The sequence below is a fragment of the Rhodococcus sp. NPDC003382 genome (assembly GCF_053589135.1).
Genome location: NZ_JBSFRH010000051.1, coordinates 1 through 46,247, shown reverse-complemented (window position 1 = coordinate 46,247; position 46,247 = coordinate 1). Strand labels below are relative to the sequence as shown.

Here is a 46,247-nt window from a genome sequence, read left to right as displayed (position 1 = left end):
TGCTGACCACGGTCGCTCTCGTCGTCGTGTTCGGCACCGCCATGATCCCGCTGCTGCCGGCGCCCGACGGCCACCCGCGGAGCCGTCACGCGTGCGCGCCGGCGGGTGACGGGTGTGGCGGGGTTCCGAGCAGGTCGTGAAGTTCGCGCGCTACCTGGTCCGGGAGCTCGAGGCCGGGAAAATGGGTCTGCCCGTTGAGCCGGGTGTAGCTGAACCACAGGTTGCGGGAGCGGAACTCCTCGTGCAATTGGTCGTACTCAGGGACCTTGGGGTGGGAGAACACGTGCCGGATAGGTCGCGGTTCGATCAATCGCTCCATGCGCCCCATCGGTGAACCCCAGGTGTCATAGGCGTTCTCGATGACGCGGCAGGCTCGTGACCACATGTCGAATCCGAAGCCCCCGCACTCGTGTTCCATGTGGTATCGCACCGCTTCGTCGCTGCTGCCTGCCAGCCACGACTGCACGAGACCCTCGCGGCCGGCCAGCCACGTCTCGCGCTGCTGAATGGCGTGCAGGCCTGCGACGAACTCCGGTGGGGGCGGAGTCATGATCAAGTCGAGGATCATCACCTGGGGTACCCGCTGAGCGCCGAGCGCGTCGGCGATATCGAGGGCAGCCCAGCCACCGTGGGCGTGTGCGACCGGTACGAAGGACTCGATCTCGAGTGCGTCGAGCAGAGCGATCGCATCGGCAGTCTGCTCGGCGACGCCGAAGTCTCCAACCGGGGTACGGTCGGGGCCGTGCCCGCGCCAGCACACCCGGATCACCCGGTGGTCCGGCAGCAGATGTGGCAGCAGCCGGTTGTAGGCCCGATGGTCGTGTGCCCAGCCAGTGAGAAGGACGATCGCGGGGCCAGGTGCGAGCCCCTGGTCATCGAACGCGATCTGCACCCCGTTGACGGTCATGGTGTTGATCATGGGTTGGTCTCCTGATCCTCTAGGTGTTGATGGTCGGACGAAGGCGGGTGGCGGCGAGTTGCGATTCGGTGAAGGCGGACACACGGCCGGCGGCGGTCAGCAGCGGGTTGCGCACGCGGTCGGGTACCGAATTCAGCAGACGCATCCGATAGGACGTTCGTTGTGTGCGTTCGGTGCCGGGACGCATGTCCCGCTCCCACACGGCCAGTGCATCGGCCGGTTCCCGACCGGGCCGACTCACGGCCTCGGCCAGGGCCACGGCGTTGGTCATGGCAGTTCCACCGCCCTGCCCCAGATAGGGCGGTTGCGCGTGCGCGGCGTCCCCGAGGAACGCCACCGCCCCCCGAGACCACGCCGACATGCGCACGTATTCGAATGTGTCCCAGCGAATCCTGATGCCGGAGGTCGCGGCCAAGAGCTGCGTGAGCACGGGAAAGCTGTGCTGCCACAGCGGCACGTCGAGGCGGGAACCGCGGATGGCAGGGTCGTCCGCGTCGCACACCAGCGCGAGGTAGATCAAATCCGGTGTGCACGGCGTGTACAACAGGCGACGGCGGCCCCGGAAGAACTCGAGATGCTTGACTGCGTCCTCGGCTGGGAAGTAGTCCGGCGAGGCCGGGATCATGAGGCGGGCGGCACCCTGCGTCATCCGGATCCTCCGGTACGCCAGGTCGATGCTGTCCCGCAGCCGGGAGTGGACGCCGTCCGCGACCACGACGAGGTCTGACTGCTCGGTGGCGCCACCGTCGAAGTCGACTGCGCCGTCGGGGCGGACTGCGGTGGCACCCGAGCCGGTGACGATGTCGACCCCGCTCTCGCGTGCCGACCGCACCAGGGCGGCAACGAGTCGCTCGCGCAGCAGTGTGTAGCAGCGGGGCCGGTCCGCCCCGTTGATGTCGATGCGGTAGAGCAAATCGCCCGTGTGGGTACGAGCCTCGACAGCCGGTCCGATGTGCGCTCCATACGTCGCGTCGTCGAACGCTCCGATCGAGTCGAGCGCGAACAGGCCGTTGTCCCAGACGTAGATTCCCGCGCCTACAGCCCGGATCTCGGTCTGCCGTTCGTGGAGGCGAACCGTCCAGCCCCGGCGGGCCAGGGCGGAAGCGGCGGTCAAACCGCCTATCCCCGCACCGATAACGGTTGCGTGCCGACTGTGCATGAGCGGCCTTTCTGATTAGGGCGCGTGATCAGGGGAGTGCGTGCCGGGAACCGGATCCCGTCCGGTGTCGCGGCCAGGTCGTGTCGCTGATGTCGCCGCTGCGGACGAATTCACCCCAGTACCGGCGGGTGCGGGCACCTATCGAGGCTGCGTCGTCGGGCACCAGCGGATGCAGCATGGGGGCGTCGCGCCATGCCTCGTCGCTACCGAACAACAACGGAAGCTCGATGCAGTGGCATGCGCCGAAAGGGTTCGACGGATGCAGGCGGTGGAAACGGAAGCAGCGGACATCGGCACCGGCGTCGGTAAGTAGGTCGGCGAACCGGTCCGTCGGCGCGTCGAAGACCTTGCGCTGCACGAGCTGCTGCACACCAGCCACGAGGCGGGGACCGAGCACGGGCACCCGCCGCACGGCGGAGAACACGGGGTGGTGGCCGTAGAATGCTCCCATTTCGTCGGCCGTGGTGCCGATCAGGACGCGCAGCCCGTCGGCGCCACGCACCACGGCGTCCTGCCACTGTCGTCGTGCCGGAAGCGGATCGGTGTCATATACCGGAAGCAGGGGAGGTGCCGAGTTGAGGGCGGCCGGGCCGGCGAGCCGGCAGGCCGTGCGGGCCTGGGCGGCCAGCAGATCCGCGATATCGGCGCGATGCGGGTCGCCTTGCAGCTCGTCCAGAAACACGTCGGCGACCCGCTGCGCCTCCTCTGGGCCGTGGAAATGGAGACCCAGTGGCGCGCTCTGCACGATCGCCTGCGAGAACGTGGCACGCGCTCGCTCGATGCCGAGCATCGCGACGACCGACTGTGCCCCCGCCGACTGCCCTGAGACCGTCACGCGCGCGGGGTCGCCGCCGAATGCGGTGATGTTGTCGCGAACCCACTCCAAAGCCGTGATCTGATCGAGCAATCCCAGATTTCCGGCTGAGATTCCCGGGGCTTTGAGGTAGCCGAGGACGCCGAGGCGGTACCCGACCGCCACGACGACGATCCCGGTCTCGCGGACCAGTCGGTCGGCGGCGTAGAGATTCCACTGTCCGCTGCCCGAGAGGTACGCGCCACCGTGCAACCACACCAGTACCGGGCAGGATCCCGGGTCTGCTCCGGCCGGCGCGGTGACCGTCACGGTCAGGCAGTCCTCCGACTGGGCGAGCGGTGCCGGTACCCCCATGACGGCCTCGAGTCGGGACGGCAACTGCGGGGCGACCGGTCCCGGGATGGTGACGTCGATGACCTCGCGGTGGGCCGGTTCCCGGCGGGGTTGCTCGAAACGCGCAGCGCGTGCGTAGCGGATGCCGTGGTGGACGGTGACACCATTGGCGGTGGTACCGCGCCACTGTCCGGAGGGGGCTGTCACGTGGCCCATTGCGTCCTCGCCTTCTATCGCAAGTTGACTTGCGATAGCAAAACGGTAAGAGGGGCAGGGTGCATAACGCAAGTGCTCTTGCGATAATCGTCGTATGGTTACCTCCTCGGACGACGGCAGGCGGATTGCGGTGCGCGGGGCGAAGTTGCGTGCCCGGGTGCTGGATGCGACGATCGCCCGTATCGAACGCGTCGGGATCGACAACGTGCGCATCGCTGACATCGCGGCAGACGTAGGAGTACACGAGACGTCCCTGTACCGGCGGTGGAAGACGTTGCCGCGCCTGCTCGTCGACGCATTGGTATCCCGGACTGCCGCCGAGGTCCCGATCCCCGATACCGGCTCGACCGGATCGGATCTCGAGTTGTTTACCGCCGACCTCGCGCGTTTTGCGCGGACACCCGCAGGTATCGCACTGATCCGGGGCACCGTCGTTTCCGATACCGACCCCGAGGTCGAAGCCGCGCGCCGCGACTTCTGGGTGCAGCGGCTGTCCGCCGCGGAGGCGATCATCGAACGCGGCAAGCAGCGCGGCGAGGTCGATCCCGACGCCGACGCCCGGCTCGTCGTTCTGACACTGGGCGGTCTGATCCACCTGTACGTCACGCATCTGGGTGACGAGATCCCCGCGCGACTTCCGGACGAGGCGGTGGCACTCGTCCTCGCAGGTATCGTGCGTCACGGTGCACACGCAAAGACCAAGAGCGAAAAGTAATCTCCGGTCCGCCCCCTGCAGTCGGTCAGGTTCGCGGTTTCGCCGACCCGGCTCCCGGCCGTGCGCGCTTCGGGCGCGAGGACGACGGGAAGAACAGCGCGAGCATCGTGCCCGCGAGCAGTAGCACCGCGCAGATCGACAACGCGTGCGAGTAGCCGGCCACGAGCGCGGATGCGCCGGAAGGCGCCGCGGCGGCAGTCGCCGCCGCCGCGATGCTGACCAGGCCGGCAAGACCGACAGAACCGCCGATCTGACGGGACGCACTCAACAGACCGGCCGCCATACCGACCTCCCCGTCCGGCGCGCCTGCCGTCGCGACATTGCTCAAGGGCATGAACGACAGTCCGATGCCGATGCTCGTAGCGAGCGACGGCAGCAGCACCGTCGCGACGTACCCGCCGTCCGCGGACATCATCGAGAACCCCCACGCACCGGCGGCAGCGATCGCGGTACCGACGATCAGCAGCGGGCGAGGTCCGATTCGGGGCAACAGTCCGGACGATGCAACGATGCCGACGACGAGACCCGCGCAGAACGGTAGGAAGGCCACGCCGGTCACGGCGGGCGAGTATCCGAGGCCGCGCTGCATGTACAGCGAAACGAAGAAGAACGCGCCGAACTGCCCGGCGCACAGCACGCACATGATCGCGTTCGCGAGGCCGATCCTGGGCCGTAGCAACGTGGAAAAGCGCACCAGCGGATTCGGGGTCCGGCGCTCCACCACGACGAACGCAACGAACAGGGCGAGGGCCGCCACCGTGCCGCCGAGTACGACCCGCGAGCCCCATCCCTGGGTGTCCGTGACGCCGACCGTGCCGACCAGAACGGTCAGGGCCGCGGTGGCCAGGATCGCACCCGGCACGTCCAGGGTGCCGCCGCCCGGCCGTGCGGGCACGCGCCCGAATCCGCGCGCGGCCGCCGCAGCAGCGACCAATGCCACCGGGGCACCGGCGAACATCACCCAGCGCCAGCCCAAAGCCTGAGTGAGTACACCGCTGAGAACCACACCCAGCGCACCGCCGAGCGCCGAACTCATCGCGCCGACCCCGAACGCCCGCGCCCGGGCGGCCCCGTCCGGGAATGCCTGACTGAGCGCGGCCAGACCGGCAGGGGCGATCATCGCGGCCCCGACTCCCTGCACCGCGCGGGCCGCGACGAGCAGGCTTGCGGTCGGTGCGCACGTACCAGCGACGCTGACGACCCCGAACACCAGCAGTCCGGCGACGAGGATGCGGCGCGTCCCGGCCACGTCGCACAACCGACCGCCGAGCAGAAGCAGGCCTCCGAACGCCAGTGCGTATGCGTTGACGACCCACGAGAGATCCGTGTCCGTGAAACCCAACGAGCGTTGGATGTCCGGCAGCGCAACGTTGATGACCGACATGTCGAAGGCGACGAGGAACTGCGCCGCCGCGGCGGCCGTGAGTACAAGTCCAGATCGGACGGCTGGGGCTGCAGGGAGAGTCGTCACGACAGTCTCCTAATTTGTATACGCGTTCTCATAATGAAGCGGTCTACCCTACGACCCCACGGTCCGGCAAGGCCTTCAACCCCCGCCGTCGGGCACAATGAGCGGATGGCCACACCCGCTGCCGATCACGGCACGCCTCGCCGCGGACGACCCCCTCGGTTGTCCGCGGACCGGGTCGTCGCCGCGGCCCGAGCTCAACTCGAACAGGGCGGCCTGGCCTCACTCAGCATGCGGGCGCTCGCCAAACACCTCGGCACCACACCGATGGCGCTGTACCGGCACGTCGGCGACAAAGAACAGCTCCTCGACCGAGTACTCGACGAATATTCCCGGGGACTCGAGGACATCTCACTGTCCCAGACCCCCAGAATCCGGATGTGCGAGATCTTCGTAGCGATCTTCGACACGCTCGCCGCCGAATCCTGGATCCTCGAACTCCTCGAGCGGGGAGGACGCGGCGGAGCCGGCGCGCTCGTTCTCGTAGACCACGCGATCGCCGCCGGGCTGGAGCTCGGCATGAGCCCGCGGCGCGCGCTGCTGTTCTACCGCGCACTGTGGAACTACACCCTCGGCGCGCTGCTGAATCTCCGCACGCCAGCACCTGCGGAGGACATCACTCCGCTGGCCACCAAGATTCGCGAGGCAGGTCCCGAGCGGCTGCTGGCACTGCACGCGGTGGCGGAGGACTGGCCGTCCGGAACGACGCGTGAGGACTACATCGACGGACTGCAGATCATGATCGAGGGATATCTTGCCCGGTACGGCGGCACCGGACCATCACCGGCTTCCTGACCCCGCACACCGTCGTTGCACCACGAAACCCGCGGTGTGGAACGGAAACCCGCGCAATGTTCCGCCAGGCGGACCGACACCGTTGCCGGGTGAGGCCGGCGCCACAACACTGCACCCTCACGAGCGGATGTGGACACCGGGTCCGGTGAGCCCACAGCGGCGGAAGGTATCCCATGATCGGACGACCACTCATGTCGCCGCGAGGTCGACCCTCGCGGCTCGGTGATCACCTCTTCTCGTGACAACCGCGGCGCGGTGTCGCCCTGCCCGATCGGGCCCCGGAGGACCACGGTGCCCTACTGGCATCGAACGACACCGCGACGAAAACCCATCCAGCGGACTCGACCCCACAGAGAACCCGGAGGAACCAGAATGAGCCCACGGACCGGCACCGAGTACACAGCGGGGCTGCGCGACGACCGCGAGGTCTGGGTGGACGGACGGCGCGTGCCGGACGTCACCGACTACGAACCCTTTTCCGGCGCGGTGCGGTCGGTCGCGGGACTGTACGACCTCCAGCACAAGCACGCCGACGATTGTCTTGTCGATCACCCCGACGGCGGAGAATCGATCAACGCGTCACACCTGATTCCCCGTTCCCGTGCCGATCTCGAGAAGCGTCATGCCGCGATGGCCCACGCCGCCCGCTACTCCGTCGGGCTGCTCGGCCGATCACCCGACTACCTCAACGTCACGTTCGCCGGCCATGCAGGCCGGTCCGACGTCTGGGCGGCAGACGGGAACGAGGCCGGCGCACAGAATCTTGTTGCATTCCAGGATCAGCTCGCCCGACGGGACTTGGCGTTGACCCACGCGATCATCCGGCCGACGGTCGACAAGGGTCTCGGTGACCTTGCGTCCGCCGGTGGCGAGTCGGCGCTGCACAAGGTAGCCGATACCGAGCACGGAATCGTGGTACGCGGTGCCATGGTTCTCAGCACCCTGGCCCCGTTCGCGGACGAAGTCGCCGTCTATCCCGGCCAGCCGATGCCGAAGGACGCCGGCAAGTATGCGCTCGCCTTCTCCGTTCCGATCGGGACGCCGGGCTTGAAACTGTTGTGCCGCGACAACTTCTCGGCGGCTGCGGGGCGCTACGATGCACCGTTCTCGGGGCGGTTCGACGAACAGGACGCTTTCCTCATCTTCGACGACGTCGAAATACCACGTGATCGTGTGTTCATCGATGGCAACACTACGGTCTGGAACGCGGCGATGATGAGTGGATGGACCGCAAACATCATGCAGCAGACCACTATCCGGGCAGAGGCCAAACTGCGCTTCGCCTACGAGTTGGTCAGCCGCTGCTGCCGGGCGATCAACGCGTCGGACCCGCGGACCACCGAGATGCTCGGGGAACTGTGGACCTACGCGGAGATGACTCGCGCCCTTCTCGTCGCGGCCGAAGCGGGTGCGCACGAGTGGGGCAACGGCGTGTGGTTCTGCGACGAGCGCCCGTTCCGGGCTCTCCGGCCGACGCTGCCCAAATGGTTCCCACGCGTCAACGAGATCATCAAGCTGCTCGGCTCACACAACCTGCTGGCCACGCCGGCGGAATCCGCGTTCGATAATCCCGAACTGAAACCGCTACTGGACCGGCACCTGCAGGGCGCCGATGGGTTCGACGCCCGTGAGCGCGTGCGGCTGTTCCGTGCTGCATGGGACTTCGTCGGCAGCGCGCTCGGCGGACGCAACGAACTGTACGAGCTGTTCTACCTCGGCTCGGCGGCCCGGTCCTATCAGCTCAATCACGCTGTGGCACAGTTTGAAATGCCCGAATCTCTCGTCGACCCGATGCTGGGCATCGCACCTGACGAACTGCACGTCGAACACGCGCCCGCATTCATCTAGGCCCACCCGTCCGGCCCCCTGCCGCCGACGCTGCGGCGGTGGGTCGGACGAGTGGGTGCGCACCGCGGTACTGCGCGATCAGAGCACGTGCCACTGGGGTCCGAGGACCGTCGGCGTGCCACGCCAACGCCAGGCGGCCCCGGAGGGAACCGCATGCGATGCCGAGGATATGCAACGAGCTCCGGCGGGAAACCGCATAGGGCTCGGGCAGAATCGCGACCCCGAGACCGCCCGCAGCGAGCTCCGCGAGCACCTCGGGATCGCCCGCCTCGATACCGATACGCGGCACGATCCCGGCGGTCGCGAACGAGTCCTCCAAGACGAGGCGGGCTCCCACGCTGCGAGGGAAGCTGATAAGCGGCCGATCGCCCAGTTCGGCCAGGGTAACCTCGCATCGATCCGACCAGGGGTCGTCGTGTCGGACCGCCGCGACCAGCGGTTCGTCGGCCACCACCTCCAGCTGCAGCCCCGGCGGCACCGATCCGGCGGGCGCGATGATTGCCGCATCCAGTCGGCCGTCGAGCAATGCGTCGACAAGCGTGTCCGAACCGGCCTCGGATACCGATACTCCGACCTCCGGGTGCTCGCGGTTGAACCGCGTCAGGAACGTGGACAGATTGAACGCCACCGACGACGACGCGACGATTCCGAGGTTTACATGACCGCGCAGTAGACCTGAGTGCTCGTCGACGATGCGGCGCATGTCGGCCGCCGCGGCAAGCGCGGCGCGCGCGTACGGCAGCACCTCGTCCCCCACCTGAGTGAGGCGCACCGTGCGTGTGCTCCGGTCGAGAAGCGGTTGGCCCAGTTCGCGTTCGAGCTGTCGAACCTGCGCGCTGACACCCGACTGTGCGGTGTGCAACCTGGCGGCAGCCCTGGTGAAACTCGCCTCCTCGGCGACGGTCACGAAGTATGCCAACTGCCGAAGTTCCATGCGAGAAGATGCTAGCAGCAAGCAGATTCGGATATTGGACTTCTGTAGAGGATCTCCCTCAGCATTGACATACCCACAGTCGAGACTGTGAGGAAATTGCTCCATGACGTTCGAGTTTCTCTGTGCCGCAAACACATACATTCGGATCCGGTGAGCGCCGCGCCGCACTCGCGGCCGGATCGGTAGCGCCAGCCGATGATCCGTCGATCCCTGAAGGGGGTACCCACGATGCTGGGAAAGAATCTCGTCCGAGCCGTCCTCGCCGGCGCCGCAGTCCTCGGGTTCACCGCGGTCCTCGTGTTCGACGACGTTTTGCCCGCCGTGGCCGACCCCGTCCCCGATCCGATCACCGTCCACGTCGAGAACGACCAGGTCGCCAAACACGACTTCGGTGCCCCGGGGCTGGATGTCGGTGACGTGGACGTATTCTCCGACAAGCTCAGTCAGGACGGGCGGCAGGTGGGTCACGACGGCGGCGTGTGCTGGTTCACCAACATCGCGGGGCCCGACAGCCCCATCACCCATTGCGTGCTGACCATCCAGTTCGAGGAGGGGCAGATCTTCGCACAGGGTCTCGGAATCCACACCACCGCACCGTTCGACATGACCATCACCGGAGGGACGGGCAGGTACGCCGGCCTGAGAGGTGAGATCACCGTGTCCGGCGTCGCAACACCGGACGAGAAGTACGAGATCAGGTTCGCGAAGAAGTAGCCCCGATGGGCGGGGCTGGCGATGCACCGGAACGAGCGATGCACCGGAACGAGCGGTGAACACGGACCGGTGCATCGCTACCGGCGGTGGTGCCCGGCCCGTCACGCGGGTAACTGCTACAGCTGGTTTCCAGCGACCGAGGTCCCTGAGGGGCCTGCCGGGTATCGAGCCGGACATCTCGTCACGATCCGTCGATGCGCCGGAGAAGCCGCGCGTGGCGGTCGGTCGGATCCCGACGGGGACAACTCGTGCATTTGTCGTTGCCTGCCGTGAAAGGGATGAGGCAGCACAATGCTCGTCTGACGAACCGATCGGGGCGAAAAGAACTTTCGATGTCAACAAACCTCGGTGTGGGCAGCGGTGGTGCGGCGGGCTCGACCGCGAGCGTGCACGCCTCGTCGATCTTGCCCAGGGTGCGGCCCCACAGCGAGGGCATGGCTGGCGACGGAGTCCATCACGATCGCCCACAGGGCGCGATGTGCTGCACCGGATACGGCAGCGAGAGCGTCGATCACCGATCCGTAGGCGACGACCAGTCCTGCAGCGAAGGAACGGGCGTCGTGTTCGACTCGGTGCGAGCGCACCGCACCGAGGTATACGTCGCCGCGCAGGGTGCACTCCGGCTGTTCCAAGTGCGGATCGGGCGTGCGGCCCTCGGTCGACACCATGAAGATGGGCGCGGTTACCAACGTCGAACTGGCCGAATACCACCACAACGTGCCGTTCACACGCGGATCGTTGCAGCTCCACCGCGCGCCCGTATCCGCGACGCGGGCGGCGACCCGGTCTCCGTCGGTCATCCGATTCCCGGAGAACGTCTCGCCGACGAAGTCGATGGTGTGAACGAATTCGCCGAGGAAGGGTGCCAGCCGCCGGTATGCTCCGGCGACTGATATCTGCGCATCGACGCCGTCTACGATGTCAGGCGTCAACGAGACCCCACAGATCGAGGACCCGCCGGCCGGTGGTTCGTACGCTCCCGCGTACCGCGAGTCCTCCACGAAGCCGAGCGCCGCCCCGAACTGTATTGTCGGAAAAGATCCGCTCCGACTGAGATGTGCGTTCGGGGCACGCGCGCCGCGGGTTCGTCGAACAGGGCCGGGGAGAAGCTGCTGTCAGCGGCCTCCCACTAGCGTGGGGACCGAGCATCCGTGGATCGCCCGGTGGCCGCGAACGAGGTGAACGTTCCGAGGAACGTAAGGACGGCTATTCCGAGGATCAACCACCGTGTCGACACGAGGAGCGAGTCGCCTCCGATCGCCATGAGATTGCCGGCGATGGCGGAAGAGAGTGTGAACGCGATCAGTTGTGTCGTGCTCACCGCGGCAGCGGCCTTGGAACCCTCGAGGGGGTCGGTCGTACTGCTCATCGCCGCGACGGACAGGTGCGGGAATGCGAGACCGATGCCGAGTCCCGCGAGGAAGAGCAGGCCGGCCCAGAGGATCAGGACGCCTGTCGCTGGCGCCTCGAACTGGAGCAGTCCGTACCCCAGCAGTCCACCCGTGAGCAACCATGGGGCGATGCGGATGTATCGGGAACTTGCGGTGGCGGAAGCGTTGGCGCTGAACAACTGTGCGATGACCCAGCCCAGCGAGAGGACGGCGCCGAGAAGCCCGGCCACGAGGGGCGGGAATCCACCCAGTTCCTGGGCGAAGAGCGGGATGAAGTTCTCGGTCATGACGCCCGCGCACAGCGCGGCGACGGTGAGGTAGATCCACTTCAAACGCCCTCTCCGCACATATGTGAGACGCGGCAAGACACCATTGGGGTTCCTGGCGTCGACGCTCACGAAGACGGCGAGCAGAGCGGCGGCGCCGATGATCGTCGCAGGAACGAGCCATCCGGTGAGGGTGGAACTGATGCTCAATGCTGCGGCAGTGAGGGCAAGGGTGACGATGGAGGACACGGGTACTGCCGCCTTCGACGCGGGCCCCACTCTCTCGCCTGGAAGGGAGCGAATGGTGACCAGAATGAGCACGAGCGCGATCGCGGCGAGGCCGCCGAAGGCCGTGCGCCATGCGCCAAGTTCGGCGAAGAGACCTCCCAGCGCGGGGCCGAGCAGCGTACCTATGCCGAACATGGCCGAGACGAGCCCCGTCGCTCGCGTCCAGAGCTGCCCGGGGAGCACGGTCCTGATGACCGCGTAGCCGAGTCCGGTGAGCAGACCCGCGCCGAATCCTTGGATCGCGCGCCCGGTGATGAACACTTCCATGGTCGGGCTCACGGCGCTCACCACGGTACCGGCGGCGAAGGTGAGGAACGCGATGACGTATGAGCGTGCGGCGCCCTGCATTCCGAGAAAGCGGCTGACGAACATCGTCGCGACGACCGCGGTGATGAGGTAGGCGGTCGAGGCCCATGCGTAGTACCGGGCACCTCCGATCTCCGCGACGACCGACGGCATCAGCGCCGCGGTGAAGTACAGGTTCATCGCGTAAAGGCCTATCCCGCTCGCGAGTACGACAACTACGGGAAGGTGCGGACGACGGAATAGGGTGCCCCATCCATCATTGGGTACGTTGGGCGGCTGATCCTCTGCCAGGGCGGATTCACTCATGTCGGCTAACCTAGAAGTTCAAGTTCGGTTGAAGTCAAGGAGCGATGTGTCGTACACGCCGAAGGATCTGCTCACCGTAGGTGAGGTCGCCAAACGCGCAGGCATCGCTACCAGCGCCGTACGCTTCTACGAGGATCGGAATCTGATCTCGTCTGTGCGGACGGCGGGCAACCAGCGTCGCTACCCCCGTTACGTGCTGCGGAGGATCGGGATAATTCTCGCGGCGAGGCGCTTCGGGATTCCTCTCTCGGAGGTCTCCGACATGTTCGCCCGACTCCCGGACGACCGTATGCCCAGTAAGCGGGACTGGCGTCGCATCTCGGCCGCGTGGCACGGCAAGCTCGAGGCGCGGCGCCGGGAGATCGAGCGGCTCGAGGAGGAACTGTCGGGCTGCATAGGCTGCGGCTGCCTCTCACTGAACACGTGCCGCATCCTGAATCCCGAAGACAGACTCTCCGCGGAGGGCCCTGGTGCACGAAGGCTCCACTGCGATTGAGCCGCCGCGGTCGAGCGTGGTGACGAGGCAGGCCAGTAAAGGCAGCCGGCCACTGTCCGACGATTGACCGATTCGACGTATCGACGCTACCGTGATTGAAACGTTTCAATCAGGAAGGTGTCGATGGAGACCCTCGATCGGATTCTGGACTCGCTGGCCATCGAACTGCCGTCGTGGGCATTCGGTAATTCGGGCACCCGCTTCAAGGTCTTCGGTTCGCCCGGTACCGCCCGAACGGTCGAGGAGAAGATTGCCGACGCCGCGACCGTGCATCGGTTGACCGGGCTGGCACCCACAGTCGCCCTGCACATTCCCTGGGACGCGGTAGACGACTACCCGGGGCTGCGCGCTCACGCCGAGAGCCTGGGTGTGCGCCTTGGTACGGTGAATTCCAATACCTTCCAAGACGATTCCTACAAATTCGGTAGCCTGACCCACGGCGACAGGTCGGTGCGGCAGAAGGCCATCGACCACCACCTCGCATGTATCGACATCATGCACCAGACCGGCTCGACGGACCTGAAGATCTGGCTGGCGGACGGGACGAATTACCCTGGGCAGGGCGATATCCGGTCTCGACAGGAGCGGCTCGCCGACTCGCTCGATGTGATCTATCGCAACCTCGGCGACGATCAGCGACTCGTCCTCGAGTACAAGTTCTTCGAACCTGCGATGTACACGACCGACATACCGGACTGGGGGACGGCCTTCGTGCACGTGGCGGCGCTGGGGGAGCGGGCGGTAGTCTGCTTGGACACCGGACATCACGCCCCCGGAACCAACGTGGAGTTCATCGTCGCGCAGCTGCTCCGGCTCGGGAAACTCGGTGCCTTCGACCTCAACTCGCGCTTCTACGCGGACGACGATCTCATCGTAGGCGCAGCCGACCCGTTCCAGCTCTACCGAATCCTCGTCGAGGTGCTCCGTGCCGACTGCCTCGCGTCCGACTCGGACCTCACGTTGATGCTCGATCAGTGTCACAACATCGAACAGAAGATCCCCGCGCAGATCCGGTCGGTCCTCAACGTGCAGGAGATGGTGGCGCGTGCGGCGCTGCTCGATCTCGACGCACTCGAGACCGCCCAGCGGGCGAACGACGTGCTGACCGCGAACGCCGTCTTCATGGACGCCTTCTATACCGACGTTCGCCCACTCCTGGCGCTCTGGCGGTCCCGACGCGGGCTTCCTGCGGATCCGGTCACTGCATACGCACAATCGGGTTACCAGCAGGAAATTGAAAGGGCTCGGATCGGGGGGACACAGTCTTCATGGGGTTCTTGACGAATCCCACCTCGGATCCTTCTTCGACACATCATCGACCCTAGGACGCACATCCCATGACCAACCCCACCGTCGCCGCCCTCCTCGCCAGGGCACACCGGCTCGGCGCCGATCCCAAGAACACGAACTACGCCGGCGGCAACACGTCCGCCAAAGGAATCGACACCGATCCGGTGACGGGTCATCCGGTAGATGTATTGTGGGTCAAGGGATCCGGTGGTGATCTTGGTACGCTGACCGAGGAAGGACTGGCGGTGCTGCGCCTCGATCGCCTCCGTGCTCTGGTCGACGTGTATCCGGGCGTCGACCGCGAGGACGAGATGGTTGTAGCGTTCGACTACGCTCTCCACGGTCGTGGCGGCGCGGTTCCGTCGATCGACACCGCGATGCACGGACTCGTGGACGCCGAACACGTCGACCACCTGCACCCCGACTCGGGTATCGCGTTGGCGACCTCCGCCGACGGACCCGAACTCACGCGGAAGATCTTCGGTGACCGCGTCGTGTGGGTTCCGTGGCGTCGCCCCGGGTTCCAGCTCGGTCTCGACATCGCCGCCGTGCGTCGGCGTAATCCCCAGGCGATCGGCACCGTCCTGGGAGGCCACGGAATCACGGCGTGGGGACGGACGTCGGACGAGGCGGAGGCGAACTCCCTCGAGATCATCGACACCGCCGAGCAGTACATCCGGAGCCACGGCCGGGCGCAGCCCTTCGGGGCACCGCTGCCCGGATACGGCGCTCTTCCGTCGATCGAGCGTCGCGCCAGGGCGGCCGCCCTGGCGCCGTTCCTGCGCGGACTGGCGTCCACCGACGAACCGAAGGTCGGCCACTTCACCGACACGGAGGAGATTCTCGAATTCCTCGAAGGCAGCGAGCATCCGCGTCTCGCCGCGCTCGGCACGAGCTGTCCCGACCACTTCCTGCGCACCAAGGTTCGTCCCATGGTGCTCGATCTTCCGGCGTCGGCGACCGTCACCGAGTGCAAGGAACGGTTGGCGGTCTTACATGCCCGGTACCGCGACGAGTATCGCTCGTACTACGAGCGACACGCCACCGCCGATTCACCCGCCATGCGTGGGGCAGATCCCGCGATCGTGTTGGTGCCCGGCGTCGGCATGTTCAGCTACGGCCGGGACAAGCAGACCGCTCGGGTCGCCGGCGACTTCTACCTCAACGCCGTCAATGTCATGCGTGGCGCCGAAGCGATTTCCCGTTACCGGCCGATCGATGACTCCGAGAAGTTCCGCATCGAGTATTGGTCGCTCGAGGAGGCCAAGCTGCAACGCATGCCGGAACCGAAGCCACTGGCGACCCGGATCGCGCTCGTGACCGGTGCCGCGTCGGGCATCGGGAGGGCGGTCGCACGTCGCCTCGCTGCCGAGGGCGCGTGCGTGGTGGTGGCCGACCTCGATGCCGCGCAGGCCCGTGCGGTCGCCGCCGAGATCGGGTCCGCAGATGTCGCGGTCGGGGTCGCCGCGGACGTCACCGACGAAGCGGCCGTGCAGGCGGCGGTCGACACATGCGTGCTGGCCTTCGGGGGTATCGACATCGTCGTGAACAACGCCGGTCTATCGCTGTCGAAGCCGTTGCTCGAGACCACCGTTGCCGACTGGGACCTTCAGCACGATGTGATGGCCCGCGGATCGTTCCTCGTCTCACGCGCCGCCGCCGCGGCATTGATAGAGCAGGGGATGGGGGGCGACATCCTGTACGTCTCGTCGAAGAACTCGGTGTTCGCGGGACCGAACAATCTCGCCTACTCGGCGAGCAAGGCCGACCAGGCACATCAGGTACGCCTGCTCGCCGCGGAACTCGGCGAGCACGGGGTGAAGGTCAACGGCATCAACCCGGATGGTGTGGTGCGAGGTTCGGGCATTTTCGCAGGTGGATGGGGCGCCGAGCGAGCCGCTGTGTACGGGATCGATGAGGACGATCTCGGCGCGTTCTACGCGCAGCGGACCTTGCTGAAGCGAGAGGTGCTTCCCGAACACGTCGCCGCTGCCGTGTTCGCGCTGTGCACCTCCGACTTCTCGCACACGACAGGGTTGCATGTTCCGGTCGACGCCGGAGTCGCTGCGGCGTTCCTGCGATGAACGCCGGGCAGGTCGCTGCGGTCGATCTTGGCGCCACGAGCGGCCGGGTGATGCTGGCGTCGGTGGGGCCCGGCGTGCTCGAGATGCATGCCGTCGCGAGGTTCCCGAACGAGCCCGTGCGCCTGTGGAACGGCACCCGGGCCGCCCTGCACTGGGATCTTCCCGGGCTGTTCGGGCAGGTGTGCCGGGGACTTCGAAGCGCGGTGACGCAAGCGGATGCACTGCTCGGGATCGGCATCGATTCGTGGGCTGTCGATTACGGAATGCTGCGCGGCGGGCAGCTTCTGGGGCTGCCCCATCACTACCGCGATGTCCGCACCGAGGCGGGCGTCGCGGCGGTGCACGAGATAGTCTCTCCCGACGAACTGTTCCAACGCAACGGCCTCCAATTTCTGCCTTTCACCACCGTGTACCAACTGGCCGCCGAACGGATCTCGGGCATGCTGGATTCGGCCGACCGTGCCCTGCTCATCCCGGACCTCGTTGTGTACTGGCTCACGGGACACGCTGTTGCCGAGCGCACCAACGCGTCGACAACGGGATTGCGCGATCTCGGCGGCGCCCTGGACCGGGACCTGTGTGCGCAACTTGGGGTTCCGGCCCATCTGTTCCCGGACACGGTCGATCCGGGCACCGTACTGGGGCCGGTCCTGCCGGAGATCACCGATCTGCTCGGACTCGGTTCCGATGTCCAGGTGTCTGCGGTGGCGTCGCACGACACCGCGTCGGCCGTGGCCGCGGTTCCCATGGATGCGACGGCGGCGGCCTACATTTCCTGTGGGACCTGGGGGCTCGTCGGTGTCGAGGTTCCCCGGGCTGTGGTCTCGCCGGAGGTACAGCACGCCCGATTCACCAACGAGGCCGGGGTTGACGGACGAATTCGTTTGCTCCACAACGTCATGGGATTGTGGCTGCTGAGCGAGTCGGTTCGGACGTGGGAGCGGGACGACGGCCCGGTGGACCTGCCCGAGCTGCTCATGCAAGCCGCCGAGTGCCCGCAGCCGATCGCGCTGTTCGACACCGACGATCCGCGGTTCCTCCCGCCCGGTGACGTTCCGGACCGCATCGAGCGGTGGTACACCGAGCACGATCTACCGGTCCCACCAGGCCGTCCGCACCTGGTCCGCGCGATCATCGACAGCCTCGCGGCCTCGTTCTCCGCCGCAGTGCACACCGCCGCGGCCCTCTCGGGAGTCGACGTCCGCAGGATTCACCTCGTCGGTGGCGGAGCTCAGAACACGCTGCTGTGTCAGGCCATCGCGGATCGTGCCGGCATCGCCGTTCTCGCCGGACCGGTCGAGGCAACCGCGCTCGGCAACGCCCTCGTCCAGGCCCGTGCCCACGGACTGGTACGCGGCGACCTCGAGACACTGCGGGCGCTCGTCGCCGGCACCTATGTTCCGCGCACATACACACCCCGCACCCGAAGAAGGGGGAGCCCGGCTCTGGTATGACTGGTTGCCACCGGTCGGTGAGGAGGACGCGTCATGGCCGTGAGTATGCGAGATGTCGCGGCGGCGGCGTCGGTGTCCGTCGGAACGGTCTCCAACGTGTTGAACAACCCTGACAAGGTTGCCCCTGCCACCGTCGAGCGCGTCCACAAGGCAATCCGCCGGCTGGGCTTCGTGCGCAACGACGCAGCCCGGCAGTTGCGCGCTGGGCGTTCCCGCTGCATCGGCCTCGCAGTTCTCGACGTCGGCAATCCGTTCTTCACCGACATCGCACGGGCTGCCGAGGAACGCGCGGCCGAGAACAGTCTCACAGTGCTGCTCGGTACCACCGACGAGGACCCAGAGCGGGAACGGCTATACCTGGACACCTTCGATGAGCTCCGGGTGTACGGGATGCTCGTCTCCCCCGTGGGTGACGACCTGACGCGCCTCGAACAGATGCAGTCCCGCGGCACTCCGGTGGTACTGGTCGATCGGGACGGCACGGGCACGCCCTTTTCGTCGGTTGCCGTCGACGACGTGGCGGGCGGAGCGATCGCGGTACACCACCTCGCCGAGATCGGACGGCGACATATCGCATTCGTCGGTGGACCGTCGACGCTACGACAGATCCGGGACCGTCTCGACGGTGCTCGCGGCGCCGCCTTGGCGCACACCGGGGCGACAGTGGAGGTGATCGAGACTGCCGGGTCCGATGTGGCAGCAGGACGCAGCGCCGCCGAACGACTCGCTCGGATTCCCGTCGGCCGCCGTCCCGACGCCGTCTTCTGCGCCAACGACCTCCTCGCCCTCGGCGTCGTCCAGGAACTGGTGCTCCGCAGCGCCGCGGCGGTGCCGGAGGACATCGCGATCGTCGGCTACGACGACATCGACTTCGCGGCGTCGGCGGTGGTCCCGCTCACGTCGGTGCGACAGCCGCGCGCGACGATCGGTGCCGCCGCTGTCGACCTACTGACGGCGACGGTCGACGACCCCGGCCGGGCACCCGAGCACCTGCACTTCCAGCCGGTGCTCGTGCCTCGGGTGTCCACCGGTGGCGTCGGCTGACGACGTCAGCGATCCCAGACGTCGATCTCATCCGCGCGGGGTAGCGGTTGTACGGGTCCGGGTATCGGACCGAAGATCCGGACTTTCCGGTGTTCGTCCCAGGCTGGCCAGCCCGGATCGTCGCCGCGGGCGAAAGACACCCACACACCGTGCATGTCGTCGGCAAGCTGCTGGGGCGCTCCGTGCCCGTTCAGCGCCCGGTATTCAGGCAGGTCGAGCAGATCGAAGACGAAACCGAGTTCGACTCCGTGTGCGGCACCGAGTCGTTCGACCGGACTCGGCCAGACGAACTCGTATACCCACGTCCTGGCGCCGCGTCGCGAACGGGCGTCGGCAATCCGGACTAGAGGCCGGCGCAGCAGCATGTCGATCACGACTGCACCGAGTACGTCGCCTGCTTTCATTCCCCGCCGGTTGGCCCGGTACCGTGCGACGACGCGCCGGCTGACGCCAGACTTGAGACGTGCGAGCGTCAGATGGACGCGGCCGATCCTCTCGGAGAGTCCGGTCGGCACCGTCCACAAGCGGTATTCGTCTTGCGTGGTGCCTATCAGGATGTCGACGTGGTCCGCAATGCCACCTGCGAGCGCATCGACGGGACCGACAGGCACGGTCGACTCGTCGAGGACGAGGCCGAAGCCGGGACCACCAGCCAGCGGTGTGGCCTTCCCCGTCAGGGCGCGTAGTGCCCCCAAGATGGTTTCAGGCTTCTGGGCCGCGAACTCGGCGCGGGTGGTCCCTATGCCGAGCTTGTCGGCCAAGAGCCGAGTGATGCGCCCGGCCATGCTCCGATCGTCGGCCTGCAGGGGAGCGCTCTGGATCACCGCCCGTCGCACGAGATGCCCGACGGTAGGGTGCCCGAGCAGACCGGCGACGAGAGTGCCGCCCGCCGATTGCCCGGCAATGGTGATCTGCGTCGGGTCGCCGCCGAATGCCGCGATCTCCTCGTGCACCCACTGCAGGCCGTGAGCGAGATCGGCGAGACCGAGATTGAGGGGGGCGTCGTCGAGAACCGCGAAGCCCTCGATCCCGAGTCGATAGTTCAACGCCACGAACACGATTCCGTCCCGAGCAAAACGTGAACCGTCGTACATCGGTAGGGCGTTGCTGCCGTGCGAGAGCGAGCCGCCGTGGATCCACACCAGCACAGGTACCCCGCCTCCGGTGCGTTCGGCGGGAGCCCAGATGTTCGCGGTGAGGATCTCCGCACCGTCGATCCGGATGGTCGGCAACAACCGTTCGAGACCGTCGGCGTATGGATTTTGCGGGGCTGTCGGGCCGTTCCGGGTGGCGTCCCGCTCCTCGTCCCAGCGAGCGTGCGGTCTGGGTGCCTGGAAGCGGAGAGGACCGAACGGCGCGGCGGCGTACGGGACGCCCAGGAAACGATCGACGCCGTCGACCGTGGTTCCGCGAAGAGGTCCCGACGAGATGGTGACCGAGGTGAACCGAGTCATCACAAGCGCACCTCGATTTCGTGGTTTCCCGGATCGAGCGACAGTACGCGACCGTCCTCCCCGATATAGTCGACCGGCACCGGGGACGTCAGTTCCACCAGTTCGGAGGTGGCCCGGACGGTGACGACACCGGCTGGGGTGGGGGCGGAACCTTCGGCCCAGTCCAGGTCGCCGAGCCGCGGGGCGATCTGCACCCGCCCGTATCCGGGCGCCGCGGGGGAGATCCCGAGTGTGAAGGTGACAAGGTCGCGGGCCGGGGTCGCGGACCAGCCGTGGGCAAAGGATCCCCCCTCCCAGCATTCGCGCAGAGCGGTCGGTCCCGTCGCGAGCAGCTCACGCCAGTCCCGGCACAGTACCGGGAGCCGGTGTGCGGCGCCGAGCTGGACGATGGCCTCGTGCACCACGTAGCGGAAGAACGGCTGCGCGCCGACCACCAGTGTCTCCGTGTCCCAATCGGGTTCGGGGCGCACCGAAATGGGAGCACCGTTCTCCGGTCCGGCTTTGTCCACACCGTGGTCACTGAGCGGAGTCCGGGTGAACATGGCATCGCGGTCGAGCAGCAAGGCCAGTACGGCATCGTTGCGTTCGGCCGGCACGAGTCCCGCAGTTACCGCTGCCGCTGCCGTGTGCTCGCTGACTGCACGGGGACGGTCACCATCGGGCAGCGTATCCCGGTACGCCCGGCGCACCGGATCCCAGAATGCCTCGAAGCCGACGCGGACGTCCCCGTGCAACGATTGCGCCCACGTCCCTTTCCCGGCGTCGCCGAGCCATTCGCTCATCTCACCGAAATCGCGAAGTGCTCTGGCCCACAGTGCATTCAGTGCTGCCGAGCATCCCGTCACCTGGACCGGAGACCAATCGATCAACACCCAGCCGGGAACCTCGTGGAGAAGGCCGTCGGCACGACGGTACGGCAGGAACCAGCGCAGGACCCGCTCGGCAACGGGAAGCAGTTCCGCCACCAGCGCTCGGTCACCGATGTAGCGGTAGAGGTTGTGTACCGATCGGATCCAGTGCAGTGCCCAGTCGGGAATGGGCGGCACTACCGGATTGGCGAAGTCACCGACCGCAACGATCGGTAGCATTCCGTCCTGCCGTGGTTGGGCGAGCAGGCGTGGATTCCATCGGGCAAGACTCCAGTCGCCGTTGACGACCAGGTCGACCGACTGGTGCACGACGGCGTCACCAGTCCACGCACGCTGTTCGCGAGTTGGGCAGTCCAGGTAGGCATCCCGAGACGTGAGGTCGACGGTTCGTACCGAGACGTCGAAGATCCGATTGAGCAGGGTATCACTGCACCGGAAGCCACCAGTGGGCACGCGCGGACGTCTGCGCTCGCGCACCTCCACTCGATGGATCTCGAGTGTCGGAGAGTTCACGGAAAGCACGAGATAACGGCCACCCACCGGGTTGTCGGGCTCGAACGACAGATCGCCGTTCCGCATCGTCACCTCGAACGCGGCCGCGCTGCGAAACGCCACGGGTGACACCGCCTCGACGAGAGCCCCGGTCACGGTGTCACCTTCCTTGCCCGACAGCTCCAGATACACCGTGCCCGCGACGATCGCAGCGAAGTCGTACACCACCAGTCGACGTTGCCCGCTGCCGCGAGGTGCGGACGCGGCACCGGCTGTGCCGGGGACCGCGGCCGCGACGTCGGTGCCGAGTCGGGTGTACACATCGGACGGATCATCGTCGGGCAGTGCAAACTGCTCGCGGGAGGCAGGTGTCCGTATATGCCCGGTCAACAACGGGATCGGACGCTTCCCGATCTGTCCATACGGGCCGATCGGCGGACGGGCACGACCTACCGGCCCGACGACGGCATGCTCGTACAGAACCGTCGCCGTCGGCCAGGCGGTGTCGTCGAAATCGACGCTCGTCCATGCGGGATCGAGCAGGCGGGCGTCGAATACCTCCGGTATCTGGGACGTGAGCATCGACAGGGGCCGTGACGGCGTCCACGCGTCCGCCGGGTACGCCCGCCAACCGTCTCCTGTCGCGAGGACGACCTCGCCGTCGCAGTCGAGTTCGGCGAGCAGTCCGCCCCCGCCGGTGGTGAAGGACGGAGCCGCCGGCTCCCACCACGGCACAGCGTGGCCATAGAATCGGCCGAGCACCGCCACGACATTGCGTCCGGGGCGCAGCGTAGTGGCGACAGGGTAGCGGTCGGCTGTCAGGGATCGCGGTCCGTGCCGGCTCGGCCCCGTACCGATCTCCACACCGTTGATCCAAAGCCGGTACCGGGAATCTGCGGTGATCCGGAGGTCCGCCGACTCCGGTACGCGGGGGAGGTCGACCATCCCGCGGAACAACACCCAACGGTCGAATCGTTTCGGGTCGTGCGCACCGAACGGCACCACGGACCGAGGGACCAGGGCCGGTTCGGCCGACCAGATCCACTCGGCAGCCCAGCGATATGCTTCCGCTTCGTCGGGGATCCAGAATGCAGCTCCAGGAGACCTGCGGACGGGGGTGAGAGTCATCGTGTGTTCTCCGGATCGTCGATTCGATCGGGGTCGGCCGAAGCGTATTCGATGCGGCGCCGCCCGACCTCGGCGATCGCGATCGCGGCGACCTTTCGTGTGATGGGGTAGGCGAGGAAGATCAGTCCGCCCAGAGTGGCAAGGAGCGCGGGAATCATCGACTGCGCCAGCAGGATTCCGTTACGAGCGGCACTGTCCTGGGACTCGTTGGCGACATATCCGGTCACGGCGAGGGCGTAGGCGATGGCCGCACCACCTACGCCGGCGCCGGCCTTTGCTGCGAACGACGCGAGCGACGCCAGCGCGCCCTCGGATCGGAATCCGCTCTTCCACTCGACGAAATCGGTGAGCTCGGCGAGCAGGGCGTAGTTCACGGCGACGGCGCCGCCGAACCCGAAACCAGTGACGGCGAAGCACACGAGATAGGCGGCACCGGGCAGATCGGGGAGCAGCGCGACGCTCGACAACCCGACGATCACCACGGAGATACTGGTTAGGTAGGCGGGCTTCGACCCGGTCCAGCGGGACAGGGCGGGGGCTGCAATGCTTCCGAGCGCCATGGGCACAACCATGGCAATCGCAGCTGCGCTGAGTAGGGATCTGTCTCCCACATAGTAGGAGAAGAAGAAGGGGAGCCCGGCCATCATCGCCGCGCTCGCCGAACTTGTCGCCACCTTGGACACCAGCAGGATCGGGACGGCGCGGTTGCCGAGGAACATCCGGCGCAGGTCGGCAAAGCGGTACTTTTCCGTGCTCACCGGCCGGATGCGTTCGCGGACACCGCGCGCAGCGAGTGCGGTGAGCACGAACGAAATGATGGCGATCGCGATCACGTAGGTCTGCCAGCCCGCGGCACCGCCCCCGAGAGCGTCGACCACCGGCAGCGTTATCGCGGTGATCAGCGCCGTGCCGAAGAGATAAGTTGCTCCCTTGATCGAGGCGAGACGGCCGCGAGTCGAGGGGTCACCGGACATGACGGGGAGCAACGAATTGAGCGGGATGTCCATGAAATCGAATGCGATACCCCACAGCAGGTACGTAACCCAGACTGCGACGACGCTCGCCGACAGCCACGCCGGCGCAAGGAACAGTGCCGCGAAACTCACCGTCGCCAGAGCGCCGCCGATCAGGAGGTAGCTGCGGAACCGTCCGTGCTTCGTGGCAGGGAGGTGGTCGACGAGATATCCCATGATCGGGTCGCTCGCGCCGTCGACGATTCGGGCCACCAGGAACAAGCTGCCGACCGCCGCGGCTGCGATGCCGATGACGTCGGTGAGGTAGATCAGGAGAAACGATCCGATGACCGTGCTGAGGATGATGTTGCCGAGGTTTCCGGCGAAGTAGCTCGCCTTCTCCCCGAACCCGAGCGCGGTGTTTGTCCGGACGTCGACCCTGGGAGCGGTCATCGACACGCCTTCCGTTCACGCGATGTTGAAGCACCGTTTTCGGTGCTCATACCAAGGGTGCAGTGCCCGATCAGGGAGATGTAGTGGACAGAAGCCGGATCTCCATTCCAGGATTTTGTGATGGAACACAAAACGACGGTCTTCGTTCCGCCCCAGGTAGGTGGGCGTCCGGCGGCGGAGGTGATACTCGGCGACCGGGAACTGCGCCGGACCGTGATCGCAGCGTTCGCAGAGACCAATCCTGTGCACCGCACTCGTCGGTCCGGCTCCTCGGTTCCCGATATCGAGTGGATCGTCGAGCTGAATCTGCGCCTGATCGCCCGCGTCATGGCGACCGGCGAACATACCCCGGCCGACCCGGATCTCGACACGCTCGCAGCATCGGCGGCTCGGCGTGCCGACGACGGCGCCACCCTCGAGTCCATCATCGCCGCCTACGTCCGCGGGTTCGGCGAGGTGTGGCAGCGGATGGCGCGGTCGGCCGGTCCGGCGGACCTGGAGGACCTGTCGGTCGCGACTGGGCTGCTGTTCACCCAACTCGACACCGTTCTCGGCGTGGTCGCGACCGGCTATGCGAACGAGCGCGCCCGGATGTCCATGCACGAACAGGACGCCAGATTCGCGCTCTTCCAGGCGATGATCTCGGGGACGGATGTCGAAGCCGCAGCCAGACGGGCCGGAATAGGGCTCGCTGCAAAGTATCTGGTTCTCAGTATCACGGGCAGTCCGCCGGCCGACGATGACGCGAGCGAGGCAGTATCGACGCGCCGGCGGGTCCACCGGCTCGAGCGCGTAGTCGACGGGATCGGGTCCGGATCCACGATCGCCGTGCTCGGCGAGGCGGGCGGGACCGCTCTCGTACCGTGGGACGACACCGGCGCGGACGAACCCGTCGATTTGGCCGTGCTCGGTGAGGAACTGTCGAACGCGTGGGGAGGGCCGGTCGTGGCTGGCGCGGAGCTCGCGCCCGTGCATCAGGTGCACGAGGCACTCGCGGTCGCCGAAGAACTCGTCCGAATCGCCCGCCGGACACGCCGAGCGCCGGGGTTGTATCAGCTTTCGGATCTGATGCTCGAGTACCAGCTGTCACGGCCCAGTCTCGCCCACCGCCGTCTGGCGTCGACTCTGGCTCCGATCATCGACAATCCGGAACTTATGGCCACACTCGGTGATTTTGTCGACTCCGGTTTCGATCGACGGGCGACTGCGCGTGCGCGCCACATACACCCGAACACCGTCGACTACCGCATCGGGCGGATTTCGGCCTTGTGTGGGGTGAACCTCGCGACGGCTGAGGGCAGGCAGTTGGTGGCGGCTGCGCTCACGGTTCAGACTCTGGCCGAACCGGGACCGGACGGGCGATAGGATCCGCGGTGGACAGGGGGCTTGCCGCGCCGGCCCGCGACGTGGTCGGCGACAAGACATATTCGTCGAATAGACCCGGGACACGGGAGTTCGCGGTGTCAATCGCATTCCGGTCGGGACTTGACCCACTGTCCGGTTCCGTCCGGGCCGGATCCGTCGGTACCGGCGCTATGTTCGTGTCCTGTCGAACCCGGGCCGGTCGAGGACGTGCTTCAGCGCGTGGAGGGCACCGGTGAGCTGCGGTACCGGCGGTCCGCCGAGGCAGAGCCGGACGCCTGCGTGCTCGGCCTCGGGGTCGACCGTGGTGGCAGCGGGTGGAGTGACGATGATGCCTGCGTGGGCGGCGCGGAGGGTGACCTCCTCTGCGGTGGCGCGCGGCAGGGGAAGCCAGAGGTGGAATCCACTGTGTGGGACGCGGGCTATGTGGCGGTCCAGGATGGTCACGGCGAGGTCGAGCCGTTCTTCGGCTTCGGCACGCAGGGCGAGACCGATGTGTCGGGCGGTGCCGTCGGTGATCCAGCGGCGTGCGACCTCGCACATCAGCGGGCTGAGTGCGAGCGAGGTGACCTGAAGGATGTCGGCGGCATCGGAGCTGCTTGCTTCCGGAGCGACGAGGACACCGATGCGTAGACCCGGGGTGAGGCTCTTTGAGAAGCCGTTGACATAAAAGGTCCGTTCCGGGGCGAGCTGGGCGATCGGCGAGATGTTCCTGGGACGGAACAGCGAGTAGACATCGTCTTCGATGATCGTGACGTCGTGCGCCCGGCAGACCTCGACGATCTTCCGGCGGCGTCGCGCATCCATGGTGGACCCGGTCGGATTGTGCAGGGTCGGAGTGACATACACCGTGCGGCGATGCTCGGGTCCTATCTGCGTGAGGGCAAAGTGAAGAGCATCGGGAAGCATGCCGTGCGCGTCCATCGCTACCGGCACGAGCGTCTGACCGGCCTGTCGCGCGGCGGCGATCGCACCGGGATAGGTGCTGGTTTCGGTGAGTATCACACCGCTTGGACCGGCCGCGGCGGTGAGTGCGACCGAGACAGCGTGCTGGGCGCCGTGGGTGAGCAGCACTCGCTCCGGTGGTGTGTCGAGGCCTTGATCGTGCAGCCAGGCCGTGATCGCGGCCCGGTGGTGCAGACTTCCGGCTGGGTCCGGATATCGGGCGAACGCTTCCGCGTCGAGGGTCCCGGCCAGGGCGGTGAGCGTATCGGCGAGCAGTCTGTCGCCCAGCAACGGTGGCGGCACGTTGACGGACAGGTCGACGATGTCCCGCGACTGTCGTTGGATCCCGGCAACGAATGTTCCGCGTCCGTGGACCCCGCGCACCAGCCCCCGACGCTCCAGTTCGGAGTATGCCTTGGTCACGGTGCCGATGCCGATGCCGAGACGGCCCGCGAGGTCGCGGTGCGCGGGTAACCGTGCGCCTACCCCGACCACTCCGCGGTCGATGTCCTCGGTCAATGCGGACACGAGCCGCTCGTGCACCGTGCCCGGGATCCCGGACAACCGGGGAGTCCAGGGCGACTGCTCACGCATACGCACCTCCTAAAGTGTCACATGACACTAAGCCCATCACCGCTAATAGTGTCACACTTTCGGCATGATGAAGTGTTTTGCCACGGACAGGTTCCGGCGATGAGCGCGGAGTTGTTGCTGCTGCCGCTGCTGCTGTACGCGTTCGTCACGTCGATCACGCCGGGGCCGAACAACGTGATGCTGCTGGCTTCGGGGATCAACTACGGGTTCGTCCGTTCGATCCCGCACATGCTGGGCATCAGCGTCGGCTTCGGGGTGATGGTGTTCGCTGTGGGTCTCGGCCTAGGACAGGTGTTCACGACCTTCCCTCACACCTACACGGTGTTGCGAGTCGTGGGTGCTGCGTATCTGCTGTGGTTGGCGTGGCGTATCGCCACGGCCGCCGGCACACAGACCGACGCAACGACGCGGCGGCCCATGAGTTTCCTGGCTGCAGCGGCGTTCCAGTGGGTGAATCCGAAGGCGTGGGTGATGGCGATCGGAGCGATCACGAACTACACCCCCGCCGGCGCCGGGGCGGGCGTGATCGTGCTCCTCGCTGTGCTCTACGCCGCGGTCAACGGGCCCAGTGTCGCCGTGTGGGCAGCCTTCGGCACGACCCTGAGTGCCTGGCTCACCCGCCCCCGATACCTCCGTATGTTCAACATCATCATGGCTGCACTTCTCGCGGTTTCGCTGTATCCATTACTGACCGCCGAGCTCGCGTGAACCGGCGGCGGTTCGTCCAGGCCCACCGGGGCTGCCGAAACAGCCCTGGTGGGCCAGAGGCGCCGGAGAGATCGATATCGCTGTCCCACTGGGATTCTCGGGCAACCTTTCGCGAGTCGGCAACCCGCGCACTCAGAATCCCGGCGGGCGGCGGAACCCGCCGATCACCTCCGCAAGGCACTGCACGAACCGCACAGCGGTCCGGTCGTGCAAGTACGGTGCGATCACCTGGATGCCGACCGGAAGCCCGTCTCGGGTCGTCCCGACGGGCGCCACCGCCGCGGGCAGATGGTTGAGCGCCGAAGGTGCCATCCACGTGAGCATGTCGCGATACGGCCGGTCCGTGCCGTTGACGCTCAGGGTCCGGACCGACCAACCCGGATCGGGCCGATGGTCGTGTGGGAACGCGGCTGTGGGGCTGACCGGACACAGGAGCACGTCGACGTCACGGAAGAACTCGGCCCAACGGCGGCGGGAATGCTGGCGGCGCTCGTCGAGCATGTGCCAGTCGCGGAAACGGATCGTCAGGTCCGACGCGGATCCGCGGGCAGGTCCGTCCTTCGCGGCGAGTCCCACAAGTTCGGAATACGACTCGTCCGGTTCGATCAACCCACTCTGCGCCATCAGCAACGGCTGATAGAGAGCCATCGTTTCTTCGAGCCCGACCGGACCCGTCCTCGCGACCACGGCGGCGCCTTCGGACCGTATCGCGTCGACTGCCGCCTGCAGGATCGTGACCAGCTCGCCGTCGACCGGGCAGAAGGGATCGTCGAGCCATGCCGCGACCCGGAATCCCCGCAGCGTGTTCGACCTGGCAGGAGGCAATTCCAGGCGCCATCCCGGGGCTCGGTCGTGTTCCGCTCCTGCAAGGACATCCAGACCGAGGTCAAGATCGTCGGCATGCCTGCCGAGTGGACCGAGTACCGCCATGTCGAACTCCGCCAGCGTCCCGGGCGCATGGCCCGAGACACTCCCGTATCTCGGCACGGTCCCGTACGACGGGCGTAGCCCGTAGACACCGCAGAAATGAGCAGGCACCCGGATCGAACCGGCGGTGTCGCCGCCGAGTTCGAGGCCGGTCAGCCCTGCGGCGACAGCTGCCGCGGACCCGCCGGACGAACCGCCCGGCACGCGGGTCGGGTCCCACGGGTTGTTCGTGGTCCCGTAGATCTCGTTGTAGGTCTGCCAATCCCGGGCATCAGCCGGAAGATTGGACTTGCCGAAGACGATCGCTCCCGCGTTCCTGAGCCGCGCGACCGACTCGGCGTCACGCGTCGAGACATGGTGTCCCCACCGGGCCGAACCCCCGGTGGTTCGCATGCCCGCAACCTCGAGACTGTCCTTGATCGTCACCGGTACGCCGTGCAGGCGGCCGAGCGGCTCAGCGCGGGAGACCGCGCGGTCGGCCGCCGCTGCCGCAGCCCTGGCACCCTCCTCGTCCCGGGCGACGATAGCGTTCACCTCCGGATTGAGTCGGTCCACTCGGGCAAGGTAGTGGTCGAGCAGTTCGACGCTCGACACCTCCTTCGCTGCGATGGCGGCGGCGAGCTCGCCTGCGGAGCGGAAGGCCGGATCGGTCATGGAAACCTCCAGTAAGAGCCTGGCCCACGGCGGTGACGGGGCTGGATGAGCGATTCAGGATTGCCGCCGGAGCGGACCGGCCACCAGCGCGGCGTTCCGGCATGCGGTACACCCCATCGGACTCGGCTGCTCGTCTCGATCGAACGTGTGGTTCGCCGGTGGGGGAGGAGCGCGTAGAACGTGAGCGCCGGCCCGCCGATCGAGGTCCCGTCGGGCTCGGGACAGCGCCTCGCGCGGCGGGGCCGGTCGATAACCCGGATGCAGCTGTGATTCCCAGTTCCGCAGTTTCGGTGTGGCGACGACCGTTCGGTCTGTCGCCGCGTCTGCGGACGGCAGGCGAGACGGAGCTCTGCGGTCCGCCTTCTCTCGGAACGTATCCGGATGTGAACCGGGCCCTATTTCCGTTCGCGTACGGTGGTTCTCCAGTATTCGGGGTGAGCGCCGGATCGGAGACCGCGCCTCACCGTCGGGGTGTTTCTTCGAGTACGGAGCGGTGGAGGACGTAACCGCTGAACCACAGCGTCAAGGTCACGCAGAGTATGAGAAGGATGTCGAACAGGATCACCATCGGGACGCTCCGATCCGAAGTAGTTCTCCACATGGAGAGGGTTGCCCTACGATAAACTCTCCACATGGAGAAGTCCACGAGAGGGGTCCTGCTCGACGCGGGGTTGGAGCTGCTCGGCAGGGTCGGGTTCCGCGGATGGTCGATGCGTGGAGTGGAAGACGAGGCGGGTGTCCCGCACGGCACTGCGCGGCACCACTTTACGAACCAGCGTGGATTGGTTCTGGCGATGGTTCGTCACCTACTCGAGGGAGACCTACCGGCCGCCGGTGAATCCCTGGACCAGCAGTTCGCGCGGTGGCTCGATGCGGAGGCGGGGCGCACCCGGGCCCGCTACGAACTCATCGTCGCCTCGTTCCACGACGCAGAGCTCGCCGCGGAACTGGTTCACGGCCGGGATCTCCTCGTTGCTGTTCTGCGAGAGCGCGGGGCGACGCTCGTCGACGCCGCCCAGCTGGTCTCCGCGCTCGACGGAATACTGCTCGACGCGCTGCTTCGACGTCTTCCCCCCGAATCTGTAGAGCCGCAACGAATCATCGAACGGCTCATGCAATGATAGGGTCCGTGACGGCGGCGCTGTTCGCAGAGTGCGACGCAGCCGATCGTTTGTCTCGGCGCACCGATCCTTGTGCGTGTCGAATCGAAAGACGGCCACAGTCAATACGAATGGGCTTGCATCGTTTCGATGGGCAGGCGGTACAGGGCGGTGGCGGACAGACCAATTCCTGAACGCTATTGCCCCGCACGTGATAGGCGAGCACCCAAGCATGACGCCACCGCCGCTACCCTCTGCGGGGCTCTCTGCCCCTTCACCACCTCCGAGGTCAGGAACACATCATGCTGAGTACGATGAGCGATCTGCCGCTGTCGATTTCCCAACTGCTCACCTACGGCAGTACGGTGCACGCCAACGCAGAAGTAGTGACATGGACCGAAGCCGGTCCCCGCCGGCGCACTTACGCGGAGGTGGGCACACGGTGTGCCGCCCTTGCACACGCGCTCCGCGGACTCGGCATCGACAGCGACCAGCGTGTAGCGACGTTCATGTGGAACAACGCCGAGCACCTGGAAGCGTACCTGGCGGTACCAGCGATGGGAGCGGTCCTGCACCCGCTCAACATTCGTCTGTTCCCCCAACAACTTGTGCATATCATCAACCACGCCGAGGACCGGGTGATCCTTGTAGACGGGACACTTCTTTCCCTTTTGAGTCCGCTGCTTCCACGATTGAAGACCGTCGAGCATGTCATCGTTACCGGCGAGATTCCTCCCGACTTCGTGACACCCGACGAAATTCGTGTCCACTCCTATGAGGATCTGCTGGTCGGACAGCCAACCGATTTCCGCTGGCCGCAGCAGGACGAGCGTACGGCGGCTGCAATGTGCTATACCTCCGGAACGACCGGTGACCCGAAGGGGGTGGCGTACTCGCATCGCTCGATCTGGCTTCACTCGATGCAGGTATGCATGAGCGACGCGGCGAATCTGCGGCAAGGCGACCGTGCATTGGTAATCGTGCCCCAGTTCCATGTCCTCGCCTGGGGACTGCCGTATGCAGCGTTCATGATCGGGACCTCGTTGGTCATGCCGGATCGATTTCTGCAGCCGGCGCCACTGGCGGAGTTGATTGCCGCAGAGCAGCCCACGTTCGCTGCCGCCGTTCCCACCATCTGGCAGGGTCTGCATCAGTACCTTGAACAGCACCCGCAGGACATCTCGATGATGCGGGAAGTGCTCATCGGTGGCGCTGCCGTCCCCCCCGGCGTTGCTGCACGCTTTCGAAGACGATCATCGTGTGTCGGTTCTGCACGCATGGGGTATGACCGAAACATCCCCCCTGGGCTCGGTGGCGCGGCCCCCGGCTGGAATCAGCCGGGGGGAGCAGTGGCCGTACCGCTACAGTCAGGGGCGCTTCCCGGCCTCCGTGCAGGCGCGGCTGGTCGACGATCAAGGCAGAGTCCTTCCGCATGACGGAGTGGCCGTTGGTGAGCTACAGGTACGCGGCCCCTGGATCACCTCGTCCTACCTCGGGGACGACGCCACGGACAAATTCGACGACGGATGGCTGTGTACCGGCGACGTGGGGTCCATTACTGCGGACGGCTATCTGAACCTGTCCGACCGCACCAAGGACATGATCAAGTCCGGCGGCGAATGGATCTCTTCGGTCGAGTTGGAGAACGCGGTCATGGCTCACCCTGCGGTGGTCGAGGCGGCCGTCATCGGTATTCCGGACGCGAAGTGGGATGAACGCCCGCTGGTGGCTGTGGTACTGCGGGAAGAGAGCGCAGCCACCGTGGCCGACCTGCAGCAGTACCTGGTAGACAAGGTCGCCAAGTGGCAACTGCCCGAGAACTGGGCGGTGGTCGAAGAGGTGCCCAAGACCAGCGTGGGCAAGTTCGACAAGAAGCGGTTGCGCGCGGATTACCACGAAGGCGGCCTTACTGTCAGTCGGCTCTGATCGGTCACCCGAACACCCGTCGATGCGGCCGACCGCCTGGTCGGCCGCGTCGGTCGGTGGCAATTGTGCAACGCGTTTCGTACATCGCTTTCTCGTCCCGAGGGATCGAGCTCGATTCCCATCGCACGCGTTTTCGCGCGTGCTCCGTCCGATCAGTGACGAGTGAGACCGGCAGGTCGACCCGGAATGCCGATTCCCAGCCGACGAACCCTCCTTCTCGACTTCGACAACGAAACCACCCGGGCACGTGCCGACCGGAATGTGCGACTCACCAGATCGTGTCCTGCGGAACAAGATTGAACATCAGTGGCAGCGTCGACTGCCGCAGACTACTCGTCCCAACACCGGACCGCTCACGGCCTGGCCTGCGGTGCTACTTCGGTGAACTTGTTGTCGCCTCAGCCGTGAGGCGATCGGATCTTGATGAACCTCGCCTGTCAGGAGGCAACACTCGTGTACAAACTGCTTCTGCGCTTGATGTTTCTGCTGTCTCCGGAACGGGTACACCACCTTGCGTTTCGAGTGATGTGTGTAGTGACGGCATGGCGCCCGTTGCGGTCGTTGGTGGCACGCGTTCTCGGCACTTCCGACCCGGTCCTACGAACGCGTGCCTTCGGCATCGACTTCCCCGCCCCACTCGGCCTGGCGGCCGGATTCGACAAGAGCGCCACTGGTGTGAATGCCTGGGGCGCGATGGGATTCGGATACGCCGAGATCGGAACCGTCACCGCGCAGGCTCAGGCCGGTAACCCGAAACCGCGAGTGTTTCGCCTGTCCGCGGATCGTGCTCTGCTCAACCGGATGGGCTTCAACAACTACGGTGCCGAGCATGTCGCATCCGAGCTTCGCTGCCGCCACACATCGCTGCCGATCGGCGCGAACATCGGTAAGACAGGAGTCGTGCCACCAGAGGGTGCAGCCACCGACTACGCTACAAGCGCACGCCTGCTCGGGGAGGTAGCGGATTTCCTCGTCGTCAATGTCAGCTCACCGAACACTCCCGGACTACGTGACCTGCAGGCGGTGGAGTCGCTCCGGCCAATTCTCACGGCTGTCCTTGGCTGTGTGGACGTTCCGGTGCTGGTAAAGATCTCTCCCGACTTATCGGATGACGACGTCGATGCCGTCGCTGATCTCGCCGTCGAACTCGGCCTGGCGGGTATCGTCGCCACGAACTCGACAACCTCTCGGACTGGTTTGGTGACCCCCGCGGACCAGGCTGCAGCGCTGGGCGCGGGTGGCATCTCCGGCGCACCCATCGCGGACCGTTCCCTCGAAGTGTTGCGCCGCTTGCGCGCCCGCGTCGGTGACCAGCTAACCCTCGTCTCCGTCGGTGGGATCGAGACCGTCGACCAGGCATGGGAACGTATCCTCGCCGGAGCGTCTCTGATCCAAGCGTTCACAGGGTTCATCTACGGCGGACCGTTTTGGATGAAGCGTATCCACCATGGACTGGCCCGCAAAGTCCGCGAGGGTGGCTACATCTCGATCACAGAGGCAGTGGGGGCTGGGACACCTCCGGTAGAGATCTGCACGTGGCGCGGCACGTCGCAGTGACCTGCTCGACCGCACCGAAGACTGTCGGTGACGTGACCGCGTTGGCGATCTGCAACGATGGCCCGCTTGACCGGAGGTCACGGCATTGCGTAGGGCACACCGGGCTCAGTCCGGACACAGGACGTGAACGAATCCCGGATGGATTCATCGGGTACGTCTGCGAACCATGCGAAGAGTCGATCCGAGTCACAGTGATCGACCCACCGGCTCTCCAGTGCACGACCCGCGGGCGTTGCCGCCTCGTGGCCCTGAAGTCTTCACAGATTGCGCGATCACCGCATTGGGGTTTCGCCGAGGGCGGATCCGCTCACAGCAGCGCGGCATTGCCGACCGTCTCGTGGCGCTGAATGGTGATGGCATGTCAGAAAACACGATCGATCCCACTGCGGTGTTGGACCGCGATCTGAACCAGCGACTGTTCGCACAGCGGATGATCCTGCTCGGTGATGCGCTCGAACAGGCCAATACCAACCGCATCTGCACCGCCCTACTCGTGTTGGCCGCCGAGGACCCGGAGTCGGACATCGCCCTGGTAATCAACTCCCCGGGGGGTTCCGTCCCCGGGATGCTGGCCATTCGCGATTGCATGCGTGCCGTGCCCAATGACGTCACTACCGTGAACCTGGGCATGGCGTACAGCGCCGGCCAATTCCTCCTGTCCTCCGGAACCCGCGGCAAGCGAGTGTCTCTCTCACACGGGAAAGTGCTGCTGCATCAGGGTTCCGGTGGGGTGGGTGGCTCGGCCCCGGACGTGGCGATCCAGGCCGACGATATCCGCCACACCCGGGACACAGTTCTCGCCTGCATCGCAGAGGACACCGGCCGGTCCGTTGACCAGATCACGGAGGACTCGTTACGCGACCGGTGGTTCACCGCGGAGGAGGCACTCGAATACGGTTTCATCGACCGGATCGCAACCTCACTCGACGACCTGATCCCCCGTCGGCTCCCGCGGACCTTCGGCCTGGGGGTGGCGAAGTGAGCACCTACACGATCCCCTATGTCACGCTCTCGACCTCGAGCGGCGAACGCACCGTGGACATCTACAGTCGGTTGCTGGCCGAACGGATCGTCTATCTGGGCACCGCCGTCGATCAAGGCGTCGCGAACGCAATCATCGCGCAATTGCTCCATCTGGAGAGCGACAGCCCGGATCGTCCGATCTCCCTGTACATCAACTCGCCCGGAGGGGCCATCGCGTCGGTCCTGGCCGTGTACGACGCAATGCAGTTCGTGCGCGCACCGATCGAAACCACCTGCGTGGGCGAGGCGGTCGGCAGCGCGGCGCTGTTGTTGGCCGGCGGCACCCCCGGCCGACGGGCGATACTGCGCCATGGCCGGGTCGTGTTGCATCCGCCCATGACCGAGGGCGGTCGCGCGGCCATTCCGGATCTCGTGATCGAGGCCGAAGAGATCGAACGCGTGCGCAGGTTGCAGGAACAGATCCTCGCCGACCGTACCGGCCGCAACGCCGATCAGGTACGACGCGACATCGAACGACAGTTGGTTCTCACACCCGACGCGGCGATCGACTACGGCATCGTCGACACCGTCGTCGCCAATCGCTCGACACATTGACCGAGGCACCGATCGCAGTGCGCCGCCGACCGACTCACGTCGGTGACGCACTGCGAATCCGGTAAGCGCTCGGCGGTACGGAGTGTTCAGGCCGCCAGGCGCACCGGCGCTGACAATCGGAATTCTCTTTCCGAGTTTGACTGTGGCGCGGGGACGAGCCGATATGCCCGACAGGCAAGTCCCTCGACGCTTGTCCCCAAAGCCCCGGCGACAGCGTCGAGCACTTCCGACGAAGGGTCTTTGACCCCGCGCTCGACTTCTGAGAGATACTGGGGTGACACCCCGGCCCGCTCGGCAACGTCTGCCAAGCGCTCGGCACGATCGGTGCGAAGTTGCCGGATCTGCTCGCCGACCACTTCACGCCACAACCTGTTCGGACCCCCCCTTGCGTCGGGCGCCGGTTCGTTCAATCCCCCATCCGTTTCCGGGACCGACGAGGTCTCGGGGAGCGACAAGACTGCATGCGGCACAACGGTCAAGTCCGTACCCTCGGCCGGCACAGGCACTGTTTCTGCGAGTCGGACCTCGGCGTCTCGGTGGAAGAGACTCTGCACATACACGACGACCATGACTGCAGGCTACTCGCTCACGGGCAGTGGCAAGTGGTGCTAGGAGACCGAATCCCTCCGCGCGGTGTCCTGGTGTGAATTTCGTTGCGTGGCCCATGCGATGAGTTCGTCTGGGTTGAAACCGGTGATCGTCTGTCCTCGAAAACCGCTGGTTCGTTGCCGGTCGCGGTCCAGTTATGTCGAACGCAATGCTGCGGAGCGTGCCGAGGTGCTCGAATAGCTCGCCGAACTTGATCACCACAGCAGATTTCGAGCAGGTCAGATGGGTCTCGCCAGTGCAGACATGCCCCTGCGAAGGCGGTATCAGCGGTTCCTGCCCGAGCCGGTGGTCAATGCGGGCCGTCCTCATGTGTCCGAGTCCGTTGGCGCCCCACTCATTTCCGTGCCTGAGCGCTCTTGCGGCATACCCCTAGGGGGTATAGTGTCCTCGTTGTCAAAGATACCCCATAGGGGTATAGAGAAGGGGGAGAACCATGACCACGAACGAGTACCGGGTGATGGGCATGACCTGCACCCACTGCGAGATGTCGGTCCGTGAAGAAGTCGGTGAGATTCCCGGCATCGAGGACATCCAGGTCAGCGCGAAGACAGGCACTCTCGTCGTTACCGGCTCCGGCGAGATCGACGACGCGCAGGTCCTCGCAGCCGTGGAAGATGCCGGTTACTCGGCTGTGCGGGCTCGATGAGAGCGCGAATGCGACCCGCGCTGTACCGGGCCGGCCGGGTAGGCGCGTTCGGTCTCACCCACCTACCCGGGAACGGGCTGGACGAACGCACGCGCCGCGGTCGGATCACCGACTGATTCATTCGTAAGCAAGGAGATCAGACCATGCGGACTCCGATCAAGCTCGGCGGGTTCGTTGCCGCACTGGCCGCGGTACTCGGCATTTCGTTCGGTGTCGGCAACGCCGTCGGACCCCTCGGGCACGCAGACACGAACACACACCTCACAGAGGGTGGGATCATGACAAACTCCACCAACCAGCCCCCGTCTAGTCGTACGGAGACTGGGCACGTCAGCAAGGCAGGTGGCGACCTGCCTGGTGGCTTGATGGTTTCGCAGGACGGATACACCTTCGTGGCGGACGAGACCATCCTCGCGCAGGGTCGCACGACGTTGACCTTCCACATTCTCGACCCCGACGGGCTGCCGCTCACCAACTTCCAACCCACCCACGACACGGACCTGCACTTCTTCGCCGTGAGCCGCGATCTGAACCGCTTCAACCACCTGCACCCAGGGATGGACGACTCCGGCACGTGGAGTATCGACCTCGACCTCACTCCGGGAGCCTGGCGACTGCTGGCCGATTTCCGTCCGGTCGGGCAAGACACCATGACGCTCGGCAGCGACGTGTTCGTTGTCGGCGAATACCAGCCGCAGCCGTTACCACCAGCCGACGCCACAGCTACGGTCGACGACTACACGGTGACATTACGCAGCGGGCTTACTGCCGGCGAGTCCGGTGAACTGATCCTGACGGTCGCCCGTGGCGGCGAACCGATCACCGATCTCGAGCCCTATCTGGCTGCCTACGGACACCTGGTGGCGTTGCGCGCCGGTGACATGGCCTATCTGCACGTGCATCCCGAAGGAGAACCGGGCGACGGCACCACCGCAGCGGGACCGGAGATCGCCTTCCACGCCACCGCCCCGTCCGCCGGTGCCTACCGGCTGTTCCTGGACTTCAAACACGACGGTGTCGTCCGGACCGCGGCGTTCACCGTCCTCGCCGCAGCAAGCGAATCCAACTCAGCTGCAACCACAGACGAAGCCAACTCCGGGGCCCACGGCGATCACTCTCACAACTGATCCCCTCCGATCCCGGGGCAGCGCGCCCAGTCGGCGCTCACCAGAAAAGCACGAAAGGCAGAACAGTCCATGACTGCGCTCAACGACGTCACACCGTCGTCCGGCGGTGACCGCCAGGTCGAGCTCGCCATCGGCGGAATGACCTGTGCCTCATGCGCGAACCGCATCGAGCGCAAACTCAACAAACTCGATGGTGTGACCGCGACGGTCAACTATGCCACCGAAAAAGCGAAGGTCACCTATGTCGACGGCATCGATCGATCCGTTCTCGTCGAGGCGGTGGAGCAGGCCGGTTACACCGTGCAGCTGCCGCAACCGCCGAACTCCACCGATACAGCGAGCGGTGCACCAGCTGGCGTTCGGGACGAGGACGGCCCGGTTCGTGCACTGCGTACCCGGGTGATCGTCTCCGCGGTGCTCAGCGTCCCGGTGATCGCAATGGCGATGATCCCCGCCCTGCAGTTCACCTACTGGCAGTGGCTCTCACTCACCCTGGCGGCACCGGTGATCGTGTGGGCCGGTTACCCGTTCCACAAGGCAGCATGGACGAATCTTCGGCACAGCACCGCCACGATGGACACCCTGATCTCGATGGGCACCGGTGCCGCCCTGCTGTGGTCGCTCTACGCACTGTTTTTCGGTACCGCCGGAGAACCCGGGATGACACACCCATTCGAGTTCACGATCGCTCGCGGGAACGGTGCCGGCAACATCTACCTCGAGGTCGGTGCGGGTGTCGTCACGTTCATCCTGCTCGGCCGCTATTTCGAGGCCCGCTCCAAACGCCGTGCCGGGGCCGCACTCCGCGCGCTGCTCGAGCTCGGAGCCAAGGAGGTCTCGGTTCTGCATAACGGACGCGAGGAACGGATCAGCATCGACCGGCTGGCCGTCGGCGATCGTTTCATCGTCCGCCCCGGAGAGAAGATCGCCACCGACGGCAGGATCGTCGAGGGATCGTCCGCCGTCGACGCCTCGATGGTCACCGGCGAATCCGTCCCCGCCGAGGTGGTCCCAGGCGACGCCGTGGTCGGCGCCACCGTCAATGCGGGCGGACGCTTGGTGGTCGAAGCTACCCGCGTCGGTGCCGACACCCAGCTGGCACAGATGGCGCGAATGGTCGAAGACGCGCAGAACGGCAAGGCCCAGGCACAGCGGCTCGCCGATACAATCTCGGGCATCTTCGTCCCGATCGTGATCGCCCTGGCCGTCGCGACATTCGGGTTCTGGGCCGGCGCCGGTGGCTCCATTACCGCAGCATTCACCGCCGCTGTCGCGGTGCTGATCATCGCCTGCCCGTGTGCCCTGGGCCTGGCCACTCCGACCGCGCTGATGGTCGGCACCGGTCGCGGCGCGCAACTCGGCATCCTGATCAAGGGACCGGAAGTGCTCGAGACCACTCGGCGTATCGACACCGTGGTGCTCGACAAGACCGGCACGGTCACCAGCGGGCAGATGACGCTCCTCGACACGATCGTCGCCGACGGCGAGAACGAGCAGGAACTCCTCCGACTTGCCGGCGCTCTCGAAAATGCCTCGGAGCACCCGATCGCCCAAGCGATCGCCCAGGGTGCCACAGCGCGGGTTGGCACGCTGCCGGCGGTCGAGGATTTCGCCAACATCGAAGGACTCGGCGTGCAGGGCATCGTCGCAGACGGCGAGCACAGCCGCGCCGTGCTCGTCGGCCGCTCCCGTCTGCTCGCCGACTGGTCTCAGCACCTGTCCCCGAAACTGGAGTCCGCAATGACGGCCGCCGCAGAAAAGGGTCAGACCGCGGTAGCGGTCGGCTGGGACGGCAAGGCCCGCGGTGTCCTGGTGGTAGCCGACGCAATCAAACCGACCTCCGCAGACGCCATCGGGCAGTTGAAGGACCTGGGGTTGACCCCGGTACTGCTTACCGGCGACAACACCGCCGTGGCGCACGCGGTCGCCGCAGCGGTCGGAATCGACGCGCAGAACGTGATCGCCGAAGTGATGCCTGCCGACAAGGTTGCGGTGGTCACTCGATTCCAGCAGGAGGGCAAGAAGGTAGCCATGGTCGGCGACGGTGTCAACGATGCTGCCGCCCTGGCTCAGGCGGACCTCGGTCTGTCCATGGGCACCGGCACCGACGTAGCGATCGAAGCCTCCGACATCACCCTCGTGCGTGGCGATCTACGGGCAGCCGCTGACGCGATCCGGCTCTCGCGCCGCACATTGGGCACCATCAAGGGCAACCTGTTCTGGGCCTTCGCCTACAACGTCGGCGCGCTGCCGTTGGCGGCGGCCGGACTGCTCAATCCGATGTTGGCCGGGGCTGCGATGGCGTTCTCCTCGGTGTTCGTCGTTTCCAACAGTCTGCGGTTGCGCAACTTCAAGGCGGCCCAAACCCCTGCCCACGCCAGCGCCGGTGCACAGGTCCGGCGAGAGCCGGTCAACGCCTGAGCTGACCGACACTCGCGGCCGAGCGGTCGACCGCCAACCATTGGGGCCGGCCGACCACGACGCAGCATCCACAAGATCTGCCCGGCCGGCACCGACAGCATCCGGTACGTGCCAGGTGCGTTGTCCGGCCTCGGCGGACGAACCGCCCCGGGCGAGAACGCCCGGGGCACAACTCGAAAGGAAGGGAACATCATGTCCACCACGAACACCTACCACGTCTCCGGAATGAGCTGCGGCGGCTGCGCCCGAAAAGTCACCGGGCAGGTCGAGCAGATACCGGGCGTTACCGACGTCCACGTCGACCTCGCCACCGGTGGCATCGCCGTGACGAGCAACGATCCGATCGACGACAACACCGTCACGCAGGCGATCGAACGGGCCGGCTACCAGCTCGCCCGCTGACGCTCGCTTCCGGTCCTGCACGCGTACTCCCTGCTGCGGCCCGCCGGTCACCTCGGCGACCGGCGACCCGCAGCGCTCCATTCTCACCCATCCGCACCCAGAAGCGCTCTGCCGGCGCGAAGGATTCCTATGTCTCGTCTTCCCCAACTCACACCCGATACCGCGGTCGGTGCCTCTCGTGATCTGCTGGGCGACCTCGTCGCTCGGTACGGTCAGGTCGGCGCCATGGTCTCCACCATGGCGCACTCGCCAGCTGTTCTGGGCGGCTACCTGCAGCTGAGTCGAGCAATGAATCGGGCCAAACTCGATCGCAGGACCAGTGAGCGCATCTCGATCGCGATCCAGACCCAAGTGGGATGCCGACTGTGTCTCGACTCGCACATCGCGGCGGCCCGCGCTGTGGGCGTCGGCGGCAAGGAGATCGAACGCGCCCGCGCCGGCACCTCCGCCGATCCTGCGGCCGCGGCAATCATCGCACTCGCACTGCAGATCTACCGTGAACCGACCTCGATCACCGACGACCAGATCACCACCCTGCACAACCACCACTTCAGTGACCGCGAGATCGTCGACGTCGTGGGTATCGTCGCCCTCAACATCCTCACTGGCGCTTTCAATCTCGTCGCCGGTCTGCAATTAGGATGAACATGTCCACCATGACAACGACGCTGGCACGACTCACCCGACATCCCGCAACCCGAACAGTAGCTCGCTGTGCGGTGGGGTGTGCTCTGGCGATGGTCGGGTCCCGACTGGCGCGGCCACACCATCCCCGATCGACTTATCCCCCCGGCCCGTATGGCAAGGGATGCTCGTAAGGACACCGGCTATCAGGAGGACACCATGGCCACTGGCCACCCCTATTGGCGCGGCCCCTACTCCAGCCGAATGCCATGAACATATCGGGCATGGTTACATCAATTCCAAGGACTAATACCTCAAGCGGCTCAAGGGGATCGAGGGACAAGCCCGCGGATTGCAGAAGATGGTCGAGGATGAAAAGTACTGCATCGACATCCTCACCCAGGTCTCCGCCATGACGAAAGCTTTGCAGGCCGTGGCGATCGGGCTACTCGAAGACCACCTCGGTCACTGTGTCGTCGATGCTGTTGTCGCCGGTGGTCCGGAAGCAGAGGCGAAGATCAAAGAGGCAACGGACGCGATCGCTCGACTCGTCCGTTCCTGACCAGGATGGCAGCTCGGCACTCGCTGGCCGAGGTCGCGATAGTCCGGGCGTCGACGATGCCTGGAGGCAGGACATCGTGGGCGGCAATCTCATCGTGAGAGGACCAGTGTGGCGAGCGAAATGCAGGAACGCGCCGGAGCCCTCGCAAACGTTCGGTCGCTGGCGAAGCAGACTAGGATCACATCGGGAACCGGCCGCGCGCGTCGTTCGAGATTCGTCGAGGCGGCCCCGACGAAGCCATCCCTGCCGCGGCCCACAGTGCGACTCCCGCCGTCGCACGCGTCGACGCACCGTACACGTCCCATGGGGATTCTGCGGCGCCTGTCGATTCGGTCGCTACGGGCGACATCGACGTTCGCGGAAACCCGTTCTTCTGACGACTGGACACGATGCTCATCTGCACTGACGAGCGAAGGCGCAGCGATCTTCAGACTTGCTCTCACCCTCGGGGAATGGGACGCCCTTCCGGAGACCTTCTACAACACAGTGCCCGCCTCGTGAGAGCAAGCGATCCGATGGCTCGTCGAGTCATCTTGCAATGCACGGGACATCGGTTCCTGCGCACTATCGGCGGATGGTGAAACGGTACATCTCGTTCGGTGAGCCGATTTCGGTCGCACGTAACTCGCCACGGACACCGGCGTAGGCTCCGGTCCCTCCGGTGATGGTCATATCAAGATCCTTGCCACGCTCCCACAGCGCGGCCGCCGTGATCTGGCCACCAGCAAGCCGGTTGGAGATCACGCATTGCTGCGTGATCGTGGTGCCGGCGATGTCGACGGTCTGGCAATGCCCACCACCGTCGCCGGCCCTTCTTCCGTTCTCATCGACAAGGTCGTACGAGTACACGTACATGTCACCCAGCTTGGGCTCCGCCGCCGGGCCTGCATACTGGTCGTTTGCGACTTTCAAGTTGATTGATTCCGTCTGGACCTCGGAGTCGGGGGCCGCGACTGTTACGGACTCGGAGGTACCGGCGGGTTCATTCGAGCAGGCCGAAAAGAGCACGGTGACCCCCGCCAGGGTAGCCGCGCCCAGAGCAATAGAAGCCATCCGATCCATCGATTCCTCGATTCCGTTGGAGCTCAGGAAAAGCACTTCCTGTTTCGGGTGCGCCGGAATTGTTTCGTGCCGATGGCGTGCACTCCACAAGAGTGTTCCGGGAGCCGGAACGCTGTCGGTTTCCGCTCGGCAGGGATTGTCGCCCTCTCAGGCTTCGAGTCCATGTAGATCGGAGAGGCCCTCGGGATCCGGGCATGCGGCGCGCCGGCTGAGAGTCTCAGGTCCGGGTTGCTCGGCCGCATGAAGCCCGTCGCGATCGCCATCAGACTCGTATGGTGACCAGCGCGCATAGGGCGTTCGCGGCGGGGCTCAGCGGTCCGTGCGCTCGAGTTACCAGAGCGAGGCGGGCGGACACTCCCGGGGTGATCGGGACCGCACGGACACGCCCTTGGCCATCGTCCTCCGCGATCTCGGATACAGGCAGAATTGCAGTTCCGAACCCCCGATGTGCGAGTCGCGCCGCCACCTGCGGATCGCTGACTTCGAACGCTACGTGAGCTCGCAGGGCGGCCTCGGCGAGGCTCGCATCGAGAGCCGAACGGACACCCGTGCCGCGGGGCAGCGTGATCAGTGGGCGTCCGGCAAGCTCGTGAAGGCCGGCAGTGGGCTTGTCGGATAGTGGATCGGTGCAGGCTACAAGGGCAACGAGCGACTCCTCCCGGACGATGCGACAAGCGACACCCGGCGGCGAGCCGCCGCCCAGGCCGACGAAAGCCAGGTCCAGTCGTCCGGTGCGGACCTCCCTGAGGAGGGATTCCGACCCCTGTTCCGTCAGGGTTATCTCGATGTCCGGGTAGCGGACGTGAAAGTCCGATAGCAGCGCGATGAGGTCGAGCGCCGCTGAGGGCACCGAGCCGATACCGACGTGCCCACGGACCAGGCCTGCGACCGCATCTGCCGCATCGCGCGTCGCCGATGCGGCCGCGACTGCGGCGCGCGCGTAGGGCAGTACTGCGGTACCGACCTGGGTCAAGGTCACGCTCCGCCCCGATCGGTCCAGAAGGGCGTGCCCCAGTTCGCGTTCCAGTTGGCGAATCTGGGCGCTGACACCTGGTTGCGTGACGTGCAGTCGATCCGCTGCTCGGCTGAAATTCGCCTCGTCGACGACAGCCAGAAAGTACCGCAGTTGGCGCAGTTCCATAACTATTCATTCTAGCTTCCAGACGAACCAGCTCTTGGACGTATCACTGGGGTCGGGCCTAGGGTGGTCATCGACTTGCTGTCGAACGAAACTGATTGCAATTCAACCCCGTTGGTTCTTCCAGTACGTGCACACGCGGCGGTCATATTCCCCGAGCGAAAGGGCAACTCATGCGTCTCCCCAATCAGTTCTTGGTTTACGTCAGCGATGCCGCCTCGGCGGCAACGTTCTACGGCGAACTGTTCGGCATGCAAGCCGAAATGCTCAGCAGCCGCTACGCGATCTTTGATCTGGGCGGCGGCGTCGTTCTCGCACTCTGGGGGAGAAGGGGTCGGACGGCCGATACTTCCACTGGTCCAACCTTCGAGGTTGGGCTCCTGGTCGAAGGGGGAAGCCCGAAGATCCTCGAGATCTACGACGAATGGGTGGACAAAGGCGTCGAGATACTGGAGGAACCGTCCGAGGGTGTATTCGGAATGACCTTTACAGCCGCGGACCTGGATGGCAACCGACTGCGGGTAGCGCCGGTCGATCACTGAACATGGATTGCGGTGGCGGTGCACCACCACAGGAAACAACGCCTTGCACCGAATGTGTACTCCCGGGAGACATACCCAGGAGGTGAGTCCTTGCAGACGTATTGCGTCAGCATGATGCTGGCTTGTGGCTCTCCGTCGTCCTGACGATCGGGGACCAAGCGGGACGGCGCCGCGTTCGGTGGCCGTGCGTCTCACCGTTCGGTCGAGGTCGGCCGATTTGAAAGTCGCCGGGCCGAGACCTACCTTCAGGCCCCCGACCTCACCAGGCCGGCTGCTGTTGCGAGCCTCAGTGTTCCGGTCGTGAAGATCTTCGGTGATTGTGTCAGATCCACTTCGACGATCCTCACGAACGAATGGAGCTCGATCGTCGAACAGGACACCGTCAGGTCTTTTCCCCTCGTCACGCACCACGATCGATGCCGTGGCATGCCTGCAGATTGAGGAGGGACGGATGCCATGGCCGAATAGTTACGGAGTAGGTTCGGCCACAGAGGATACCGGTGGTGACTACTCCGCCGGATCCGAATTGCGTGTGAGGCCGATGTATCCCCACAATGCGAGAGCGACTACGGCAACGCCGGTGATGAACAGTGCGCGTTGGCATCAGTGGACATCCGGGTATCGGTAGCCCTCACGGGAATGCGGAGCAGCGGGGCAGCTACCTTATCCGCATGCTCAATCAGATCGAGACGGTAACTGTCACAGTTTCGGCGCACTGCGACGACTCGTATCGGACTGTTGAACGGTGCGCCCAGCAACAGTGGGCCGACATACTGGCTGGGCGCGGCGACCGGTGGACTGACGCCGGCCTCCACCTTGTCGACCGCCAACCTGACACCGACATTGTCAGTCATCTTGTGTACCGGTTCGAAGGAACAACCGTCGAGTATGCAAGTGGCTTCAGCTCGTAGAAGGCCACGCCTCCGCACAAGAGAACTTGTTGGACTGCTCTGCCGTTGCCCGGTCGACACCGAAGCAGTCCGGTGCCGGCTGCCGATCACCAGTGTCGAGCGAGGGGAACCGAGTCCTGATGCTCTCGATCTGCCGATGCAACTCGCCCAAGGTTTCCATCAGAGAGCGCCGGAGTCGTCCTTGGTCGGGACTGGCTACAGCTGCATGATGACTTGGGCGTTCGAGTGTGTGGAGCCGTTCACGGCGCGGACGCAGTGGTGGCTGACCACCTGCCACAGCTGTGGGGTGAGGGCGCATACCGCCTCGACTACATCGTGGGCAAGAACGCTGCCGGGATGGCCGGGCGAATGCATTTCGCGTCAGCATCGCGACAACGACAGCCGCCGGACCATCCCAAGCGGGCGGCAGCCGGTTTCAGTGGACGCGACTGCACCGGAACCGACCCCATTTGGGACAATTAGGCTGGTGTCAAGCTCACCCGGAGAAGTTCACTGGTGCGCCGGGAGGACCTCCGGTTCAGTCGTTACCTAACGAAATTAACTGTGCCACAAGAAGCTTCGTGCACCTGTGATGGCGCTCATTGATCCTGCTCAGTCCTGCTCACCGAAAGTGCTCACCCGTGTGGCTCCGCCGATGAGGGCGGGTCTCCTTCGATGCTGGTG

37 protein-coding genes and 2 pseudogenes are annotated in these 46,247 nt (G+C 65.8%); 23 read left to right on the top strand and 16 right to left on the bottom strand.

Annotated features, from left to right (window positions below; all coding sequences use genetic code 11):
- Positions 1-85: 85 nt before the first annotated feature.
- Genes ACWDUD_RS25860 through ACWDUD_RS25850 form a run of 3 tightly spaced genes read right to left on the bottom strand, consistent with a single transcriptional unit; the run spans position 86 to position 3,441 of the window.
- Positions 86-916: an alpha/beta fold hydrolase gene (locus ACWDUD_RS25860; protein WP_450111175.1), complete on the bottom strand. Its 831-nt coding sequence runs from the start codon at positions 914-916 to the stop codon at positions 86-88.
- A 22-nt stretch (positions 917-938) separates the two neighbouring features.
- Positions 939-2,078 (bottom strand): FAD-dependent oxidoreductase, encoded by a 1,140-nt coding sequence (locus tag ACWDUD_RS25855; protein WP_450111174.1) that lies wholly within the window; start codon positions 2,076-2,078, stop codon positions 939-941.
- A gap of 28 nt (positions 2,079-2,106) precedes the next feature.
- Complete coding sequence (locus tag ACWDUD_RS25850; protein WP_450111173.1) at positions 2,107-3,441, bottom strand: carboxylesterase family protein; 1,335 nt, start codon at positions 3,439-3,441, stop codon at positions 2,107-2,109.
- A gap of 94 nt (positions 3,442-3,535) precedes the next feature.
- On the opposite strand from ACWDUD_RS25850, the gene ACWDUD_RS25845 reads away from it, so the two are divergent.
- Complete coding sequence (locus ACWDUD_RS25845; protein ID WP_450111172.1) at positions 3,536-4,156, top strand: TetR-like C-terminal domain-containing protein; 621 nt, start codon at positions 3,536-3,538, stop codon at positions 4,154-4,156.
- Between the two features lie 25 nt (positions 4,157-4,181).
- Here ACWDUD_RS25845 and ACWDUD_RS25840 read toward each other — a convergent pair whose 3' ends face one another.
- Positions 4,182-5,627 (bottom strand): MFS transporter, encoded by a 1,446-nt coding sequence (locus ACWDUD_RS25840; protein WP_450111171.1) that lies wholly within the window; start codon positions 5,625-5,627, stop codon positions 4,182-4,184.
- 105 nt (positions 5,628-5,732) lie between these two features.
- Here ACWDUD_RS25840 and ACWDUD_RS25835 point away from each other — a divergent pair, with 105 nt between their 5' ends.
- Entirely contained in the window at positions 5,733-6,419 is a 687-nt protein-coding gene (locus ACWDUD_RS25835; protein ID WP_450111170.1) for a TetR/AcrR family transcriptional regulator, read from the top strand.
- A gap of 372 nt (positions 6,420-6,791) precedes the next feature.
- A complete protein-coding gene (locus ACWDUD_RS25830) occupies positions 6,792-8,267 on the top strand; it encodes a 4-hydroxyphenylacetate 3-hydroxylase N-terminal domain-containing protein (RefSeq protein WP_450111169.1) in 1,476 nt (491 codons plus the stop codon).
- Here ACWDUD_RS25830 and ACWDUD_RS25825 read toward each other — a convergent pair.
- The gene (locus ACWDUD_RS25825) at positions 8,260-9,201 is read right to left on the bottom strand and encodes a LysR family transcriptional regulator (RefSeq protein WP_450111168.1); all 942 of its coding nucleotides are present in this window, start codon (positions 9,199-9,201) and stop codon (positions 8,260-8,262) included. The two genes, ACWDUD_RS25830 and ACWDUD_RS25825, sit on opposite strands and share 8 nt — an antisense overlap.
- 195 nt (positions 9,202-9,396) lie before the next feature.
- Here ACWDUD_RS25825 and ACWDUD_RS25820 point away from each other — a divergent pair, with 195 nt between their 5' ends.
- A complete protein-coding gene (locus ACWDUD_RS25820) occupies positions 9,397-9,915 on the top strand; it encodes an allene oxide cyclase barrel-like domain-containing protein (protein ID WP_450111167.1) in 519 nt (172 codons plus the stop codon).
- Between the two features lie 181 nt (positions 9,916-10,096).
- On the opposite strand, the gene ACWDUD_RS25815 is transcribed toward ACWDUD_RS25820, so the two are convergent.
- The 3 genes from ACWDUD_RS25815 to ACWDUD_RS25805 form a co-directional block, all read right to left on the bottom strand.
- Entirely contained in the window at positions 10,097-10,351 is a 255-nt protein-coding gene (locus ACWDUD_RS25815; RefSeq protein WP_450111166.1) for a (2Fe-2S)-binding protein, read from the bottom strand.
- A complete protein-coding gene (locus tag ACWDUD_RS25810) occupies positions 10,251-10,847 on the bottom strand; it encodes a hypothetical protein (protein WP_450111176.1) in 597 nt (198 codons plus the stop codon). Before ACWDUD_RS25810 ends, ACWDUD_RS25815 begins: the two co-directional genes overlap by 101 nt.
- A 197-nt stretch (positions 10,848-11,044) precedes the next feature.
- Complete coding sequence (locus ACWDUD_RS25805) at positions 11,045-12,472, bottom strand: MFS transporter (RefSeq protein WP_450111165.1); 1,428 nt, start codon at positions 12,470-12,472, stop codon at positions 11,045-11,047.
- 46 nt (positions 12,473-12,518) lie between these two features.
- On the opposite strand from ACWDUD_RS25805, the gene soxR reads away from it, so the two are divergent.
- From soxR to ACWDUD_RS25780, 5 genes are all read left to right on the top strand, one after another.
- Positions 12,519-12,968: a redox-sensitive transcriptional activator SoxR gene (gene soxR, locus ACWDUD_RS25800; RefSeq protein ID WP_420749817.1), complete on the top strand. Its 450-nt coding sequence runs from the start codon at positions 12,519-12,521 to the stop codon at positions 12,966-12,968.
- Between the two features lie 123 nt (positions 12,969-13,091).
- A complete protein-coding gene (rhaI, locus tag ACWDUD_RS25795; RefSeq protein WP_450111164.1) occupies positions 13,092-14,249 on the top strand; it encodes an L-rhamnose isomerase in 1,158 nt (385 codons plus the stop codon).
- A gap of 56 nt (positions 14,250-14,305) precedes the next feature.
- Positions 14,306-16,342, top strand: a complete 2,037-nt coding sequence (locus ACWDUD_RS25790) for a bifunctional aldolase/short-chain dehydrogenase (protein ID WP_450111163.1) — start codon at positions 14,306-14,308, stop codon at positions 16,340-16,342.
- Entirely contained in the window at positions 16,339-17,796 is a 1,458-nt protein-coding gene (locus ACWDUD_RS25785; RefSeq protein WP_450111162.1) for a rhamnulokinase, read from the top strand. The genes ACWDUD_RS25790 and ACWDUD_RS25785 overlap by 4 nt, the downstream gene beginning before the upstream one ends.
- Before the next feature lie 33 nt (positions 17,797-17,829).
- A complete protein-coding gene (locus ACWDUD_RS25780; protein WP_450111161.1) occupies positions 17,830-18,840 on the top strand; it encodes a LacI family DNA-binding transcriptional regulator in 1,011 nt (336 codons plus the stop codon).
- 5 nt (positions 18,841-18,845) lie between these two features.
- On the opposite strand, the gene ACWDUD_RS25775 is transcribed toward ACWDUD_RS25780, so the two are convergent.
- From ACWDUD_RS25775 to ACWDUD_RS25765, 3 genes are read right to left on the bottom strand one after another with little or no spacing between them, the layout of a single operon-like run.
- Positions 18,846-20,294, bottom strand: coding sequence for a carboxylesterase/lipase family protein (locus tag ACWDUD_RS25775; RefSeq protein WP_450111160.1), 1,449 nt, complete (start codon positions 20,292-20,294; stop codon positions 18,846-18,848).
- On the bottom strand, positions 20,294-22,783 hold the full coding sequence (locus ACWDUD_RS25770; RefSeq protein WP_450111159.1) for an alpha-L-rhamnosidase-related protein: 2,490 nt from the start codon (positions 22,781-22,783) through the stop codon (positions 20,294-20,296). Before ACWDUD_RS25770 ends, ACWDUD_RS25775 begins: the two co-directional genes overlap by 1 nt.
- Positions 22,780-24,189, bottom strand: a complete 1,410-nt coding sequence (locus ACWDUD_RS25765; protein ID WP_450111158.1) for an MFS transporter — start codon at positions 24,187-24,189, stop codon at positions 22,780-22,782. Before ACWDUD_RS25765 ends, ACWDUD_RS25770 begins: the two co-directional genes overlap by 4 nt.
- Before the next feature lie 120 nt (positions 24,190-24,309).
- Here ACWDUD_RS25765 and ACWDUD_RS25760 point away from each other — a divergent pair, with 120 nt between their 5' ends.
- Positions 24,310-25,554, top strand: a complete 1,245-nt coding sequence (locus ACWDUD_RS25760) for a PucR family transcriptional regulator (RefSeq protein ID WP_450111157.1) — start codon at positions 24,310-24,312, stop codon at positions 25,552-25,554.
- A gap of 168 nt (positions 25,555-25,722) precedes the next feature.
- Here ACWDUD_RS25760 and ACWDUD_RS25755 read toward each other — a convergent pair whose 3' ends face one another.
- Complete coding sequence (locus ACWDUD_RS25755) at positions 25,723-27,090, bottom strand: aminotransferase-like domain-containing protein (protein ID WP_450111156.1); 1,368 nt, start codon at positions 27,088-27,090, stop codon at positions 25,723-25,725.
- A 99-nt stretch (positions 27,091-27,189) separates the two neighbouring features.
- Here ACWDUD_RS25755 and ACWDUD_RS25750 point away from each other — a divergent pair, with 99 nt between their 5' ends.
- Positions 27,190-27,798 (top strand): LysE family translocator, encoded by a 609-nt coding sequence (locus ACWDUD_RS25750; RefSeq protein ID WP_450111155.1) that lies wholly within the window; start codon positions 27,190-27,192, stop codon positions 27,796-27,798.
- A 132-nt stretch (positions 27,799-27,930) separates the two neighbouring features.
- Here the strand turns inward: ACWDUD_RS25750 and ACWDUD_RS25745 are convergent, their stop codons facing one another.
- Positions 27,931-29,379 carry an amidase gene (locus ACWDUD_RS25745; RefSeq protein WP_450111154.1) on the bottom strand — a complete coding sequence of 483 codons (1,449 nt, stop codon included), beginning with the start codon at positions 29,377-29,379 and terminating at the stop codon, positions 27,931-27,933.
- A gap of 632 nt (positions 29,380-30,011) precedes the next feature.
- Here ACWDUD_RS25745 and ACWDUD_RS25740 point away from each other — a divergent pair.
- The 5 genes and pseudogenes from ACWDUD_RS25740 to ACWDUD_RS25720 all read left to right on the top strand — a co-directional run bounded on the left by ACWDUD_RS25740 (position 30,012) and on the right by ACWDUD_RS25720 (position 35,540).
- Positions 30,012-30,500, top strand: a complete 489-nt coding sequence (locus ACWDUD_RS25740) for a TetR/AcrR family transcriptional regulator (RefSeq protein ID WP_450111153.1) — start codon at positions 30,012-30,014, stop codon at positions 30,498-30,500.
- 281 nt (positions 30,501-30,781) lie between these two features.
- Positions 30,782-32,405 (top strand): annotated as a pseudogene (locus tag ACWDUD_RS25735) (long-chain fatty acid--CoA ligase).
- Positions 32,406-32,858: 453 nt separating this feature from the next.
- Entirely contained in the window at positions 32,859-33,962 is a 1,104-nt protein-coding gene (locus ACWDUD_RS25730; RefSeq protein ID WP_450111152.1) for a quinone-dependent dihydroorotate dehydrogenase, read from the top strand.
- 214 nt (positions 33,963-34,176) lie between these two features.
- Positions 34,177-34,944 (top strand): ClpP family protease, encoded by a 768-nt coding sequence (locus tag ACWDUD_RS25725; RefSeq protein ID WP_450111151.1) that lies wholly within the window; start codon positions 34,177-34,179, stop codon positions 34,942-34,944.
- Entirely contained in the window at positions 34,941-35,540 is a 600-nt protein-coding gene (locus ACWDUD_RS25720) for a ClpP family protease (RefSeq protein WP_420749833.1), read from the top strand. Before ACWDUD_RS25725 ends, ACWDUD_RS25720 begins: the two co-directional genes overlap by 4 nt.
- Before the next feature lie 86 nt (positions 35,541-35,626).
- Here the strand turns inward: ACWDUD_RS25720 and ACWDUD_RS25715 are convergent, their stop codons facing one another.
- Positions 35,627-36,109 (bottom strand): helix-turn-helix domain-containing protein, encoded by a 483-nt coding sequence (locus ACWDUD_RS25715; protein ID WP_450111150.1) that lies wholly within the window; start codon positions 36,107-36,109, stop codon positions 35,627-35,629.
- A 473-nt stretch (positions 36,110-36,582) separates the two neighbouring features.
- On the opposite strand from ACWDUD_RS25715, the gene ACWDUD_RS25710 reads away from it, so the two are divergent.
- From ACWDUD_RS25710 to ACWDUD_RS25685, 6 genes and pseudogenes are all read left to right on the top strand, one after another.
- Positions 36,583-36,795, top strand: a complete 213-nt coding sequence (locus ACWDUD_RS25710) for a heavy-metal-associated domain-containing protein (RefSeq protein WP_450111149.1) — start codon at positions 36,583-36,585, stop codon at positions 36,793-36,795.
- Positions 36,796-37,160: 365 nt separating this feature from the next.
- Positions 37,161-37,922 (top strand): hypothetical protein, encoded by a 762-nt coding sequence (locus ACWDUD_RS25705; protein ID WP_450111148.1) that lies wholly within the window; start codon positions 37,161-37,163, stop codon positions 37,920-37,922.
- Positions 37,923-37,991: 69 nt separating this feature from the next.
- Positions 37,992-40,343 (top strand): heavy metal translocating P-type ATPase, encoded by a 2,352-nt coding sequence (locus tag ACWDUD_RS25700; protein ID WP_450111147.1) that lies wholly within the window; start codon positions 37,992-37,994, stop codon positions 40,341-40,343.
- Positions 40,344-40,535: 192 nt separating this feature from the next.
- A complete protein-coding gene (locus ACWDUD_RS25695; RefSeq protein ID WP_450111146.1) occupies positions 40,536-40,745 on the top strand; it encodes a heavy-metal-associated domain-containing protein in 210 nt (69 codons plus the stop codon).
- 129 nt (positions 40,746-40,874) lie between these two features.
- Positions 40,875-41,390, top strand: coding sequence for a carboxymuconolactone decarboxylase family protein (locus ACWDUD_RS25690; protein WP_450111145.1), 516 nt, complete (start codon positions 40,875-40,877; stop codon positions 41,388-41,390).
- A 198-nt stretch (positions 41,391-41,588) separates the two neighbouring features.
- Positions 41,589-41,931, top strand: a pseudogene (locus ACWDUD_RS25685) (metal-sensitive transcriptional regulator).
- Positions 41,932-42,495: 564 nt separating this feature from the next.
- On the opposite strand, the gene ACWDUD_RS25680 reads toward ACWDUD_RS25685, so the two are convergent.
- The gene (locus ACWDUD_RS25680; RefSeq protein ID WP_450111144.1) at positions 42,496-42,984 is read right to left on the bottom strand and encodes an allene oxide cyclase barrel-like domain-containing protein; all 489 of its coding nucleotides are present in this window, start codon (positions 42,982-42,984) and stop codon (positions 42,496-42,498) included.
- A 271-nt stretch (positions 42,985-43,255) separates the two neighbouring features.
- Positions 43,256-44,134 carry a LysR family transcriptional regulator gene (locus tag ACWDUD_RS25675; protein ID WP_450111143.1) on the bottom strand — a complete coding sequence of 293 codons (879 nt, stop codon included), beginning with the start codon at positions 44,132-44,134 and terminating at the stop codon, positions 43,256-43,258.
- Positions 44,135-44,304: 170 nt separating this feature from the next.
- Here ACWDUD_RS25675 and ACWDUD_RS25670 point away from each other — a divergent pair, with 170 nt between their 5' ends.
- Positions 44,305-44,673 carry a VOC family protein gene (locus ACWDUD_RS25670; RefSeq protein WP_450111142.1) on the top strand — a complete coding sequence of 123 codons (369 nt, stop codon included), beginning with the start codon at positions 44,305-44,307 and terminating at the stop codon, positions 44,671-44,673.
- Positions 44,674-46,247 lie beyond the last annotated feature (1,574 nt).

Excerpts from the sequence above, each read along its gene's own strand:
- ACWDUD_RS25675 (WP_450111143.1), bottom strand. The coding sequence starts at position 44,134 with ATGGAACTGCGCCAACTGCGGTACTTTCTGGCTGTCGTCGACGAGGCG.
- ACWDUD_RS25825 (WP_450111168.1), bottom strand. The coding sequence starts at position 9,201 with ATGGAACTTCGGCAGTTGGCATACTTCGTGACCGTCGCCGAGGAGGCG.
- ACWDUD_RS25770 (WP_450111159.1), bottom strand. The coding sequence starts at position 22,783 with ATGACTCTCACCCCCGTCCGCAGGTCTCCTGGAGCTGCATTCTGGATC.
- ACWDUD_RS25815 (WP_450111166.1), bottom strand. The coding sequence starts at position 10,351 with ATGCCCTCGCTGTGGGGCCGCACCCTGGGCAAGATCGACGAGGCGTGC.
- ACWDUD_RS25745 (WP_450111154.1), bottom strand. The coding sequence starts at position 29,379 with ATGACCGATCCGGCCTTCCGCTCCGCAGGCGAGCTCGCCGCCGCCATC.
- ACWDUD_RS25835 (WP_450111170.1), top strand. The coding sequence starts at position 5,733 with ATGGCCACACCCGCTGCCGATCACGGCACGCCTCGCCGCGGACGACCC.
- ACWDUD_RS25750 (WP_450111155.1), top strand. The coding sequence starts at position 27,190 with ATGAGCGCGGAGTTGTTGCTGCTGCCGCTGCTGCTGTACGCGTTCGTC.
- ACWDUD_RS25755 (WP_450111156.1), bottom strand. The coding sequence starts at position 27,090 with ATGCGTGAGCAGTCGCCCTGGACTCCCCGGTTGTCCGGGATCCCGGGC.
- ACWDUD_RS25690 (WP_450111145.1), top strand. The coding sequence starts at position 40,875 with ATGTCTCGTCTTCCCCAACTCACACCCGATACCGCGGTCGGTGCCTCT.
- ACWDUD_RS25850 (WP_450111173.1), bottom strand. The coding sequence starts at position 3,441 with ATGGGCCACGTGACAGCCCCCTCCGGACAGTGGCGCGGTACCACCGCC.
- ACWDUD_RS25700 (WP_450111147.1), top strand. The coding sequence starts at position 37,992 with ATGACTGCGCTCAACGACGTCACACCGTCGTCCGGCGGTGACCGCCAG.
- ACWDUD_RS25780 (WP_450111161.1), top strand. The coding sequence starts at position 17,830 with ATGGCCGTGAGTATGCGAGATGTCGCGGCGGCGGCGTCGGTGTCCGTC.
- ACWDUD_RS25855 (WP_450111174.1), bottom strand. The coding sequence starts at position 2,078 with ATGCACAGTCGGCACGCAACCGTTATCGGTGCGGGGATAGGCGGTTTG.
- ACWDUD_RS25680 (WP_450111144.1), bottom strand. The coding sequence starts at position 42,984 with ATGGCTTCTATTGCTCTGGGCGCGGCTACCCTGGCGGGGGTCACCGTG.
- ACWDUD_RS25775 (WP_450111160.1), bottom strand. The coding sequence starts at position 20,294 with ATGACTCGGTTCACCTCGGTCACCATCTCGTCGGGACCTCTTCGCGGA.
- ACWDUD_RS25760 (WP_450111157.1), top strand. The coding sequence starts at position 24,310 with ATGGAACACAAAACGACGGTCTTCGTTCCGCCCCAGGTAGGTGGGCGT.
- ACWDUD_RS25790 (WP_450111163.1), top strand. The coding sequence starts at position 14,306 with ATGACCAACCCCACCGTCGCCGCCCTCCTCGCCAGGGCACACCGGCTC.
- ACWDUD_RS25765 (WP_450111158.1), bottom strand. The coding sequence starts at position 24,189 with ATGACCGCTCCCAGGGTCGACGTCCGGACAAACACCGCGCTCGGGTTC.
- ACWDUD_RS25805 (WP_450111165.1), bottom strand. The coding sequence starts at position 12,472 with ATGAGTGAATCCGCCCTGGCAGAGGATCAGCCGCCCAACGTACCCAAT.
- ACWDUD_RS25715 (WP_450111150.1), bottom strand. The coding sequence starts at position 36,109 with ATGGTCGTCGTGTATGTGCAGAGTCTCTTCCACCGAGACGCCGAGGTC.
- ACWDUD_RS25710 (WP_450111149.1), top strand. The coding sequence starts at position 36,583 with ATGACCACGAACGAGTACCGGGTGATGGGCATGACCTGCACCCACTGC.
- ACWDUD_RS25670 (WP_450111142.1), top strand. The coding sequence starts at position 44,305 with ATGCGTCTCCCCAATCAGTTCTTGGTTTACGTCAGCGATGCCGCCTCG.
- ACWDUD_RS25830 (WP_450111169.1), top strand. The coding sequence starts at position 6,792 with ATGAGCCCACGGACCGGCACCGAGTACACAGCGGGGCTGCGCGACGAC.
- ACWDUD_RS25695 (WP_450111146.1), top strand. The coding sequence starts at position 40,536 with ATGTCCACCACGAACACCTACCACGTCTCCGGAATGAGCTGCGGCGGC.
- ACWDUD_RS25845 (WP_450111172.1), top strand. The coding sequence starts at position 3,536 with ATGGTTACCTCCTCGGACGACGGCAGGCGGATTGCGGTGCGCGGGGCG.
- ACWDUD_RS25785 (WP_450111162.1), top strand. The coding sequence starts at position 16,339 with ATGAACGCCGGGCAGGTCGCTGCGGTCGATCTTGGCGCCACGAGCGGC.
- ACWDUD_RS25705 (WP_450111148.1), top strand. The coding sequence starts at position 37,161 with ATGGTTTCGCAGGACGGATACACCTTCGTGGCGGACGAGACCATCCTC.
- ACWDUD_RS25740 (WP_450111153.1), top strand. The coding sequence starts at position 30,012 with ATGGAGAAGTCCACGAGAGGGGTCCTGCTCGACGCGGGGTTGGAGCTG.
- ACWDUD_RS25820 (WP_450111167.1), top strand. The coding sequence starts at position 9,397 with ATGATCCGTCGATCCCTGAAGGGGGTACCCACGATGCTGGGAAAGAAT.
- rhaI (WP_450111164.1), top strand. The coding sequence starts at position 13,092 with ATGGAGACCCTCGATCGGATTCTGGACTCGCTGGCCATCGAACTGCCG.